Below are 55,252 nucleotides of genomic sequence, written 5' to 3' on the forward strand. Positions count from 1 at the left end.
GCGCGACCCGCGCGGCGGCCACGAAGACCGGGTCGCCGGCCAGCGGGCGGGTGACGCCGCCGTCGACGAAGGTGTCGTCGACGGTGACGCCGCCGAGCATCCGGCGGCCGAAGGCGATCGGCAGGAAGACCATCAGCCGGTCCGCCAGCCACGGCTCCAGACCGCCGCTGAGCAGGCCCTCCCGGATCTCCTCACCGGGCGGAGGCTGCGCGCCCGCACAGAACGCCGTGACCCCGACCAGTACCGCCTCGTCGAACATCGCGTGAGCGTACCGCCCAGTAGCTCGATGGCAAGAACCGCTGAGCCCCCGGCCGATGCTGGTGAAAGCGGATCGGCGATGCACAATCTCTCATGACCGCTTCCGCGCTTCGCGCACTTCTCACCCTCGACCGGGTCACCCACGTGCCCGGCGTCTGGGATCCGGTGACCGCCGCGCTCGCGGTGGCCGCCGGGCACCGCGCCGTGCACCTGTCCGGCGCCGCCGTCTCGGCCACCATGCTGGGCCGCCCCGACCTCGGCTTCGTGCACGCCACGCAGATCGCCGACCGGGCCACCACGCTGGTCCCGGCGTTGCGGGGCACACCGCTGCTGGCCGACGCGGACATCGGCTACGGCAACCCGGCGCACGCGGTCTGGACCGGGCTGGCCTACAGCCGGGCCGGGATCTCCGGGCTGCACCTGGAGGACCGGGTGCGCCCGGGACGCGGCGGTCACCCGGCCGGCAAGGAGGTGATCGAGATCGGACTGGCGGCCGCCAAGGTCAAGGCGCTGGCCGAGCAGGTGCCGGAGATCGCGGTGATCGCCCGGACGGACGCGTACGCGGTGAAGGGGCTCGGCGAGACCATCGTGCGCTGCGGCGCCTACGCCGAGGCGGGGGCCGACGCGGTGTTCCCGGAGGGCGTCCGGGACCTCGACGACCTCGCCGCCATCCACGCGGCGCTGCCGGGCGTACCGATGGTGGTCGATCGCAGTGAAGCCACGCCGGACCACCCCGCCTGGACCGACGCGGAGCTGCTCGCCGTGGGCGTGCGGCTGGTCCTGCACCCGGTCGCCGCCCTGCTCGCCGCGATGCGGGCCGCCTCGGTCACCTACCGCGCGATCGGCGAGAGCGGCGCCGCGGACGCCGTCGAGCGGATGCCGTGGGCCGCCTTCACCGCCCTGGTCGGGCAGGACGAGGCGCTCGACCCGGACGCCGGTTACGTCCCCGGGACACTGCAGACGTGAGGCCGGTCCGGATCGCCGGCGCCGGCCGGCGGCCGGTTCGCCCGTCCGGCCGGCTGATCCGCGTCCCGGCGCGAGGTCAGTCCTCGCAGAGCCACGGGGTCCAGGTGCACACGTCGAGCGGGTTCTTCACCTTGCTCGGCTTGCCGGGTTTCGGCTCCTCCGGGTCGGGCTTGGGTTCCGGTTTCGGCGCGGGTTTGTCGTCCCGGCTCACATAGAGCACCCAGAGCTCGTTGCCGGCCGCGTCGTCGCTGGCCCGGCACTTGAACGAGTCCCAGTCGTCGTTGTCCTTGCCGAGCTTGCCGGCGTCCACGCACTCCTGCTTGCTCCAGAACGACTGCAGCTTGTCGTCCGCGGGCGCCTGGCCGCCGCCCGGGGCGGCGTGCGCCGGGGTGGTCGCGAGGGACGCGCCGAGAGCCAGCCCGACGGCGGCCGCGATGATAGTCGCACGAGTCTTCATGGTCAGACCTTTCCGGTAGAAATCGCCTTCCGGATGAGCTGACCACGTCCCTCCGGACGGGTCCGGCAGAAGCGGTCCGGCCTGGCCCTTCGGCCACTATCCCGGGCTCAACGGCCGGGTTTCGGCGAGGCGGCCCCCGATCGCGGCGATCTTGTGCTGCCGGGGCGGGCCGGGCAGGTCGTAGACGGTCGTGCGGACGCCCCCGGCACACAGCGTCGCGCGGATCAGCGGCTCCACCTCGCCCCAGGTGCCGCCGGCCACCCCGCAGCCGATCCGTGGCATGTGCACCGAGGCGCCGAGCGCGCTCGCGTGCGCGGTCAGCGTGGTGAGGCACTCGCGGATCGCCGGATAGCGGACCGGTGGGCCGGCCGCCCGGTCATAGCCGGCATCGGTGCGCAGGCCCCGCTTCGTCATGATGCCGTGCTGGCCCACCATGTTCGCCACCCAGAGGTCCGGGGCGACCGGCACCAGCTGCACCTCCCCCAGCCGGAACGGCGGCTCGGGCCGGACCGCGGGGACGGACTGCCCGGCACCCGGCCGGAGCGGCGAGTCGCGGGCGGGTGGAGCGTCGGCCCGGGTGGCATGCCAGCGGCGGAACTCGTGCTCCGGCTCCGGCCACCGGCGGGAGACGGCCCGCACGAAGCCGAGGCCCCAGGCGCCGATGTCGTTGCAGACATGGGCGATGATCCGCGGGCCGTCGCCGCGGGGCGTGGTGGCGTCGCCTTCGGCGAAGCTCAACGTCCGCATGCCCGCGATGCTAGGGAGACCCCCTGACAGAACCCCCGGGGAGGGCCGGCGCCGTTGCCAAGTCGAGATTCGGCAGGGGTAACTGTTGATCTTGGTTGTTGTTAACGTCCCAGGGTGAGCGATCAGCAGTCACCCACGCCGGGCCCGGAGAGCGACCCGACCCGGCAGTCGTACTCGCCCGAGGCGGCCCCGGCCGACCCGACGCTGCCGGCCTTCCCCGGGTCGCACGAGGCGACGACGGTCAACCCGGCGACCGGCGACCAGCCGGCCACCGCCACCCCGGCGGCCGCGGAGCCGCCGACCGCGCCCTACCCGCCGGCCGCTTATCAGCCGCCCGCTCCGACGACGCCGTTCCTGGCAGCCGGTTCGACGACGCCTTTCCCGGCGGCGCCCGGCTCGACGACACCCTTCCCGGCCGCGCCCGGCTCGACGACACCCTTCCCGGCCGCGCCCGGCTCGACAACGCCCTTCCCGGCCGGTCTGCCGGCCGCTTACGAGCCTGGCCAGCCGACCTCCGGCCCGCCCGTGCAGCCGCGGCCGGCCTATCCCACACCCGACTACTCCGGGCCGGCCTACCCGGCGCCCAGCCCGAGCCCGGGATACCCGATGCCCGGTCCGACCCCGGGATACCCCGCACCCGGCCAGGCCGCTCCCGGTCACCCGGCGCCCGGCTATCCCCCGGCCGCGTATTCCGGCCAGCCCGCCCCGGCCTACCCGCCGCCCGGTTACGACCCGGCCGGTGGCTACCCGCCGCCCGGTTACGCGCCGCCCGGTTACGACCCGGCCGGTCCCTACGCCCCGCCGGGCTACGACCCGGCCGGTGGCTATCCGCCGGTCCCCTACGGTCCCCCGCCGGGCCTGCCGTCCCCGTACTACCCGGCCGTTCGCCCGGCCCCGGTCGGCGAGACCAACCGCTACGCCACGCTGTCCCTGGTGACCGGCATCATCGGGCTCTTCCCGCTCGGCCTGATCTTCGGCTTCATGGCGGTCACCCAGATCAACCGGACCAACCAGCCCGGCCGGGGCCAGGCGGTCGCCGGCATCCTCACCTCCGGCGCGTGGATGTATGTCTTCTACATCCTGGTCACCTTCTGGTTCGGCCTGGAGGACACGGCGTTCTGACCGAGGACGGAGGCGGCCGGCTGCCGGGCCGCTTCTGATCATTTTCGGTACGACTTCCCGCCCCGTGGCGGTCGGCCCGCGAGGCCCGGCCCGCACCGGACCGCGCCGCGGGTCGTGCGGGCCCGCGGGTGCTTCCGGCGCGCGCCGTACCGGACCCCGAGCGGACCCGCACGACCCGCGTGGCGGTCCGGAGTGGCCGCGGCCTCGCGGGCCGGCCGCCACGGGGCTCCGAGTCGTACCGGAAAATGAATCAAGCGGTCGTGACGCGCGCGTCCTCCTCGGCCATCGCCTCCTGGCGGCCCGGCTCCTCGCGGAGGATCGCGGCGTTGAGCCACTCGTCCGGGATGGCGAAGGCGTCGACGAGCGTCGCCATGTGCGGGCGCAGCTCGCGCAGCAGGTCGTTGATCACCGCGGTGACCGCCTTGGAGCGAGCCGGGGTGAGCCGGCCGTGCTCCAGGAACCAGCCCTTGTCCGCCTCGATGGTGACCAGCGCGTAGAGGTCGCAGACCCGGTCCAGCAGGGCCCGCGCCGCAGGGTCGGTGGCCCGCTCGATCCCGGCGACGAACGCCTCCAGGGTGATCCGGTCGATGTGCGCGGTCGCCGTCTTCAGCACGTGGTCCTGCACGTCGTTGAAGATCTCGAACGGCCGGTCCTTCTTGGTGGCGGCCCCGTTGCGCAGGCGGCGGATGGCGCCCTCCAGGACGTGCTTCTCCCGGTCCTCGAACATCGTCAGGTGCCAGCCGCGGTCGGTCACCGCGACCTCCTCGTCGCGGCCCGGCACCGCGCTGACCAGACGCTGGATCAGGCCGCGGGCGGCGGTCCGCTCCAGCACCATCTCGCGCACCTGCTCGGCCACGAAGGTGGCCCGGCCCCAGCCGTCCAGCGAGCCGAAGGCGTCCCGGTACCCGGTCAGCAGACCCTTCGCCACCAGCTGCAACAGCACCGTGTTGTCGCCCTCGAAGGTGGTGAAGACGTCGGTGTCGGCCTTGAGCGCGGGCAGCCGGTTCTCCGACAGGTAGCCGGCGCCGCCGCACGCCTCCCGGCACATCTGGATGGTGTGCGTGGCGTGCCAGGTCTGCATCGCCTTCAGCCCGGCGGCCCGGGACTCCAGCTCCCGCTGCCGGTGCTCGTCGACCGGGCCGGGGCCGGCCTGCACGTCGGCCAGGGTGCCGACCAGCTCCTCCTGGGCGAACGCGTAGGCATAGCTGGTGGCCAGCGCGGGCAGGAGTTTGCGCTGGTGGGCCAGGTAGTCGTTGAGCGCCACCTCGCGCTCCTCGCCGGGCACCCCGAACTGGCGGCGACTGTCGCCGTAGCGGACCGCGATGGTCAGCGCCGCCCGGGTCGCCGCCGACGCCGCGCCGCCGACCGTGACCCGGCCGCGGACCAGGGTGCCGAGCATGGTGAAGAAGCGGCGGGTGTCGTTCTCGATCGGGCTGCTGTAGGCGCCGTCCGGGGCGACCTGTCCGTACCGGTCCAGCAGCATGTCGCGCGGCACGGTGACGTGGTCGAAGCTGATCCGGCCGTTGTCCACGCCGAGCAGGCCGGCCTTGTGCCCGGCGTCGCTCAGCGTCACCCCCGGCATCGGGTTGCCGTCGGCGTCCCGGATCGGCACCAGCCAGGCGTGCACGCCCCGGTTCTGCCCCTGGGTGATCAGCTGGGCGAAGACGACCGCCATCCGGCCGTCCCGGGCGGCGTTGCCGATGTAGTCCTTGCGGGCCGCCTGGTGCGGCGTGTGCAGGTCGAAGGTCTCGGTCACCGGATCGTAGACGCAGGTGGTGCGCAATTTCTGCACGTCCGAGCCGTGACCGGTCTCGGTCATCGCGAAACAGCCCATGATCTCGGTGTCGATGATCCCGCGCAGGTACGCCTCGTGGTGCCGCTCGGTGCCCAGCGCCACCACCGCGCCGCCGAACAGCCCCCACTGCACGCCGGCCTTCACCATCAGCGACAGGTCGGCGTAGGCGAGCATCTCGGCCGCCACCACCGAGCCGCCCGGGTCGTCCGACCCGCCGTAGGCCTTGGGGAACGCCGAGGCCACCCCGACGTCGGTCGGGATCTGCCGGATCAGCGCGCTGATCCGGTCCCGCGCCTCGTCCCCGGTCTCCCCGTGCACCGCGGCGAACCCGGCCTTGCCGAGCCCGTCCCGCACCGCTTGCCGGATCCCTGCCCACCGCCCGTCCAGAACTTCCTGCAGGCGTGCCACGTCGATGGAGTCGCCGATCATGCAGAAAGCTAAGCACGCGTTCAGGAACTCCGCCCCTCAGCGGGGGCCGCTTGTGGCAAAGACCGCGCCGGCCGTCACTCCTCGCCGGCGCCGAGGTGCCAGGGGACGACCAGCGGGTGCCGCTCCTCGTCGCGGGCGGCGAGGCCCTCCATCGATCGCAGGTACTGACGGCGGGTGATGTCGCCGTCCAGCAGCTGGCCGCAGAGGACGCCCTCCAGACTCTGCGGGGCGAAGAAGGACTCCGGCACGACCAGCGGATCCGCCGCCGCCCGCGCCTCGGCCCGCACGCCGCGCACCGCCAGCACGCAGGCTCCGGCCAGGACCAGGATGAGCAGGAAGAGAACTAGCATCGGCACCGCCCTGTCGGTTCCCGGACGGGTCACGTTCGCCCGCCTCATCCAAGCAAACGGATCACCGGGCGTATTGGTTCGACGGTTTCAGGTTTTGGCCCGGGCAGCCGGCCGGCCGCGCCGCATCCGGGCGACCCCGCCGGCCTGCAGGCGGCCGTCGGCGACGCGGGCTAGAACCGTCGCCGGGCGGCCCAGCGCGTCGCCCATGTCGGCGGCGAGCTCCGCCACGCCCAGTGCGGCGAGCAGGCAGGAGGTGCTGTTCGCGTTGGCGATGTCCTCCGGGACGCCGATCGACGGCGCGAACATCCGGGCCGCCAGCCGCCCGTCCGGACCGGGCGGGGTGTGCACGTAACAACCCAGCAGGTCCAAGGCGTCGCAGGCCCGGCGCAGCGCCGCGAGGTCCGGGCGGAGGGCGGCCGGGGCGGCGACCGGGATCAGCAGCCGCCACCGGCCGGTCGACGCGGCCCGCACGCCGGGGGTGGCCGGGTCCAGCCCGAGCGCGGCGAGCACCGGCGCCACCGGGCCCGGGTCGTCGCGCACGGTCACCGGGGCCTGCTCGAACCAGGCCCGGTCACCCTCGGCCCAGCCGCGGAACGTCCGGCCGCCGGCCCGCAGCGGGAACTCGCCGTCCCGCCCGAGCCGGTCGGCGAGCCAGATCAGCGCGGCGACCGTCCCGTGGCCGCAGGCGGGCAACTCCCCCGTCGAGGTGAAGAACCGTACGTCGGCCACGCCGTCACCCACGGTCACGAAGGCTCCGTGCGAGGCGCCGCTGCGGGCCACCGCGAGCGCTCGCTCCGCGTCCGGCATCGGCGTGTCGTCGCGGACCAGGGTCGGGCTGCCGCCCCGGCCGTCGCGCAGGCATGCGTCCACGATCACCGGTCCAGCTTCCACGATCGGGTAGCGGGGATGTCCAGCCCCACCCTCCGCTGACTACTGTCCAGTTGTGCCCGGAAAATCCGGTTCATCTATGAAAAAGCATGAAATACGGGTGTGCGGAACCGGGCCGTCTGTCCACATTGCTCAGGGAGCAGGATGCCCTACGACTACGACAGCTTCAGCCGCCTGGCCGGTCCCCCCGATCCGGCCCCGACGGGCGACTACCGGGTCCGCCTGCGGCCGCTGACCCGGAACCGCCCGATCCGCAGCCTCCTGATCACGACCCTCGCGTTCGCCCTGGAGGCCACCTTCTTCGGCTGGCTGCTCACCTCGGCCGACCTGTCCGGCGGCGGCGTCGCCACCGTGATGGTCGGCGCGATCGCCCTGATCGAGCTGTTCCGCCTGGTCAACGTGGTCACCCTGTGCCTGGCCACGCTGCGCGCCCGGGATCCGGTGCCGGTCCCGCCGGAGCCCGGCCTGCGGGTCGCCTTCCTCACCACGATCGTCCCCGGCAAGGAGCCGATCGAGATGGTCGAGCAGACCCTCCGGGCGGCCGTCCGGATCCGCGGCGACCACGACGTCTGGCTGCTCGACGAGGGCGACGACGACGAGGTCAAGAAGATGTGCGCGAGCGTCGGCGTCCGGCACTTCAGCCGGAAGGGCGTGGCCCGGTGGAACACCGCGGCCGGCGGGTTCAAGGCGCGGACCAAGCACGGCAACTACAACGCCTGGATGGACGCGCACGGCGACGACTACGACGTGTTCGTCTCGGTCGACCCGGATCACGTGCCGCTGCCGTCGTTCGGCGAGCGGCTGCTCGGCTACTTCCGGGACCCGGACGTGGCGTTCGTGGTCGGCCCGCAGATCTACGGCAACTACGACAACCTGGTCACCCGCTGGGCCGAGTCGCAGCAGTACCTGTTCCACTCCCTGCTGCAGCGGGCCGGCAACAAGCTGGGCGCGCCGATGCTGGTCGGGACCAACAACGCGGTCCGGATCGCGGCGCTGCGCGGCATCGGCGGCCTGCAGGACTCGATCACCGAGGACATGGCGACCAGCCTGGCCCTGCACGCCGCCCGGAACCCGGCGACGAACCGCCGCTGGCGCTCGGTCTACACCCCGGACGTGCTCGCGGTCGGCGAGGGACCGTCCGCCTGGACCGACTACTTCAGTCAGCAGCACCGCTGGTCGCGGGGCACCGACGAGGTCTGCGTCGCCGGGTTCCTGCCCCGGGTCAGAGGGCTCGGGGTACGCCGGACGCTGCACTACGCGCTGCTCATGGCGTACTACCCGATGACCGCGGTGGCCTGGCTGCTCGGCACCGGCACCGCGGTCGCGCACATCGTGCTCGGGGTCCGTGGCGTGCAGGTGCCGCAGCAGGTCTGGTCGATGCTCTACGTGGACGCGGCGATCTTCCAGGTCGGGCTCTACCTGTGGAACCGGCGGCACAACGTGAGCCCGCACGAGGAGGCCGGGTCGTCCGGGCTGACCGGGATGCTGCTCTCCACGCTCTGCGCACCGGTCTACGTGGCGTCGTTCCGGCAGACGCTGCTGCGCCGGCGGGCCGGGTTTGTGGTCACGCCCAAGGGCGACTCGGCCAGCCCGGATCGGGTCGGTACCTTCCGGACCCATCTGAGCTGGGCGGCCTTCTTCGCGGGGCTGCTCGTGGTGGCGGTGGTGACCGGGCGGACGCACGGGCTGATGTGGCTCTGGCCGGCGCTGAACCTGGCGCTCTGCCTGGCGCCGCCGGCGCTCTGGGCGGCCACCCGGCGACCAGCCGGCAAGCCCGTGACAATCCCGGCCCAACGGACCGACGAAGCGGTGAGGACGTACGCATGATCCCCCAGCCATCGCTGACCCGCCGCCTGCTCCGCGGCCTGGTCGCCCTGCCCGCCCTCGCCGCGGTCCTGGCCGCGAACCGCCCGATCGTGGTCTTCGCGGCGGACCGCTACCACGAGTTCCACATCAGCCGCGCGAGCTACAAGGCGGCCTACGGCCAGTGGTCGACGCTGCCGGTCCCGGACGGCTTCAAGGTCAACGCGATTCACGCCGCCCTGCTCAGCACCGGCAAGGTGCTGATCATCGCGGGCTCCGGGAACAACCGGAAGAACTTCGAGGCGGGCTCCTTCCGGACCATCCTCTGGGACCCGGCCGGGGACCGGTTCTCGCTGGTGCCGACGCCGACCGACATGTTCTGCGCCGGGCACACCTTCCTGGCCGACGGGAAGCTGCTGGTGGCCGGCGGGACGAAGTCCTACGAGGTGCTGCCGGAGAACATCAGACACGCCGCCGGCGTCATGAAGATCAAGAATGAGTCGCCGGACGACGGTGCCCGGAACATCGCGAAAAATACGGTCCTGGTCGCGCCGGACGGCCGGCGGTACGCCACCCGGGCGGACGTGACCGTCCCGGCCGCCACGAAGATGCTGCACGGCGGCCGCACCATGGTGCACGCCGGGGAGGTCGAGGTGTGGGTGGACGCCCTGCAGCCCGGCGACGCCGGCGTCATCAGCCGCCCGGCGCAATACCGCTTCGCCGGACTCAGTGGCATGGCGGCGCGGAACGTCTACGGCGTCGCCGACAAGATCACCCGCGAGAAGCAGGAGTACGGCGGCGACAACACCTCGTACGAGTTCGACCCCCGGACCGAACGCTATGTCCGCACCGGCGACCTCACCGACCACCGCTGGTACCCCACCCTGGCCCCGCTCGCCGGCGGCAACGTCCTCGCCGTCTCCGGCCTCGACCAGTTCGGCCGGATGCTGCCCGGCCGCAACGAGGTCTACCTCGCCCGGGACCGCCGCTGGGCCGCCGCCCCCAGGCTGACCCGGACCTTCCCCACCTATCCCGCGCTGTTCCTGACCCGCGACGAGCGTCTCTTCTTCTCCGGCTCGAACGCCGGGTACGGCTCGGCCACCGAGGGCCGCACCCCCGGCCTGTGGAACGTGCGGACCAACGACTTCCGCCCGGTCCCCGGCCTGCGCGACGCCACGATGACCGAGACCAGCGCCTCGGTCCTGCTCCCGCCGGCCCAGCGGCAGCGGGTGATGATCCTGGGCGGCGGCGCGGTCGGCGACTCGCCGCGATCCACCGCCCGGACCGCGATCGCCGACCTCAGCCGGCCGGCCCCGGTCTACCTGCCCGGCCCGGACCTGCCGCACCCGACCCGCTATCTGAGCACCGTCGTGCTCCCCGACGACACCGTGCTGACCAGCGGCGGCTCGGCCGGTTACCGGGGCGGGCCGTACCGGGGCAGGAACCGCAGCGACCTGCTCACCGCACAGATCTACGACCCGTACCGCAATGTCTTCCGGACCGCGGCCGCACCGACCGTCGGCCGTGACTACCACTCCGAGGCGCTGCTGCTGCCGGACGGCCGGGTGGTCACCCTGGGCAGCGATCCGATCTACGACCGCTCCGGCAAGAACCCGGGCGTCTTCGAGCAGCGCGTCGAGATCTACAGCCCGCCCTACCTGTTCCGCGGCGCCCGCCCGGCGATCGTCGGCGGACCGGACGAGGTGGCCCGCGGCCACACCGTCTCCTTCGGCACCTGGGACGCCGACCGGATCCGCACCGCCCGCCTGGTCCGCCCCGGCGCGGTCACCCACGGCACCGACGTCGACCAGCGCTCGGTCGCCCTGCCGATCCGCCGCGCCCCGGGCGGCATCATGGTCCAGATCCCCCGCGAGCGCGGCCTGGTGCCCTCCGGCTGGTACATGCTCTTCGTCACCGACACCCGCGGCATCCCGTCCCCCGCCACCTGGGTGCACGTCTCCTGACTCGCGGCAGGACCCATGTCCGGTACGACGGGGAGCCCCGCTCACGGTCCCCCGGCTGGGCGTCAGGGGTGTCTCGGAGTGCTCGAGACACCCCTGACGCCCAGCCCCGTCCGCCCGCCGGCCCGCCGCGAACCCCCGGCCACGACGACCCGTCCAGCGGGCCGATCTCCAGGGCGGTCGTGAGGGGCAGGGTGGCCCGCAGCGGATGGCTCTGCCGGGCGTGCTGGATGGCCCGGACAGCGTGGGCCGACGGGCGATCGGCGACACCGGGATCTCGTCGAGGGACCGCGGGACCGCCGGCCGGGCACGGTGCGGAAGCCGGCCACCGAGGCCCACTCCGGGGACAGCCTCAGTTGGTGGCCAGCGCCAGCGCGTACTCCGGCCACCACTGGCCGGCCGGCGGGGCACCGGAGCCGCACTCCCCGTCGGACTCGCCCGGGCGTTTCACCCACAGGTAGGCGTCGACCCGGTCGTGCCCGGTCTGGGTGGTCGGGGCCGGGCCGAGCGCCCGTCCCGGCGGATTGCACCAGTGCCCGTCCCCGGAGCCGGCGGTGGCGGCCGGCCCGTTCCCGTTCCGGCTGGTGTCGATCACGAAGTGCGCGCCGCCGAGCCGGTCGGAGATCGCCGTCCCGTAACCGATGTTGGCGTCGGTGGTCTCGAAGTTCGCCACGTTCAGGCTGAACCCGTCGGCCTCGGCCACCCCGGCCCGGCGCAGCGCGTCCACCACCCGGTCCACGTCCTTGACCCAGCCCGGGTTCCCGCCGTCCAGGTAGACCCGCACCCCGGGATCCGCCTTGAACGCCCGGATCGCCTCGCCGAGCAGCCCGAACCGCTCGCCGGCCGCCTGTTCGCCGAGGCAGCCCTGCAGCACGTGGGTGACCGCGTCCGGCTCCAGCACGACCAGCGCCGGCGACCCGTGCACCGCGGCGGCCAGCCGCCCGATCCAGTCCCGGTAGGCGGCCGCGTCCGGCGCGCCGCCGCCGGAGTGCCCGCCGCAGTCGCGCTGCGGAACCCAGTAGGCGACCAGCACCGGCGTCCGCCCGGCCGCGGCGGCCGAGGTGACCAACTCCCGGGCGCGGTCGGCGAAGCCGGGATCGGCGTCCGCGAACCACACCGCGGTGGGCTCGTCGGCGATCCGGCGCACCGCCGCCGCGTCCGCCGCCCGGCCGGCCGCGTCCCAGCTGCGCACCTGGGCGGCGGCCGCGCCGGCCGGCTCCACGTAGAACTTCTCGACCGGCGGCGCGGGCACCGGCTCGGGCCGCGACCCGGCCTCGACCGTGCAGGCCGCCAGGCCCGCGCACGCGACAACGGCCAGGACCGCGGAACGAACTCTCATATCCCCTTACCGTCTCAGCGCACCGACCGGGCCACCTCGCTCGCCTCCTCGAGGGTGGCAAGTCCTTCCAGCCGATAGGTGACGCTCCCGGTGCTCCAGATCAGCGACGGACCGGCGAGGCGGGCGGTCTCGTCCCGGCTCACGCCGTCGCGGTCGACGTACGTGATCGGATGCGGCGCGGCCAGCCACACCGCGACCTCCCCGACGCCCTCCACCCACTGTCCGTCCGGCGCCGTCTTCAGGAATACCGGGTCCACTCTCCCGTCGAACTGGTCAAAACGCACCGTACCGCCCCGGAAGATCTGGGTGACCACCCGCGGTGCGCCGTTTTTGTCCGGATCGGCGAGAAGCACCCGGTCGGGCGACCCCAGCTTCTCCGGCACCACGACCGGGAACAGCGCCTTCGCCCGGGCGTCGGCCAGCTCGGCGGTCGCCTGGGCCGGCAGCGGGCTGGGCGACGCCGGCAGCGCCCGCTCCGGTTGCTCCGCCGACGGATCGCGCAACTCGATGCCGGCCACCCGGAGCAGCCCGCCGACCGCGTCCAGCACGGCCGCCCGGGCCGGCGAGATCGCCGCCACCGCGAGGACCAGCGCCGCCACCACCGCGGACAGATAGAAACGGGCGCGATGCCGGCGCGGCGCGGGGCGGGCCAGGCGCGCCCGGACCGCTTGCCGCTGATCACGGGCCTCCGGTACGGCGTACGCCCGCCCGAGGTCCCGCAGCTCCCCGATCAGTTCCTCGAAGTCCCGCTCAGGCACCGGGCACCTCCTCCACCGGCATCCGGTCGCGCAGCTTGCCGAGCGCCCGCGCGGTCCGCGACTTGACCGTCCCGCGCGGCAGCCCCAGCGTCACCGCGGTCTCCACCTCGGACAGCTCCAGCAGATAGCGGCAGACCAGCACGTCCCGGTCCCGGGCGTCGAGGGCGCGCAACTGGTCGAGCAGCAGCCGGCGGCGCTCGCCGGCCACCGCCGTCTCGGCCGGGTCGGGCTCCACCGGGTCCGGTCCGGCCCGCACCCCGACGCGTTGCAACAACCCGTCCCGCCGGCGCCGGGACCGGACCAGGTTGCGGGTCTCGTTCGCCACGATGGCCAGCAGCCACGCCTTGAACCCGGCCTCGCCCCGGTACCGTCCCAGCTGCCGGTACGCCTTCACGAACGCCTCCTGCACCACGTCGTCCGCGTCCGCCCCGGCCCCGAGCAGCACGGCCGCCCGGTGCGCGGGCGCGGTGCAGTGCCCGACCAGGGTCTCGTACGCGTCCAGGTCCCCCGCGCGCGCCCGTGCCACCACGGCCGCCTCATCCACCACCACGTCACTAGGACACCACCGATCGGGAACCGGTTCCCGATCGGTGGTGTCACCGGTACATGACGACTCGCCGCTCCTTCCTTCTGCTCGCCGGGACCTCGATCGCGCTCGGCGCGGCCGGCTGCCGGGACACCGCCACGCCGCCGGCCGCCGCCACCGCGCCGGACGTGCTGATCGCCGAGACCGGGCAGGGGCTGGTACGGCTGACCCCGCAGGGCGTGCAGGCGTACGGGCCCGCGTCGGTGCTCAGCAATGGTGGGACGCGGCTGGCCGTCGTACGGGAGAAGGTGTTGTCGCAGATCGTGACCGGGACCGGGGAGACCACCCGGACCGCCGCCCTCCCGGACGGCTGGCTGCCGCGGGCGGTCTCGCCGGACGGGCGGGCCTGCGCGCTGAGCCGGACCCCGGCGAGCGTCGTGCCGCGCGGACGCGAGCGGACCCCGCTGCTGGTCGTGGTCGACGGGCGGCAGCGGGAGTTCGACCTGCCCGGGGTGATCGAGCCGGACGCCTTCAGCAGCGACGCGAGCGCCCTGTTCGTGCTGGACTGGCAGCCGGCCGGGAACCCGGACCACTACCGGGTGCGGGTGCTGGACCTGGCCACCGGGCGGATGGAGCCGCTCAACACCCGGGCCAAGACGGCGGTGCCGGCCGGCGCCGAGGAGCAGATGCGCGGCGAGGGACGCCAGGCGGTGCCGGCCGGCAACCTGCTGCTCACCCTCTACACGCACCAGCCCGGCCACCAGCACACCCGGGACCTGCTGTCCGGGCGGCCGGGCAACGCGCACGCGTTCGTGCACGTGCTGCACCTGACCGACCGCTGGGCCTACTGCCTGGACCTGCCGCACCCGTTCGGCGAGGGGCCGCCGGCCGCCCACGCGCTCGCCGCGGACGCCGAGGGTCTCGTCGTGCTGGACAGCACGAGCGGGCAGCTGGCCTACGCGGACCTGGAGACGCTGACCATCCAGCGGACCGGTCCGGCGCGGGTACCGGCGGGGACCGCGGCGGCCCTCGCGCTGACCGCCGACCGGCGCGTCCTGGCCGGGGCGAAGGACCAGGTCAGCGTGCTGGACCGGGGGTCCGGGACGGTCACCGGCGGCTGGCACGTGCCGGATCCGCTGCTCGGGATCGGGCTGAGCCGGGACGGGTCCCGGGTGTACGCCGGGACCACCGGTGCGGTGCACTGGCTGGACGCGAGAACCGGGGAGGCGCTCGGCCGGGTGCCGGTCGACGGGCTGACCGGACTGCGGCACGTCGGCTGAATCCTCAACTGGGCGGCGGGGCGGCCGATCGGTTGGTTCGTGCTGCTCCGTTGCTACGCCGTCATCTCCACCGTGCTGGTGGCGACGTACCTGGTGTGGCCTTACGAACTGCGGTCCTGGCCGTTCCTGGCGGTCACGCTCACCGCGGTGCTGACCGTGGTCATCGCACTGCGCCGGGCGCCGCGCGGCAGCCGGGCGCCGTGGTGGCTGATGCTCGTCGCGATGGTGCTCTACAACGTCGGCAACATCATCTGGATCTGGCTGACCGTGGTCGCCGGGCGCCCCACCGGTGACGGCAGCGTCGCCGACGTCCTGTTCACCGCGGCCGGGGCATTTTTGCTGGCCGGGGCGCTCGTGCTGATCCGGCGGCGGGCTCGCGGTGACATCGGCGGGGTGATCGACTCGGTGATCACCGCGGTGGCCCTCGGCGGCGTGCTGTGGGACGCGGTGATCCTGCCGGCCAACGCCGCGCACCACCTGCCGCCCGTGCAGCAGATCGCCGCCTTCGTGGATCTCCTCGCGGTCAGCGGCACGCTGGGCGCGATGCTCCGGGTCTCCCGGGGATCGGCGGCGCACCGGAACGCACCATGGCGCCTCCGGCTCCTGGTGAGTGGCCGGTCGGCGTCGGTCCGGCTGCTCGCCGCGGGCATCGCGCTCACCCTGGCCGCCAAGGTGATCTCACCGCTGGTGACCGGCGCCGACGGGATCCGGCCGGACTGGACGAACGTCTTCTACCTGGCCGCCTACGCCGCGCTCGGCTGCGCGGCGCTGCATCCGTCCGTGGGGATCGTGCTGACCAGCACGCGAGCGCCGGACGACGACCTGTCCCGGGGCCGGCTCACCTTCCTCGGGGCGATGCTGGCGATCACCCCGCTGATCGGCGGCGGGCGCGCGATGATCGGCCTGCCGGTCGACGGGGTACTGATCGCGTTGTCGTCAGCGGCGCTGGTTCCGCTGGTCATGGTCCGGATCGCCCGGCTCGCCGCGCAGCGGCGCGCCGCCGAGCAGGCCCTGCACCACCTGGCCACCCGGGACGCCCTGACCGGCCTCCCGAACCGGGCCGCCTGCCTGACCGCCCTGGCCACCGCCCTGCCCACCCCCGCGCCGCTCCCCGTTTCCCCGGCCTCGCCCTCGCCCTCGCCCTCGCCCTCGCCCTCGCCCGCCGGAGTCTCCTCTGCCGCTCTCGCGGTCGTCTCCTCGACGGCCGGCGGCGATCAGCTCGCGGTGCTGTTCTGCGATCTGGACGGGTTCAAGCCGGTCAACGACCGCCTCGGGCACGCGGCCGGCGACGAGCTGCTGGTCGCCGTGGCGGCCCGGCTGCGCGGCTGCGTCCGCGAGGGCGATCTGGTGAGCCGCTTCGGCGGGGACGAGTTCGTACTGGTCTGTCACGGTCCGGGCGCGGTCGCCGCGGTCAGCGACCGGATCGCCGCGATGACCACCGAGCCGTTCACCGCCGGCGGTGAACAGGTCCGGATCGGGATCAGCGTCGGCGCCGCCGAGGCCCGCACGCCGGACACCGTCGACGACCTGGTCCGCCGGGCCGACCTGGCCATGTACGAGGCCAAGAAGTCCAAGCAGGTCGGCAAACTCTCCCTGGTCCTGGCCGCCTGAGACGCGCGGTGGTCGGCTGTGCCTGAGGGGTGTCTCAAGGGTCTTGAGACACCCCTCAGGCACAGCCCGCCCCCGCAAGCCGCGCTGCGGTCCGCACCCCGACGCACGTCGCGGTGCGGGCTGGGTCTCAGGGGTGTCTCAAGGGTCTTGAGACACCCCTGAGACCCAGCCGACGACCGTGGGGCGCGGCAGGGCCTCGGGCGGAGCGGGCTCAGCGCGTACCGGGCAGGGTCTTGCGGAAGACGTCGCAGACGAACCATTCGTCCTCGTGGTGGATGACCCGGTCGAGGGACGGCAGGGCGGCGAGCCGGGCGTGCACGTTGAAGCCGTCGTAGTTGCCCGGGTTGTCGCGGTCGCGGAAGTGCACCGAGAGCAGGTCGCCGCCCGGCTCCAGGCGGGCCAGCATGCCGTCGATCATCAGCTGGAGGTCGTCGGCGGACAGGTAGTAGAGCAGGTCACCGACGACGATCAGGTCGAACGTGCCGTCCGGCAGCTCGGCCGGGAGCAGCGCGCGGGCGACCTCGACGTGCGGCAGGCCGGCGGTGGCGGCGCGGGCCTGGACCACCGCCTCCTCGACGCAGTCGACCGCGAGCACCTCGCCGCACCGGTCGGCGAGCATCACGCTCAGCACGCCCACCGCGCAGCCCGGCTCGTAGCAGCGGCGGTACCGCTCGCGCGGCAGGCTGGCCATCGCGACCGCGTACTTACGCTGGTCGCTCCACTTGGTGGCGTTGTCCCAGGGGTCGTCCTTGGCCTCGTAGAGACCGATGAAGTGGTCGAGGGAGTAGGACGCCTCCGGCGGCACGGCGTCACCCTGGGTACGTGTCACCCCGCGATTCTGCCTGACCTCACCGGGCCTGGACGGTGAGGGATCCCACCCCGTTCCGCGAGTCGAGCCGGATGCCGTCGTCCCCGCGACCGCTTCTGATCACGCGACCCCGGGCCACCCCGTTGTCCTTGAAGCCGTACACGGTGACCGAGCCGGCCCCGTCCCGGAACAGCGCCCGGACCGGCACCTGGCCGCCGGTGACGATCTGCCAGGCGCCCACGCCACCGTGCTCCACGATCGGGATCGCGTCGCGCTGGCCGGGTAGCACCAGTCTCATGGCGCCGGCGCCGCCGATCAGCTCGATCCCGCCGACCTTGCCGCCGGACAGGTCGATGCCGGCCGTCCGCACGCCGCCGCGCATCCGGAACGACCAGCGGACCCGGTCGCTGAGCCGGATCTGCAGGAGGCCCGAGCCGGTGCTCCGGCCGCTCGGCTCGACCGAGACGGTGACCCGGTCGTCGTCCACCTTCGCGCGCGCCTTGATGGTGCTGTCCTCGCCGACGTCGACCTGCACGATGCCGTCGCCGACGTCGCCGACCTCGACCCGCAACTGGGCGACTCCGTCGGCGAGTTCCAGAACGGCGGCCTCCGGGACGGCCGGCGGGACGGCCGGCGGCGGGGTGGTCCTCGCGGCGCCGTCCGGGGCGGCCGCCGAGGTGGGCGGGGCGGTCCGGCTGGGCGGCGGCGAGGTGCCGATCGACACGGGCGGGCGGGACGGTTCGGTGATCGCGGAGGGCACCGGCAGGGGCGGCGCCGGCAGGCTCTCGATCGGGTCGCCGACCGGATTGCGCACGTAGGACACCGCGGCGAAGACGCCGCCGCCGACCAGCAGGACCGCGGCGAGCAGGACCAGGACCGGTTTCAGGTCCGGGTGGGTACGGTCGTCCGCCGCGAGCGGGGCGTCGATACGAGCCGGCGGCCGGGGCGGCGGCGCGGGAGCCGTGCGGGTCGGGTCGGCTCCGGGCAGCTCGTAGTGGTCGGCCGGCGGCCCGATCCGGTGCGGCGCGTCCGGCCAGTAGTCGGAGATCCGGGGCAGCGGCGGGGGAAGTCTGGACGGGTCGTCGCCGGTCTCCGGCACAGCTGGACTCTCCACGCGGTTCTCCTCGATGCGGTCACCCGGCACCCCATGTAGCCGGATGGTCCCTGGAGGTATACGCAGCGATCCGGGCTTCGGTTCGGTCCGGCGCGAAGATTTGTGCCCGTCTCGGAAAATTGATTGATCAACCTCTTGATATCCGTCAGCCGCCCCGGAAGGATTCGTTTGTCCAAGTTCAGCAGGAAGCGAATTAGATGTCGGAAGACGACCCCCGCCCAGGGTTGCGGGTCGGCCGCTGGGTTCCGCCGTATTCCCCCGATGGACGACCCCGGGAAACACCGATCCGGCCCACCACTCCCCCGTCATTCCCACCGCCGGAGATTCCCGGCTTTCCGGCCTGGCCCCGGAGCGCCGGCACCGCCCGGCGGCGCGCCGCACTGACCGCCGTCGCGGTGGGCACGCTGGGCATGGCCGCGGTCTCCTTCCTGGCTCTCCGGGGTGGCGACCCGACCGCCGAGCCGGAGTTCCTGACCGGCACGGTGCCGCCGGCGCCGCCGCCCGCACAGACCGTGATCATCGAGCCGACTGCCAGCTCAAGCCCCGCTTACAGCTTCTCTCCATTTGGGAACGCTCCCACTTCGCGGGTGCGCCACCGATCGAAGCCGATCACCACCTCACCCACTCCCCGACGGAGCCCGGCGGTCACGCTGACCGTCGGCTCCACGGTCGCGCTGACCGTCGCCGACCGCCCCGGCTATCGAGTCCGGCATCGTGACTTCCTCGGCCGCGTCGACCCGATCGGACCGAGTCGCGACGACCCCGGCCGACCCGACTCCAGCTTCACCGCGCGTACCGGAATAGCAAATTCCGGATGCGTATCCCTGGAATCTGTAAACTATCCTGGCTATTTCTTGCGACACCAGAACTTCGAAATCAAACTCCAGCAACGGGACCGGTCGGATCTGTTCGCGCAGGACGCCACTTTCTGCCCGATCGTCATTCGTTCCGGAGCCGCACTCACGTTACGGTCCATCAATTATCCGGACCTGTTCGTGGCCGAGGCGGGCGATCGCCTGTTCCTCCGCGAGGACGGGGCACTGGCCCTGGTGCCGCGCGCCGTCTGAGCACCCGGGTGCGGGGTGCTGCTCCAAGGCCCCCGAAGCAACACCCCGCACCCGCCCTCGCGTCTAGCGGATCAGCACACCCCGGGGTTCGAGGATGCCGTCCGGGCCCAGGTCGACCGGCTCCGCGGTCCGGTTGATCAGGAACCGGTGCTCACCGCGCCGGGCCAGCTCGACCCGGCCGCGCAGCTCCGGCGGCAGTTCGCTGGTCACCCCCGCGCCGTCCAGCAGCGCCGGCAGCACCGTGGCCAGGCCGTCCGGGCCCAGCCGGGTGGAGACGTACGCCGCGGATCCGGCGCCCACCGCGCGCCGGGTGATCGCCGCACGTTCCGCCTGCTCACCGGTCTTGTACCGGGCCAGGATCTCGACCGCCGGATCGGTCACGTCGATCCGGTCGGTCCACAGCGTGCCGGTCGTCCCGTTGTCCAGCTCGGCGGTCTCGCCGTCGAGCAGCGGGGCGAACTCCTCGATCCGGATGCCGAGCAGGTCACGCAGCGCTCCGGGGTAGCCGCCCAGCCAGATCTGGTCGTTCTCGTCAACGATCCCGGAGAAGTAGGTGGTGACCAGATGACCGCCATTCCCGACATATCGCTTCAAGTCGCTGGCCAGCTCCTCCGGCACGACATGCAGGATCGGCGCTATCACCAGCCGGTGGTCCGTCGTCAACGCCGGCACGACGTCCGCGCGGATGCCCAGGTCGAGCAGCGCGGTGTACCAGTCCAGCGCCTCCTGCTTGTAGCGCAGCCGGTCGGTGGGGTGCGAGTCGTGCTCGGACACCCACCAGGACTCCCAGTCGAACAGGATCGCCACGTCGGCCGGCGCCCGGCGAGTCCCGGCGACCGCGCTCAGCGAGGCAAGCCGCCGGCCGAGTGCGGAGACCGTACGGAAGATCGCACTGTCCTCGCCCGCGTGCGGAACCATCGCCGAGTGGTACTTCTCCGCGCCGGCCTTGGACTGCCGCCACTGGAAGAAGCAGACCGCGTCCGCCCCGTGCGCCACGTGGGTGAGCGCGTCCCGGTGCATCTCCCCCGGCTTCTTCGCCACGTTGACCGGCTGCCAGTTCACCGCGCTGGTCGAGTGCTCCATCAGGAACCAGGGCCGGCCGCCGGCGAGGTTCCCGGTCAGGTTCGCCGAGAAGGACAGCTCGTCGCGGGCCTGCGGGCCGGGCAGCACGTAGTGGTCGTTGGCGACGAAGTCCACCTCGGCCGCCCAGTCCGCGTAGTTCATCGGGCTCATCTCCCCCATCACCATGAAGTTCGTGGTGACCGGCAGATCCGGGGTGAGCTCGTGGAGCAGGTCCCGCTCGGCGATCAGATGCTCCTTGAGCGCGTCCGAGGAGAACCGCTTGAAGTCCAGCCGCTGGGTCGGATTGGGGTGGGTGGTGGCCTGGCGGGGCGGGATGATCTGGTCCCAGTCGGAGTAGCGCTGCGACCAGAAGTCGGTACCCCAGGCCGCGTTCAAGCCGTCCAGTGTCCGGTAACGATCGCGCAGCCAGGCGCGGAACGCCACCGCCGCGTCGTCCGAGTAGTCGTAGACGTTGTGGCAGCCCAACTCGTTGTTGACGTGCCAGGCGACCACGGCCGGGTGCTTGCCGTACCGGGTCGCCAGGGCCCGGACCAGGCGCAGCGCGTGCGCCCGGAAGACCGGCGAGGTGGGCCGCCAGTGCTGGCGGCCGCCCGGCCACACGGTGTTGCCCCGCTTGTCGACCGGCAGGATCTCCGGGTGCCGGGCGATCAGCCACGGCGGCGGGGAGGCGGTGGCGGTGGCCAGGTCGACCGCGATGCCACCGGCGTGCAGCAGGTCGATGATCTCGTCGAGCCAGGCGAAGTCGTACACCTCGGGCCGCGGCTGGATCCGGGCCCAGGAGAAGATCGCCAGCGAGACGACGGTGACGCCGGCCGCGCGCATCGCCCGGACGTCGTCGGGCCAGACCTCGCGCGGCCACTGCTCGGGGTTGTAGTCGGCGCCGTACTCAAGGCGGGGCGCCCCGGCGCGGCGCAGCCAGCGCCGGGGCGTCGTGTCGTCCGTTGTCATCGGATGGTGAAGCCCTGTTCCTGGCCGTACTTGGTGGAAGACTCCTGCCAGGCCTTCAGCCCGTCCTGCAGGGTGGATCCGCCGGTGTAGGCCTTGCCGACGGAGTCGTTGTAGACGCTGTTCGCGTAGACCTGGAACGGCAGGTACGACCAACCGGTCGCGACCTGGGCCGCGGCCTCGGCGAGCACCTCGTTGGCCTTCTGGCCGCCGAGGTAGGGGAACTCCTTGCTCTTGAAGGCGTCCGCGTTGATCTGCTTGGTGGTCGCCGGGAACGCGCCCTCATCGGTGCGGCTCTGCGCGCCGTCGCCGACCGTGGCGTACTTCATGAAGCCGTAGGCGAGGGTCTTGTTCTGGCTGGCCTCGGTGACGGCGAGCGAGCTGCCGCCGTTCTCCGAGGTGACCTTCTCGCCGGAGGCCCACTGCGGCATCGGGGCGACCCGCCACTTGCCGGACGCGGCCTTCACGCCGGACTCCAGGTTCGGCGGCATCCAGGCGCCGATCACCAGGCTGGCGATGGTGCCGTCACCGAGACCCTTGTACCAGGCGTCGCTCCAGCCGGGGACCGGCGCGAGCAGCTTCTTGTCGATCAGGCCCTGCCAGAGGCCGGTCCACTTCTTGGTGCCCGCGTCGTCGAAGTTGATCGAGACGTTCGTGCCGTCCACCCGGTACGGCCGCCCGCCGGCCTGCCAGATCATGCTGGTGGTGAAGCCGGCGTCGCCGCTGTCGCTGGTGATCCAGGACTTCGGGTTCGCCTTGTGCAGCTTCTCGGCCGCCGCGGCGTACTCCTCCCAGGTGGCCGGGACCTGGATGCCGTACTTGTCGAAGACCTCCTTGTTGTAGAACAGCGCCATCGGGCCGGAGTCCATCGGCAGGCCGTAGATCTTGTCGCCGGCGTGCACCGAGGTCCACGGGCCGGGGGTGAACGTGCCGTCCAGCGACTTGGCGCCGAACGTGTTCAGGTCGGCGACCGCCTTGGAGAGCGCGAACTGCGGCAGCGCGAAGTACTCGATCTGGGCGAGGTCCGGCACCCCGGTGCCCGCCTTGATCGCGTTCTGCAGCGCGGTGTACTGGTCGTTGCCACTGCCGTTCTTGATCAGGTTGACCTTGACCTTCGGGTACTTGACCTGGAAGTCGGCGACGACCTTGGTCAGCGTGGGCTCCCAGGCCCACACCGTCAGGTTGCCGCCGGCCTGCAGCGCCGCCTCGACATCGGCATCCGTCACGGTGGTTTTCGCCGGGGCGTCGTCCGTGCTGTCGTCGGACGAGCCGCAGCCGGATGCCAGAAGGGTTATGGACAAGGCGGCGCCGAGAAGCGCGCGCCGGCGGGTCATTCTCATGCGGTTCCCTTTCATTGTTTGACGCTGCCGACAGCCAGACCGGACTGCCAGTAGCGCTGGAGCAGCAGAAACGCGGCGATGAGCGGGACGATGGCCAGCAGCGAGCCGGTGATCACCAGGTGGAAGACGACGTCGCCGCCGACCGTCTGGGACTGCTGGTTCCAGGTGTAGATGCCCATCGTGATCGGGTAGAGGTTCCGGTCCTTCAGCATGATCAGCGGAAGGAAGAGGTTGTTCCAGGTCACCACCACGTTGAAGAGCAGCGCGGTGACCAGGCCCGGGGAGAGCAGCGGCACGGCGAGCCTGAAGAAGATCCGGAACTCGCCGGCACCGTCCACCCGGGCCGACTCGAGGATCTCGTCCGGCACCGTGTCGGTGGCGAACACCCACATCAGGTAGAGGCTGAACGGGATCATCAGGGACGGGATGATCACCGCCCAGACCGTGTCGGTGATCCCCATCTTCGCGAACAGCAGGAAGGTCGGCACGGCCAGCGCGGTGGGCGGCACCGCGACCGCGCCGAGGATCACCGCGAAGACCGCCTTGCGGCCGGGGAACGGGAACTTCGCCAGGCCGTACCCGGCGAGCGCGCTGAGCAGGGTGGCCCCGCCGGCGCCGAGCACCACGTAGAACACCGTGTTGCCGAGCCACCGCAGGTAGATGCCGCCCTGGTAGGTGAAGACCTCGCCGATGTTGTGGAACAGCGCGAAGTCCCCGCCGAACCAGAGCCCGAACGTACTGAGCAGCCCCTCCTGGGTCTTGCTGGCGCTGATCACCAGCCAGGCCAGCGGCAGCAGCGTGTAGAGCAGCATCACCGTGGTGAGCGCGGTCAGCGTCCAGCTCTTCGGCTTGCGGATGCGGACCGCTGCCGGTCGCGGTTGCCGGCGCGCCGCCGGGCGGATCGTGGGTGCGGCGACCATCACCCCGCCTTTCGTACGGCACGCGCCTGCACGACGTAGGCGACGAGCATGGTGAGCAGGCCCATCACCACGGCGACCGTGGCCGAGTAGTTGAACTGCTGGCCGCCGACGGAGAGCTGCCAGGCGTAGTAGTTCGGGGTGAAGTAGGTGAGGATCGCGTTCGGGGCGATGGTCCGCAGCACCACCGGCTCGGTGAAGAGCTGGAAGGTGCCGATGATCGAGAACATCGTGGTGATCAGCAGCGGGCCGCGCAGGGCGGGCAGCTTGATCGCCCGGATGATCCGGAGCTGGCCGGCGCCGTCGATCGCCGCCGCCTCGTAGAGCGAGGGGTCGACCACGCGCAGCGCGGCGTACAGGATGATCATGTTGTAGCCGACGAACTCCCAGGTGGTGATGTTGCCGATGGCGGCCAGCACCAGGTCCGGGGCGAGCGGGTCGGGCAACGTCGTACCGAACCAGTCGTTGACGTAGCGGATCAGGCCGAACTGGGTGCCGTACATGAAGCCCCACATCAGCGTGGCCACCACGGCCGGCACCGCGTAGGGCAGGAAGATCGCGATGCGGAAGAAGGACGCCCCGTAGAGCCGCCCGCTGTCGATCGCGAGCGCCACCAGCAGCGCCAGGACCAGCATGATCGGGACCTGGACCACCAGGAACAGGCTGACCCGGCCGACCGCCGACCAGAACTGCGGATCCTCGAAGGCCTTGGTGTAGTTCTCCAGCCCGACGAAGCCGGTGCCGCCGATCAGCTTGGTGCGGTAGAGGCTGAGATGGATCGAATAGGCGATCGGCGCGAGGAAGACCAGCGCGAACACCGCCAGGAACGGGGCAACGAACTGCCAGCCGATCCAGGACCGCCGGGTCACCGTGCCTCCTTACGTTGATTCGTGATGTCTATGTTTACGTAAACATGTTCGACCACGAGAGGAAATGTTTGCGTAAACATGTGTGCCGTATAGTGGCACGCGTCACCAGGGCGGTCAAGGAGTAACGACATCGAAGCGCAGCGTCTCCGCGGTGGATCCGACGTGCCCGGCGGGCGCCGCAAACAACGGGTGTCGATGGCCGACGTGGCCAAACTGGCCGGCGTCTCCTCGCAGACCGTCTCCCGGGTGGCGAACGGGCAGTCCGGCGTCGTCGAGGCCACCCGCGAGCAGGTGCTGGCCGCCATGCGCGAACTGGGTTACCGGCCGAACAGCGCGGCCCGCTCGCTGCGGTACGGGCGCTTCAACACGCTCGGGGTGATCCTCTTCGGACTCTCGTCGACCGGCAACAGCCGCACCGTCGAGGCGATCGCCACCCAGGCCGCCGCCGAGGGCTACGCGATCACGCTGATCCCGGTCGGGGTGCCCACCCAGGACAACGTGCTGGGCGCCTTCACCAGGATGGGCGAACTCGCCGTCGACGGCGTCATCGTCATCCTCGAGGTGCACCTGCTGGACGTGGCCACCGTCGCCCTGCCACCCGGCGTGCACGTGGTGGTCGTCGACTCGGATGCGGGAGAGCGTTATCCCGTCGTCGACACCGACCAGGCCGACGGCACCCGGCAAGCCGTCCGGCACCTGCTCGACCTGGGCCACCCCACCGTCTGGCACATCGCCGGGCCGGCCGAGTCGTACTCCGCGCAACGCCGCGCCCAGGCCTGGCGCCGGGTGCTGGAGGAGGCCGGCCGCCCGGTCCCGGAGATCGGCCGGGGCGACTGGTCGGCGGAGAGCGGCTACCAGGCGGGCCTGGCCCTGCCGGCCGAGTGCAGCGCGGTCTTCGTGGCCAACGACCAGATGGCGCTCGGGGTGCTCCGGGCGCTGACCGAGCGCGGACGGCGGGTGCCGGAAGAGGTCAGCGTGGTCGGCTTCGACGACATCGCGGACGCGTCGTCGTACCTGCCGCCGCTGACCACGGTGCACCAGGACTTCGCCGAGGTGGGACGGCGGTGCGTGCAGGCGCTGCTGGCCCAGATCGGCACCGGCTCGGCGGCGCCGGGCACCGACCTGGTGCCGACGCATCTGGTGGTGCGGGGTAGCACCGGGCCCTATCAGCGGGGATAGCGGGCGGACGCGGTCTCGGGGTTTTCCACACCGCGTGGCTGTCCACAACCCGCCGGCCGCCCGAGGCCCCAGCCCGGCACACTGGCAGCGGGGGCAACCCCCTGGGGAGGGCGGGACTGCGTGTGGCGGCTCGATGATCGATGGGCGCGGATGGCCGGCCTGTCTGTTTTCTGACCTCGCGGGTGGCGGGCGGGCGTGCCAGGCTGGCCGGAGGCGATCAGGAAGCGAGGCGAGCACTATGGACGGCGCGACTCTGCTGGACAAGGCCCGTGCGGCGACGGACGGTGCGATGGTGAGCCGGGTCTTCGGGGAGCCGGTGGAGCGGGACGGCATCGTCCTGCTGCCGGTCGCCCGGGTGAGTGCGGGTGGTGGTGGCGGGGCCGGCAGCGGCGGCACCACGGAGTCCGAGGCGGTCAGCGCACCGGCGCAGGGCGAGGGCAGCGGCGGGGGTTACGGGTTGACCGCCAAGCCGGCCGGGGTCTTCATCATCAAGAACGGCGACGTCTGCTGGAAACCGGCGGTCGACGTCAACAAGATCGTGCTGGGTGGGCAGGCGGTCGCGATCGTCGCGCTGCTGGTGGTGCGTTCGGTGCTCCGCCGCCACATGAAGCGGCGCCGCTGACCGGCCCGGGCCGTTCCGCGGGGTGTCTCGGCCGGACCGAGACACCGCTGCCGGTCAGCCCAGCATGCGGAACCCCGGCTGGCGTGCACGGGTCACTCGACGCGCCTGAGACACCCTCCGGGACCAGCCCGACACCCGCAACCCCGGCCCGCCAGCCCGACTCGCGGAACCGGGCTGGCGCCCAGGGGGCACTCGGTGGGTCGGGTCATTGCTGCCTGGCGGCTGGGTCAGGGCACCGCTGAGGGTTCGTGGTGCGGTTCGGTCGGCTCGGGGTAGCGGGCCACGCGGAGGCGGTAGGCGAAGATGGCCAGGGTGCCGGCGGTGCAGATCAGCCAGTACAGGGCGAAGTGGCCGAGTCCCTGCCAGAGGTAGCTGAGGCCGGCGTTGTCGACGGCGTAGGTGCCGATCTGGCGGACCGACCAGAACGGCATCAGTTTGGCGGCCAGGCCGTCCGGGTCGGCGAGCATCTGTACGGCGCACACGCTGAGCAGGGCCAGGGCACCCTCCAGCTCGCGGGGCAGCAGCGCGCCGACCAGGCTGCCGAACGGGGCCGCGACCAGGGCGGCGAGCAGCATGATCAGGCCGGTCGCGAACGGGTGCGGCACGGTCTGGTCCAGGCTGACCAGGGCCCAGTAGCCGAGCGCCAGCAGGGTGCCGGCGCCGCTCATCGCCAGGAGCCGGCCACCGACCAGACCCAGCACCGAGGCGCCGGAGAGCCGGAGCCGGGGGTCGACGCCACGGGAGGCGTTCACCACGAAGAGGGTGAGCGTGGAGATCGACCAGGCGATGCCGAGCGCCAGCATCCGGATCGACTGGCCGGTCAGGTCGCGCCGGACCAGGTAGAACCAGAGCGGCAGGGCGATCACCAGCAGCACCGCGGCCCGTCGCCGCCCCACCTCCCGGGCCGACAGCCCGGCCACCACCAACGCGGTCCCCGCATGCATGTTCATCGTTCCCCCAGGTCCAGGACGTGGTCGACGTTGCCCAGGTCGTGCAGCAGGTGGGTGACCACCACGACGGCGCGGCCGGCGTCGCGCCAGGCGTGCACCTGGCGCCAGAAGTCCAGGTAGGTGCCCTGGTCGAAACCCTGGTAGGGCTCGTCGAGCAGGAGCAGGTCGGGGCCGTGCAGCTCGCCGAGCACCAGGTTCAGCTTCTGCCGGGTGCCGCCGGAGAGCTGCTGGGCGCGCTGCCCCGGATCCGGGCGCCAGGCCAGCTTGGCGGCCAGGTGGGCGCCGGTCGAGCGGGCGCGGCGCGGGACCACGCCGGCCGCCGCGCCGAACAGGGCGAAGTGCTCGTCGGCGGTCAGCCAGCCGGCGGTGCCGCCGTCCTGCGGGACGTAACCGACCCGGCGGGTGCGGTGCACCGTGCCCGCGTCGGGACGGGTCAGGCCGGCGCAGATCCGGAGCAGCGTGGACTTGCCGCAGCCGTTGGCGCCGACGATGGCGGCGACCTGCCCACCGCGTACCGTCAGATCGACGTCCTGGAAGACGGTCCGGCGGCGATATCGCTTCCCCACCCCGGCCAGCCGCAGCAGGACCGGGCCGGCCGTCGCGAAGCGGGGCGGCTCCGGCCCGACCGGGGCGGACAGCTCGGCGACCAGGTGGCGGGCATAGAGGTGCGCGGGGCCGAAGAGGCCGGCCGGGTCGGCGGCGTGCTCGGCGGCCTGGGCGGCGGTGTCCTCGGTAAGGCGGCGGGCGCGCGGTTCCGGCACACCGAGGCGCACCAGCTCGGCCTCGAAACGGGTGGGCCAGCTCTCATACGTACTCAACGTGTCTCCTCCGGCGGAGCCGGCAGCGGATCCGGAGCCGCGCCGGCGACCGCGACCGAAGCGGGCTGTGCCGCCGCGAGCAGGATGTCGACGCCGTCCCGGAATCCGGCCCACTGACGCGCCTGAGCGGCCAGGACGTCGGCGCCGGCCGGGGTGATCTCGTAGTACTTCCGGCGCGGGCCGGACTCGGACGGCGCCCACCGGGGAACCGCGAGTCCCTGCTCCTCGAGCCGCAGAAGCGCAGGATAGAGGGTGCCGCCGGGCACGTCGGCGACCCCGGCTGCGGCCAGGCGCTGCGCCAGGCCGTAACCGTAGTCGGCGCGCTCGCGCAGCATGGCGAGCAGGCACAGGTCGAGGAAGCCGTGCAGCCACGGCTTGGGCATCATGTAGTCAGGCTAACTGCTTAGCAGTCCGCCTACCTAGTAGGGTTCCGGAAAAAGATCGGACCGGCAGTGCACAGAAAGCGGGCGGGAGGCGTCGAAGTGGATGTGACCTTCGAGCAATTCGCGATGGCCCGACTGCCCAGCCTGCTGCGCTACGCGGTCGTCCTCACCGGCGACCGGCACTTGGCGCAGGATGTCGTGCAGGAGGTGCTGGCCCGGGCCCATGTCCGGTGGCGGCGGATCAGTGAGGCGGACTCTCCGGAGGCGTACGTCCGGCGGATGGTGCTCAACGAGTACCTCTCCTGGCGGCGCTCCTGGTCGGTGCGCAACCTGCATCTCGCCGGCGAGCGCCTGGTCGAGATCGACGATGCCCGCGGCGGGGTGCACGACCACGCCGACCGGATCGCCGAGACCGACGCGCTGTGGCACCGCCTGGCAACACTCGGGCGCAAGCAACGAGCCGTGCTCGTACTCCGCTACTACGAGCAACTCGACGACGAATCCATCGCGGACCTGCTCAACTGCTCCCCGGCGACGGTGCGCAGCCAGGCCTCGAAGGCACTGAAAACGCTCCGGCTCGAGTCGGAGCGAGAGATCCTGATCCCCGTCGAGGAGAAGTCGTGACCTACCAGGGTGACCGGCTCAGGGAAACCTTCGAGAGCCACGAGTCACACATCGCAGACCCGGCCGAGGTGTACGCCCGGGTCGTCGAACTGTCCCGCAAGCACAAGCGGCGCCGGCTGGGCGCCTCGGTGGCCGGCGGCACCGCGCTGGGCGCCGGCCTGATCGCCGCGGTGGTCAACCTGCCGGCCGTCCTGCCCGGCGGCCCGGGCTCGTCGGACGGGACCGCGCCGATCGTGGCCGCCGCGCCGGCCAGCCCCTCCGCCGGCCCGTCCGCGAGCGTGTTCACCGAGCCCGACCAGAAGGAGTTCGACGCCTACTTCGGCGCCGGCTACGACTACGACGACGCGGTCGCGCTGGCCAAGCTGTGGAATCGGTCGACCGACGACATCGGCTCGGTCAAGGCCGAGGCCGGGCGCCTGCTGCTGGCCGGGCAGACGCTGCCGATCAAGCCCGGTTCCGCGGAGCCGGCCGAGCCGGGCGAGGGCAGCGGAGTCCCGGACACGGTGGTGAAGTTCTTCAGCGCCGGTTACGACTACGACGACGCGGTCAAGCTGGCCAAGATCTGGAAGCTGAAGACCGCGTGGGACGCGAAGGTCGAGGGCGGTCGGCGGCTCCTCGCCGGCCAGAGCCTGCCGTCGAGCGTCAAGCCCAACGCGGCGTCCGCCGAGGCGTACATGGAGGAAGTGCGGGCCAACGCGTTCTTCGAGGCCGGGTACGACGTCGACGACGCGGTGAAGCTGGCCAAACTGTGGAAGCTGAAGACCGCGTGGGACGCGAAGGTCGCGGGCGGCAAGAGGCTGCTGGCCGGACAGACGCTGCCGATCAAGCCGTGACCAGGTTGCGCCGGCGGACCGGCTTCGAGATCGAGTTGATGGCCCCTCCCGGAGCCAGCCGGCGCAGCCTCGCCATGGACCTGGCCGGACGCTGCGGGGGCAGCGTCCGGCCGGTGTGGCACTCCGACAGTGAACCGTCCCTGGTCCCCGGGCTGGGGCGGTTCCTGCACCTGACGCAGGGTTTCGAGGTGCGCCGCCCGGATGGCGCGCTGCTCTGCACCCTGGTCGACGACATCACCCTGCTCGCCGGCCTGGACCCGAAAGCGCCGCCGCTGCCCGGCTGGTTCCGCGTGCTGACCGACGACGCGCGGCTGCTGCGCCTGCTCTCCCGGCACAGCGACCCGGCCGGCACGATCGACGCCGCGCTCAAGCCGGCCGCCGAGCTCTGGGGCAGCCGGGTCCAGCGGATCGGCGACGTCTACCGGCTGGACGACGCGGCGAACGTCACGATCGCGCTGGCCGCCCCGCTCGGCGGGGAGCGGGAACGGCCGTGCGAGATCATCACGCCGCCGCTGACCGGCGACATCGAGGGATCGCTTGACGAACTGCTCACCCCGGCGCGCGAGCTCGGGTTCACCGTCCCTTACGAGGCCGCGGTGCACCTCCATGTGGACGGTGCGCCCTTCCGGGCGCCGCACGCCCTGGCCAACCTGGTCCGGCTCTTCGCGCACTGGCGCGAGCCGCTGCGGGAGGTGCTGCGCACCAACCCGGCCTGCCGCAGGTTGGCGCCGCTGCCCGGACCGCTGGTGGACGCGGTGGCCGAGGATCCGACGTACGACGATCTGCGCGCCGCCGCGACCGCGGGTGAGCTGACGAAGTACTTCGACGTGAACCTGACCCAGCTGCTCACCGACACCCCGATCCGGGACACCGTGGAGATCCGCATCCTCCCCGGCGCCATCGAGGCCGGCCCGATCGTCGACCGGGCGGCTCTGGTCGAGCTGCTGCTGGAGCGCTGCCTGGACCCCCACCCGATCCCTCCCGGCGGTGACGTGGACATGTTGCTGGAGCTGGCAGCGGAGGCGCTGGCCGGCCGCGACTGACATCGGTGGGCCGCCGGCGGAGCGCACGTCGGGCATGGCGGACGCCGGTGAGTCGCCCTCGGTACACCGGGCGGTCGCGGCTGACGCCGGGCGACGGTGTACCGGATCGGGTGAAAACGGGATTACTGACCGTTCGGCCCACTGTGGAGGCGCGGGGCGGCGGCTGTGATGGGGAAGGCGGGCCACGGTGACCGGGGTCCGGCGGCCGGCATCGGACCGACCCTGTGGAGTGACATGTCGTATCCACCGCAGCAGCCGTCCACCCCACCGCCCTTTCCATCGCAGCAGCCGCCCTCGTCGGCACCCTTTCCACCGCAGCAGCCGCCCTCCGCACCGCCCTTTCCACCGCGGCAGCCGCTCTCTTCGGCACCCTTTCCACCACGGCAGCAGTCCTCCGCACCGCCCTTTCTGCCGCCACAGGATCCTTATGCCGATTATCCGCCGACCCGGGCGCTCACCGATCCGTACAGCCAAGCGGGTCTGATCCCGAGCCATCCGCTGCCGCAACCGGCCGGCCCACCGCGCGGCCCGCTCTGGCCGTGGCTCGCCGCCGTGGCGGCGCTGTCGCTGCTCTTGCTCGCCGGTGGCGGCTGGCTGCTTTACGACCGCGTGCTGCGCGAGGACTCCGGGGTGGCCGCCTGCCGCGCCCTGGCCGGGCAGGAGAAGAGCAGCTCCGGCACCGCCGACGACAAGCTCACCAAGGAGGAATACCTGTCGATGCGGCAGGTGTTCGCCGACTCCCGTTACGCCGACCTGCGCGAGCACGGCACCAAACTGATGGACGTGCTCTGGCAGGTGTCCCAGCTGGGTGCGGACAACGAGATGGCGCTCACCTATCTGCAGCCGCTGACCGAGCACATCAGCGGCCTCCAGTCCGCCTGCGCCGACCACGGCGTGGTGATCGACCTCAAGCTGTCCGACTAGCGAGCACGGACAGCGGGCTCGCTCATCGCGGCGCATGGGAACTCCTGAGGTCATACAGCTCGGTGAGGGCAGCGGCGGTTACCTCGTCCTCCGGGAGAAAGGCCTCCAGATGCAGCTCGGCGAGGGTGACGTCGGTGGCGGTGCCGAAATGGGTCAGCGTCGTGATCAGGCGCAAATCGCGGTCGCCGAGTCGCAGCCGGAGCGGGACGGCCAGACCCAGATAGCTCGGCGAGAGCTCGTCCGGCATCGGCGGGGCCAGGTCGACGAGCTCCAGGGAGAGCTGGACGAGCCGGTCGGTCGGGTTGCGCATGCAATCGGCCTGGACCCGGTCGATCACGTGCCAGGCCCACTCGTCCAGGTTGACGATGCGCGGGGCGAGGCCCTCGGGGTGGAGCAGGAGCCGCGGCACGTTGACCGGCGGGGTGAGCAGGTGCTCGGCGACTCCCTCCATGATCAGGTCGAAGCCGGCGTTGGCGGAGAGCAGGTCGCCGCTGCGGTCGACGATCACCGCGGGATAAGGCAGGTGGCCGTGCAGGATGCGCTCCAGGGCGACCCGCACCGGAGCGAGCCGGGACGAGGCCGGATCGCTCTCCGGATAGGCAGGGGCGAAGCCGGCCGCCAGCAGCAGGTCATTTCGCTCCCGGATCGGCACCTCGAGCGACTCGGCCAGCCTAATGATCATCGAGCGGCCGGGGAGGGAGCGGCCGCTCTCGATGAAGCTGAGGTAGCGCTGCGTGGTGCCGGCCCGGGCGGCCAGCTCCAGCTGGCTCACCCGGCGCCTGGTCCGCCAGGTCCGCAGCGCGTCATTCACCGTTTGCACCGCTCCTGTGTACCGGTTCCGGTGCGGCCCGGCGATTCCCTGCCGGGAATTGCCGGGCCTCCGCGAGCGGCGCAAAGTCGTCGCCATGAGCGATGCGCAGGAAGCCACGAGCAGACTCGTCGACCGTTATGTGGCGCTGTGGGGTGAGCCCGACCCCGAGCGCCGCCGCGCCGCCGTCCAGGGGCTCTGGACCGACGACGCGGTGCACGTGCTGAAGCCGCCGGAGGAGATGCGCGCAGCCTCCGCCGCGCTGGGCTTCGACGATCAGGTTCTGGAGGCTCGCGGGCACGCCGCGCTGGAGGTCCGGGTGGCGCGCGCTCACCAGGAGTTCGTCGCCCCCGGCGCCTTCGAGTTCCGAGCGCTGGGTGACGCCGACCGGCTGGCCGACGTGGTGAAGTTCCGCTGGCAGATGGTGCCTCGAGGCGGTGGTGACGCGGCCGGCACCGGGCTGGAGGTGCTGCTCCTGGCTCCGGACGGCCGCATCGTCCGCGACTACCAGTTCATCGAGTGATCTGACCTCAATAGACGGTCGGCCAGCCCGAGGAACTCCAGGACAGCAGATTGATACCGAGCTTCGCATCGCCCGCGGAGGTGTAGTAGTGGTAGACGAGCACATCCGCGTCGCTGTCGGTGAAGACCGCCGGGTGGCCGGGGCCGTAGATGCCGTCGTGCGACGCCAGGATCTCGGTGCCGCCGCCGGCCGTGGTCAGGGTGCCGGCCCGGTCCTTGTAGGGACCGGTGATCGACGTCGACCGGGCCACCATCGTGCGGTATGTGCTGGACGCGCCCTTGCAGCACAGGTCGAAGGCCATGAAGAGGTAGTAGTACCCGTTGCGGTAGAAGATGTGCGGCGCCTCGACCGACTTGCTGTTCACGAACCGCTCGGCGATGTTGCGGATGGTGCTGTCGGCCCGCTTGCCGGTCGACGGGTTGAGCTTGACCATCTTGATCCCGGACCAGAAGGAGCCGAAGGTCAGCCACCACTCCCCCGACGGCGTGACGGTCAGGTTCGGGTCGATCGCGTTCCAGCCGCTGGTGGCCGTCGACTCGATCACCTTGCCGCGATCGGTCCAGGTGCCGGCCGCGCCGGTGGTGCTCGTCGCCATGAAGATCGCCGACTTGCTGGAGCCGAAGGCGGACGCGGCGTAATACATGACGTATCTCCCGCCACGGTGCGAGATGTCCGGCGCCCACAGCGTGGCGCTGCCGCCGGTGTAGGCGTTGGCCCACGGGGTGCCGTTCGGGAAGGCCTTGCCGGCGTCGGCGAACCGCGTCCGGTCGGTCGAGGTCTTCAGCGTGATGCCGTCGCCGGTGGCGGCCAGGAGGTAGCCGCCACCGGGCTTCTTCACGATCGTCGGGTCGTGCGCCGCGGTCGAGCCGGTGACCACGCCCGGGTGGGGATAGGTCGCGGCGTCGGCCGTGGTCAGGCCGTAAACGCTGGCTGCGACCGCGACGACGCCGGTGACACCGGCGAGCAGCAGCTTGCGCACGCGGGATCTCATCAAGGGTTCACCTTCCGGGGATGGGGATGGGGTGTGCCCGGAAGGTGTGCCGACGAGCCGGAAAGGTTGCCCGCCGGCCTGGACAAGATCAGGTCAGATCAGGTCGGCCAGCCAGTCCCGGCTCGCGGTCGCGATCCGCGGCGGGACACCCAGCTCGCCGAGCAGCTCGGCGGCCGCGGCCATCTCCTCGCGGCGGCGCACCGCGTGCTTCGTGGAGCCGTCGACCAGCCGATCGAGGGTGGCTGCGTCCGCCTTGATCAGCTCGGCGGCGATGGTGCCGCGCAGCCACTCCTCCAGGCCGGCCGCCCGCGCCGCGGTCAGCGCCTCCACCACGGCCGCGGCCATTCCTTTGTAGAAGACGCTGCGCAGCAGCTTGCGGGTGGCAGCGGTGCCGACCGGGCCGTCCAGCACCACCACGTCAGCGCCCAGGCCACCGAAGACGGTGGCGAGCCGGTGGGCCGCGGGGCCGGACATCGTCATCGGGGTGCGGAGACCGTTGCCGGGCACCGGGGACATCAGCGCGACGTCGACGACCTCCACGGCGCCGGCCGCTTCCACGCACAGGAGCTCTTTGAGTCCGGGGGCGGCCGTGGTGAGATCCGCCCAGATGGTCCCGGGGGCGCAGGCCGCCAGCGAGGCACGCAACGCGTCGACGGCGTCGGCCGCGCTGGTCACGCTGAGCACGATGTCCGCGCCGGCGCAGGCCTCCGCATCGCCGCCGGCGACGATCACGCCGGGCGGTGGCGCCACTCGCGGGTCGAACCCGCGGACCGTGGCCCCGGCCGCCACCAGGTCGGCGGCGATCAGGCTGCCCGCCTCGCCCAGCCCCAGTACCGCGAAGATCATGGCGAGGCCTCCAGATGCTCGGTCGTCACGGGCGACGGGTCGCCGCTGGACCCGGCGGGCCTGCGGTGTGCGAGCAAGTGGATGCATCGGTCGCCATCGCTCCATCTCCCGGGCCGGAAACGAGTGTTCCCGCATGCCAACAAGATTGTCAACAATTGTCTCGGCCTGGGGTTTGCCCTAGCTTGAACCGCGTGGCGACCGACCGCGTGCCGATTGTCAACAATGCGATTCGCAGAAGGAGGGTAGGCGCAATGACGGCATCCACCCTGGTGCTCACCGCTCATGTCGGTGACTTCGTCTGGCGCGCGGCAGGTGCGATCGCGCTGGCCCATTCGCGCGGCGAGCGCGTGGTGATCGGCTGCCTGAGCTTCGGCGAGCGGGGCGAGTCCGCCTCGCTGTGGCGCAAGGGATACTCCCTCGATCAGGTCAAGGCGGTCCGCCGGCAGGAGGCCGAGGAGGCCGCCAAGGCGCTCGGCGCGGAGATCCGGTTCTTCGACGCGAACGACTACCCGCTGGTCGAGACGCCGGAGCTGCTGCAGGGCCTGATCGACCTGTACCGCGAGGTGCAGCCGTCGGTGGTGCTGACGCACGCGCCGGCCGATCCGTACAACGGCGACCACGCGTTCGCGCACCAGATCGCGCTCAAGGCCCGGGTGCTCGCCCAGGCGCCCGGCGTGGCGGGACCGGGCGAGGTGATCGGCGCGCCACCGGTGTTCTGCTTCGAGCCACACCAGCCGGAGCAGTGCGGCTTCCTGCCGAACGTGCTGCTCGACGTCACCGACGTGTGGGAGCGCAAACGCGAGGCGATGCAGGTGCTCGCCGCGCAGAAGCACCTGCACGCCTACTACACCGAGCTGGGCGCCCGGCGCGGCCTGCAGGCGGCCCGCAACTCCGGTCCCAACCTCGGCCTGCCCAACGACACCCGGGCCGAGGCCTACATGCGCATCTACCCGCAGGTCACCCGGGAGCTGTCGTGAGCCGCCACGTCGTCGTCCGGACCTTCGAGCGGATCGATCCCGAGGTGGCGAAAGGACTCGCCGAGCAGGGCGCGTCCACCGTGCACGAGGCCGACGGGCGGCGCGGCGCCTTCCGGCCCGAGCTGCACCCGCTCCAGCGGGGCGTGCGGATCGCCGGTGCCGCGGTGACCGTCTCCTGCCACCCCGGCGACAACCTGATGATCCACGCGGCGGTGGAGACGGTCCGGCCCGGCGACGTCGTGGTCGTCACCACGACCTCGCCGTCCACCGACGGCATGCTCGGCGACCTGCTCGCCACGTCGCTGCGGGCGCACGGCGCGGTCGGCGTGGTCATGGACGCCGGCGTGAGGGACGCGGCGGAGCTGCGCGCGATGGGCTTCCCGGTGTGGACCCGGGCGATCAGCCCGCAGGGGACGGTCAAGGCCAGCCCGGGCTCGGTGAACGTGCCGGTCACCATCTGTGGCCAGGTGGTCGGGCCGGGCGACGCGGTGATCGCCGACGACGACGGCATCGTGGTCGTCCCCCGCGACCGGGCCGCCGGCGTGCTCGTCGCGGCGCGGCAGCGCACCGCGAACGAGGAGTCGAAACGGGCCAGGCTGGCCGCCGGTGAGCTGGGCGTGGACCTGTACCGGCTGCGGCCGCTGCTCGACCGGCTCGGGGTGGAGTACCGATGAGCGCCCCGGTCCCGGTTCTGATGATGCGCGGCGGGACGTCCAAGGGGGCGTACTTCCGTGCCGAGGACCTGCCGGCCGACCCGGCCGAGCGTGACCGGCTACTGCTGGCGATCATGGGCTCACCGGATCCGCGGCAGATCGACGGGATCGGCGGCGGCCACCCGCTGACCAGCAAGGTCGCCGTGATCAGCCGTTCCGGGCACCCGGCGGCCGACGTCGACTACCTGTTCCTGCAGGTCCAGGTGGACAAGCCGGTGGTCAGCGCGGAACAGCCGTGCGGCAACATCCTGGCCGGTGTCGGGCCGTTCGCGATCGAGCGCGGCCTGGTCGGCGTCCAGGGCCGGCAGACCCCGGTCCGGGTCCGCATGGTGAACACCGGAGCGCTGGCCGTCGTCACCGTGCCCACGCCGGACGGCCGCGTCGAGTACGCCGGGGACACCGCCCTCAGCGGCGTCCCCGGCACCGCCGCCCGGATCGAGGTGGAGTTCCGGGACACCGCCGGCTCGGTCGCCCCGGGCCTGCTGCCCACCGGCCGGGTCCGCGACGACCTGGACGGCGTCCCGGCCACGCTGATCGACAACGGCATGCCGGTCGTCCTGCTCAACGCCGACGACCTGGGTGTCTCCGGCTACGAGACGCCGGCCCAGCTGGAGGCGCACGCCGCCCTGTGCCGCCGGGTGGAGGGGCTGCGGCTGATCGCCGGCAAGCTGATGGGCCTGGGCGACGTCTCGGCCACCACGGTGCCGAAGATGTGCCTGATCGCGCCGGCAGCGCACGGCGGCACGCTGAGCACCCGGATGTTCATCCCGCACCGGGTGCACGCCTCGATCGGCGTGCTCGCGGCGGTCAGCGTCGGGACCGCCGCCGCCGTCCCGGGCAGCATCGCCTTCCTGCCGGAGCGGCCGGAGACCATCCGGCTGGAACACCCGACCGGCTTCTCCGACGTGGTCGTCGACGTCGCAGCGGCCGGCGACGAGATCACGGTCGGCCGGTCGGCCATCGTGAGCACCGCCCGCCTGCTCCTGGAGGGGCAGGTCCACCCCCCGCGAGGAAAGCCATGGCTGAACGCACCCGCGACATCGCCCACGTCTCCGCCGTCGAGCTCTTCACCCCGGTGCTGGACGACACCGTGCGGTTCTTCACCGACCAGATGGCGATGGAGGCGGTCGACCGTCGCGGCCACAGCGTCTACCTGCACACCTGGGACGACTACGAGCGGTTCTCGCTCAAGGTGACCGCCGCGCCGGCCTCCGGCATCGGGCGCAGCTGGCTGCGCGCCCGGAGCCCGGAGGCGCTGGAGCGCCGGGTCGCCGCGATCGAGAAAGCCGGCTTCGGCGAGGGGTGGAACACCGACGAGCCCGGCTACGGCCCGGTCTTCCACTTCACCGATCCGGACGGGCACCGGTTCGGGCTCTACTGGGAGACCCACCGCTACGTCGCCTCGGACGAGACCCGGCCCTCGTTGAAGAACCAGGCCGCGAGGTTCCCGGGCCGCGGCTCGAACGTGCGCCGCCTGGACCACATCAACTTCCTGGCCCGGGACGTGCCGGAGAACGAGACGTTCGTCAACGAGGCGCTCACCGGCCGGCCCAGCGAGCAGATCGTGCTGGACGACGGCACCAAGGCCGCGGTCTGGTACACGTTCAGCGACAAGTCGTACGACGTGGTCTACACCCGGGACTGGACCGGCTCGACCGGGCGGCTGCACCACATCGCGTTCGCCACCGACACCCGCGAGGACATCCTGCGGGCCGCGGACGTGTTCCTGGAGGCCGGCGTGCACATCGAGACCGGCCCGCACAAGCACGCCATCCAGCAGACCTTCTTCCTGTACGTCTACGAGCCGGGCGGCAACCGGATCGAGCTGTGCAACGCCGGCGCCCGGCTGCTGCTCGCCCCGGACCACGAGGTGGTCACCTGGACCGAGGCGGAGCGCGCCAAGGGCCAGGCCTGGGGCCTCAAGACCATCGAGACGTTCCACACCCACGGGACGCCTCCGGTGGCCGAGTCGGAGTGGGCCTGACCCACGGCATGCCTCCGGTGGCCGAGTCGGAGTGGGCCTGACCCACGGGACGATCACGGCCGGCGATCCGGGCGGATGCGACCGGGCAGGCGGCAGGACAGCCCGGTCGACCTGCTCAACCTGAACCTGGTCACACCCGGGAGCTGAGCCGCTCGGCGGACCGGTCCAGCATGGTGCCGACCACGCTGGCCAGCATCCGCCGGCTGACCAGGCGACCGGCGCCGGTCATCACCTTGTTGAGCGCGCCGGTGACCACGCTGGGCGGTGGGTTGCGCCGGTCCAGGGCGCGCAGCGCGGCGTCGACGACCTGGTCGGCTCGCATCCGGCGGGTGCCGCCGTCGGCGCCCTGACCGGCGACCTCGAAGAACTCGGTCTCGGTGGCGCCCGGGGAGACGGCGAGCACGCGCAGGCCGGTGCCGCGGGACTCGTACCAGAGCGCCTCGCTGAAGCTGAGCACGAACGCCTTGGTCGCGCCGTAGACGGCCATCCGCGGATTCGGCTGGTAGGCGGCGACGCTGGCCAGGTTGATCAGGAAGCCGTGGCCGGCGCGCAGCTCGTCGATGAATGCCCGGGTGATGCCGACCAGGCTGGTCACGTTGAGGGTGATCTCGTCGGTGACCCGGCCCGGATCCTCCTCGTGGAACGGCCGGTTGGTGCCGAACCCGGCGTTGTTGATCATGCTGGTGACCGGCGTGCCGGCGAGGGCCGCGTGGAGGCGCTCGCCGGCGTCCGGGACGGCCAGGTCCATCGCGATCGTGGTGACCGTGCCGCCGGCGGCCGTCAGCTCCGCCTGAAGCTCGGCGAGACGGTCGGCGCGGCGGGCGACCAGCACCAGGCCGGCCCCACGGGCGGCGAGCTTGCGGGCGAACTCGGCGCCCAGCCCGGCGCTGGCGCCGGTGATCAGGACGGTCTGTGCTCGGTAATCGACTGCGCTCATGGTGTGCATGCTATGCCTACTTGGCACTTGGTGCCAAGCAGTCATCGCCTGTTAAAGTGGCGGCATGCCCGAGCAGACCCTCTGGAACCGGACCCGCCAGGCGGTCTACGACGAGATCGCCCGGACCGCGATGGAGCTGTTCCTGACGCGTGGGTTCGAGGCGACCACGATCGACGACATCGCCAAGGCGGCCGGCATCTCCCGGCGCTCCTTCTTCCGCTATTTCGGGACCAAGGAGGACATCGTGCTCGGCGATCTGGCCGCGCAGGGCGAGCTGGCGGCCCGGGCCCTCGCCGAGCGGCCGCAGAGCGAGGACCCGTGGACCGCGCTGCGGAGCGCGTTCCACGCGATCAAGGACGTCACCTACGACGCGGACACCATGCTCAAGGTGTCCAAGATGATGTACGAGACGCCGTCACTGCGCGCCCGGCACATCGAGAAACATCTCCGGTGGCAGGAGTCCCTGGTCCCGGAGCTGCGGCGGCGGCTGCGGGCCGATCCGGACGACCCGCTGGACGTCCGGGCGGAGGCGCTCGTCGCCTGTGCCATCACCTGCCTGGACGTGGCCGGCGAGGCGTGGACGCGGGCGAACGGCGCGGTCCCCCTCGAAGACCTGTTCGACTCGGCGGCCGCCGCCCTCCGCCCCTGACCCGGCCCACGCCGCGCACCGGCGTGCCGGGCGGAGCCGGTCGACGCGGCGGAACCGGAGCCGGCCGTCCCGATGCTGGCCGGAAGCGCCGCCGGCCGGTGACGGCGCGCGGCTACTCCTCGTCCTTGTCGTCACGGCGGTCACGGACTTTCCGGACCACCGTGACGGCGGCGCCGGCCAGGGTGAGCAGGGCGATGCCGAACTGCACCCAGGCGGTGGCGTCGGAAAGCCAGGCAGAGGCGGCGGGAACCATGACGCGAACGCTCCTCGGGTATCGATCGAACTGACTCACCTCAGCGTGATCGATACGGAGCCGGTCGTCGCCGGAACAAAACAGAACGGAACGGTGGAGCGCTCCGGGCATCACCGGAGTTCAATTCCCCTTATGACGGAACGCCGGAATCCACCGCGAGACACCGCGCAGCAAGCGTACGCCCGGGAACTGCGCGCCCTCGTCATCGACAGTGGAGATTCCACCTACCGGGGGATCCAGCGAAAGATCAAGGAGTTCGACTACCCGGCCTCGGTGAGCACCGTCTACGAGAAACTGAACGGCAACCGTGAGCTGGACCTGCCGTTCGTCGAGGCGGTCGTCCGGGCTCATCACGCCCTCGCGAAACGGCCCGGGCAGCCTGATCTGGGCCGGTGGCGACGTCGGCACCGACGGGCACAGCAGGAGCAGGCCCTGGAGGTGGAGCCGTCGGCGTGGCTCGGGCCGGCGCCCGACCTCGCGCCCGCCTTCCAGGAGCGCCCGGCGAGCGCGGTCCTGGACACCCTGGTCGCCGACCACGGCCAGGTGGTGCTGACCGGGCCGAGCGGCACCGGCAAGACCCAGCTGGCCCGGTCGGCGATGGCCCGGGCGTGGCGGAAAGGGCTGGTGAACCTCGCCGTCTGGGTGCCCGGGCACACGCACGAGGCGATCGTCGACGGATTCGTGGACGCCTCCCGGGCTCTCGGCCTGCCGGACGGCCATGACCGCGAGGCCACCGCCCGCCGGTTCCGGAACTGGCTGGCCGGCCGGCATGGCTACCGCTGGGTGCTGGCCATCGACGACCTGCAGGACCCCGTACACCTGGCGGACCTGTGGCCGCCCGCCGACGCCGGGTCCACCATCGTCACCACCCAGCGCCGGGACTCCTCGCTCGGAGCGGGCCAGCGGAAGGTCGTCGAGATCGGGGCGTTCGAGCCGGACGAGGCGCTGACGTTCCTGAGTGACCAGCTCGGCGACGAGCCGGGACAGCTGGCGGGCGCCGGGGAACTCGCCGCCGCGCTGGAGAACCATCCCTACTCGCTGGCCCGGGCCGTCACCTTCATCGCCGACTACCGGACCGATTGCTCGGGCTATCTCCGGCAGTTCCGTTCCCGGTCGCTGACCGAGCTCGGCGCCTACAGCGGCGGCGCGTTCACCACCGCGCGCCTGCTCATCGAGCCGGCCGACCGGCTGGCACCGGCCCGGGTGGCGGCGCCGCTGCTGCGCCTGGCCGCCGTGCTCGACCCGCACGGCATCCCGGTGCCGCTCTTCGCGACCGCACCGATCGTGCGTCTCGTCGAGGCGGACCGGGGCGCGCCCACCACCGCGGCGGACACCCTGGACGGGCTGTCCTGCCTGCGGCGGGTGAGCCTCGCCGAGTTCGTCGACGGCGGGCAGCGACTCCGGGTCCACGCGCTGACCCAGCGCGCGGTCCGCGAGGCATCCGCCGAGCGCCTCGGCGACCTGGTGCGCTGCGCCGCGGACGCGCTGGTGGAGTGGTACCGGGCGTGCCCGGCCGAGACCGCGGCGCTGCGCGGCAACGTCACCGCCCTGCTCCGGGTCGCGGCGGTAGCGCTGTGCGGCCCGGACCGCCTGCACTCCGCCGTCTTCGAGGCCGGCAACAGCCTCACCGACGACGGTCTCTACCGGACCGCCCGCGCCTACTGGGAGTTCTTGCTTCCGCTCGCCGTCGAACACCTCGGCGCGGAGCATCAGGACACGCTCACGATCCGCCACAACCTCGCCTGGACGCACGGGCGGCTCGGTGACGCCTCCGGGGCCCGGAAGGAGTTGAGCGCCCTGCTACCCGTCCGGGTCCGGGTTCTCGGCGCCGACCACCCGAACGTGCTCGCCACCCGGGAGGGCATCGCGATCTGGGCCGCGCGCGACGGCGACCATGAGACGGCCGCGGCGCAGCTCACCGTGCTGGTCGCCGACTACCTCCGGACGCTCGGGCCGCATGCCCGGGACACCCTGAACACCCGGGTCGAGCTGGCCGACCAGCGCGGTGAGGCGGAGTCCGCCCAGGTCGCGGCAGACCTGCTCGGCCCACTGCTGGACGAGCTGCGCACGGCGCTCCCGGCGGCGGCCCCGGAGATCCGGCACGCGCACCGGCTGCTGGTGCTCTGGCTGGCCCGGGCCGACCGGGTCATCGAAGCGCTGGACCGGATGAACAACCTGGTCACCGAGTGCCAGGAGCAACTGGGACGGGACCACCTGGACACACTGTGGAACCGCTACCTCGCCGCTGAGCTGCTCCGCGGCGCGGGCCGGACGGAGCGGGCCGACGCCGAGGTCACGGCGCTGACGGCGGACGTGCAGCGGCTGCTCCAGGACGGGCACACCGAGCTGACGGAGATCAGCGACATGCTCGACGCGTGGTGGGTGAGTGGCGTGGGTTGAGGTGGCGGGTGCGGTGTGCGCAAGGTGGAGGCATGCGGACTTCGGTGCGGGTCGCGGCGTACGTCGTGGGGGTGATCGTGCTCGTCGGGGTTGCCCTCGGGGCCAACCGGCTCCTCGGGGCGGACCGGGAGCGGGCGGCGGCGCGGGAGAGCAGCGCGGCCGCCGGCGGGCATGCCGGGCACGACGCGGCCGGCGACCCGCTGCCCGGCGGCCTGCAGATCGTCCAGGGTGGCTATGCGCTGAGCCCGGTCACCACGACGCTCACCCCGGGACGGCGGCAGACCCTCGCGTTCCGGATCGTCGGGCCGGACGACAAGCCGGTCACCCAGTTCACCGGCGACCTGCACCTCATCGTGGTGCGTCGCGACCTCACCGGCTATCAGCACCCGATGCCCGTGATGGCCGCCGACGGCACCTGGTCCGCCACCTTCGTGCCGGGCGCGCCGGGGCAGTACCGGATGGTCGCCGACTTCACCCCGCGGGCCCGCAGCGACAACGTCGTGCTCGGCGCCGACCTGCCCGCGCCGGGCGACTACCAGCCCCGGGAGCTGCCGGCCGCCGCCTGGGAGACGACCGTGGACGGCTACACGGTGACCCGGGCCGGCGATCCCCGGGCCGGCGCCGAGTCGTGGATGACCGTCTCGGTCAGCAAGGCCGGGCAGCCGGTCATCCTGGAGCCCTACCTCGGCGCCTACGGCCACCTGGTCGCGCTGCGCCGGGGCGACCTCGCCTACGTGCACCTGCACCCGCAGGAGGGCGCCGTCGCCGGGCCGGACGTCACGTTCGACGCGCGGGTCCCGTCCGCCGGGGTCTACCGGCTCTTCCTCGGGTTCAAGCACGACGGGACGGTGCACCTCGCCGAGTTCACCGCGACCACCTCGTCCGCGCACGGGCACAACTAGCCGCTGCGATCACCTCGTCGGGATGATGCCCGCCGGCCCGGCCGGACCGATGCTCAGGGGATGACAGCGGGCGGGAACGCGGAATTCGGCAGCCGGGAGCGGCGGCTGGGGATCCTCCTGGCCATGGCGATGTTCGTGCTGGTGGTGGACACCTCGCTGATGAACGTCTCGATCGCCGCGGTGGTCCGCGACCTGGACACCACCACCAGCGGCGTGCAGAGCGCGATCGCCCTGGAGGCGCTGGTCTCGGCCGCCTTCATCCTGATCGGCGGCAAGGTCGGCGACCTGATCGGCCGCAAGCGCGCCTACGTCCTCGGTCTGCTCGGGTACGCCGTCGGCGCGCTGGCGATGACGGTGGCGCAGAACCTGACCGCGATCATCGTCTTCTGGGCGATCATCGGCGGGATCGGCGCATCGCTGCTGCTGCCGGCGATGCAGTCGCTGATCCACGGGAACTTCCAGGGTCCGGCGCAGCGCAAGGTCTACGCCCTGGTCGGGGCGGCCGCCGCGATCGCCGCCGCGGTTGGGCCGCTGCTCGGCGGGTTCATCACCACGTACCTGTCCTGGCGGGTCGGGTTCGGGTTGGAAGTCGTGATCATCGCGGGGGTGCTGTCCGGGATCGGGCTGGTGCGCAACGTGCCGTACACCGGGCCGCGCAGCGTCGACCTGGTCGGTTCAGCGCTGTCCGTGGTCGGCATGGGCGGCATCGTGCTCAGCATCCTGGTCTGGCAGGAGGGCGGCGAGGCGGTGCTCGCGCTGATGGTGCTCGGCGTCGCCGGGCTGGCCGGCCTGGCCTTCTGGCTGGTGCGCCGGGCCCGGGCCGGCAAGCCGCACCTGCTGGATCCGGCGCTGTTCAGGTCGGCGATGTTCAAGGTGGGCATCTCCCAGCAGCTGCTGCAGCAGATCGCCCTGGGCGGCCTGATGATCTCGCTGCCGATCTACCTGCAGATGGTGCTGGAGTACAGCGCCATGGCGGCCGGCCTGTCGCTCGCCCCACTGTCGCTGAGCATGTTCGCGGTGGCCCTGTTCGCCGGGCAGAAGGCCGGCCGGCGGCGCCCGGCGAACATCGTCAGCCTCGGCTTCCTGCTGCTCACCGTCGGGGTGCTGATCCTGATCCCGATCGTGCCGCGGGCCGACTCCGGGTGGACGCTGCTGGTCCCGCTCGCCATCGCCGGCGCCGGCCTCGGCCTGCTGGTGTCGCAGCTCAACGACTACACGCTCGCGCCGATCTCGGAGGAACGGGTGAGCGAGGCCGCCGCGGTGAACTCGGCCGGCGGCTCGTTCGGGTTGTCCTTCGGGCTGGCCTTCGCCGGCGCGGTCATGCTGGCCACGCTCGCCGCCTCGTTCACCGCGGAGGCCGACGCCAGCACCGTCCTTTCCCCCGCCGAGCAGACCCGGGTGGCCCAGGTGCTGGACGAGAACGCCCAGGTGATGACCAACACCCACCTCGCCGAGCTGCTGGTCGGGCAGCCACCCGAGGTGCAGGCCGAGATCCTCCGGATCAACACCACGGCCCGGCCGGTATCGCTGCAGATCGCCCTGCTCATCCCGCTGCTCGCCGCGGTGCTGGGGCTGGTGAACTCGATCCGGATGCGGCGCCTGCCCGACCCCGCGCCGTCCACCTCGGACGGCAGCGTCCTCGGTTGACGGCGGCGGGGCCGGTTCGGTCAGCTCAGTCCAGCACCTCGGTGACGGTGCCGGCGGCGACCGTGCGGTTGCCCTCCCGGACCGCGAAGCCCAGACCCGGCTCCAGAGCCACCGGCTTGCCCAGGTGCACGGTCACCACGTCCAGGGTGTCGCCGGGCATCACCAGGTCCCGGCCGCCCAGGTCCATCCCGCCGGACACGTCGGTGGTGTGGAAGTAGAACTGCGGCCGGTAGTCCGCGGCGAACGGCGTGTGCCGGCCACCCTCGGCCGCGGTCAGCGCGTACATCCGGGCCCGGAACACCCGGTGCGGCCGCACCGACCCGGGCGCCGCCAGCACCTGGCCGCGCTGGACCTGCTCCCGCTTCACGCCGCGGAGCAGCACCGCGGCGTTGTCACCGGCCTGCGCCGGGTCCAGCAGCTTGCCGAACATCTCCAGCCCGGTGGCGACGCTGGACACCGTCGGTCCGAGCCCGACCAGCTCGACCGGCTCGCCGGCGCGCAGCTCGCCGCGCTCCACCTTCCCGGTCACCACGGTGCCCCGGCCGCTGATCGTCAGCACGTTCTCGATCGGCATCAGGAACGGCACGTCCAGCTCGCGCGGCGGCACCGGCACGTAGTCGTCGACCGCGTCGAGCAGCTCGACGATCGAGCCTGCCCAGCGCGGGTCGCCCTGCAGCGCCCGGAGCGCGCTGACCCGCACCACCGGCACCCGGTCGCCCGGGAAGCCGTACTCCGACAGCAGCTCCCGGACCTCCAGCTCGACCAGGTCGAGCAGCTCCGGGTCGTCGACCATGTCGCTCTTGTTCAGCGCGACGACCAGGTACGGCACCCCGACCCGCTGGGCGAGCAGCACGTGCTCGCGGGTCTGCGGCATCGACCCGTCCTGCGCCGACACCACCAGGATCGCCCCGTCCACCTGCGCCGCCCCGGTGATCATGTTCTTCACGTAGTCGGCGTGCCCGGGCATGTCGACGTGCGCGTAGTGGCGGGACTCGGTCTCGTACTCGACGTGCGCGATGGTGATGGTGATGCCGCGGGCCGCCTCCTCCGGCGCCCGGTCGATCCCCTCGAACGCGACATACCGGTTGGAGGCCGGGTCGCGGTCGGCGAGAACCTTGGTGATCGCGGCGGTCAGGGTCGTCTTGCCGTGGTCGACGTGACCCATCGTGCCGATGTTGACGTGCGGCTTCGTACGAAGGAACTGGCTCTTGGCCATGATCTGATCAATCCTCACTGGATGCGAGGCATGGGGTGGAACGCGCGCCGATGCCAGTGGCGCGCGCCAGAACCGCGCACGACGAACCCACCCTTCCCCGGGTTCTGCCACTGCTGGGGAAGGGTCAGATTCGGGTATCCAGGAACGCGCGCACGGGAGCGCCCACCGGGGTGGGGAGCTGACGACCGTACGCGACCATGGGGGAAACCTAGCCCGAAGCGGACCGTGACACGACCGAATAACGACGAGGGCGGCGCTTTCGCGCCGCCCTCGTCCGGGAAAGGGGAACTCAGCCGCCCATGGCCTGCAGGGCCGACTTCGGCATCTCGACGGTCTGCTTCGCCGGCGGCTTGGTGACGGTGACCGGGGTGCCCATGTCCGAGTACGTCGCGACGGTCTCGCCGGCGCCGATCTCGCTCAGGTCGACCGCCATCTTGGTCAGGTAACCGTCGGCGTTGACCTCGGCGGTGAACGGCATCTGCGTGTTCTTGCCGTCCAGCAGCTTGAGCAGCTGCGGGGTGGCGGACGGCGACTTCGCGATGTCCAGGGTGCCCTCGAACTTGCCCTGGCCGGCCTGCTTCACCTCGGTGGCCGACTCCAGCATCTTGGCCGAGTTGCGCGGGTCGTTCTTCTCCAGGCTGAGCGCGCTGTCGGCGGGCATCTTGCTGGCGTCGATGTGCATCCACTTGCCGTTCGCGAAGTTCTTCGCGGCGGCGCCACCGTAGCGGAAGTACAGCTCGGTGCCGACCTGGCGCATGCTGACGTCGCCCAGGCTGCCCATGTCGAGCTTGAGGTCGACCAGCTTCTTCGACGCGTCGAACGAGCCGTCGCCGACGATGCCGCCGAACGACGTCATGTGAATCTTGGCACTGGAGCTGGTCAGCTTGGTCACGCCGGCGAGCAGCGCGGCCTTGGCGTCAGCCGAGTCCGCGGCCGGGGCGGTGGTGGCGGCCGCCGCGGCGCCGGTCGTCCCGCCGCCGGTGGCCGGGGCCGGCTTCTTGTCCCCACAGGCGCCCATCCCGGCGAGGGCCACCAGGGCCACACCCGTGACGGCCAGACGTCGCATCTTCATCGTTCGGTGTCTCCCCGTCGCTAGGCTCGGCCGCCCACCCTAGACGAGTCCGTCAATGCGGTCATCGCCGGGACGGGCGACAACCCACCCCGATCGTCGTCCATGTCCGCCTGCCCGACCCGCCTCCAGGGGCCCACCAACACCGGACCCCGCTTTCGGTACGCCCGCAGCACCCGCCCCGCACCTCCCGCGCAAGGCCCAGCCCGGTCCAGGTCCGCAGCGCGCCACCGCCCCCCGGCTGGCTCCCACGGGTCCCTCCGACGAGCTGAGGGACCCGTGGGAGCCAGCCGGAACCGGCACCGGCACGCCTCTCGCACCCGGCTGGTTCTCCGGGGCCGATCGGGCGCGGTGCGGCGCCGCGGGACTACGAGCGCAGCGTCCGCAAGCGGCGGGCCTCCGCCGGGTCGACGGCCAGCACCGCGGCGAGCAGCTCCTTGGTGTAGGCGTGCCGCGGCTGCTCGTAGACCTCGGCGGTCGGCCCGATCTCGACCACCGTGCCGTCCTTGAGCACCGCGACCCGGTCGGCGATCTGGCGCAGCACGGCCAGGTCGTGCGAGACGAAGACCAGCGACAGCCCCAGCTCCTCGCGCAGCTCCTCGAGCAGGGCGAGCACCTGCGCCTGGGTGGTGACGTCCAGCGACGACACCGGTTCGTCGCAGACGATCAGGCGCGGTGCCGGGGCGATCGCCCGGGCGATGCCGACCCGCTGGCGCATGCCGCCGGAGAGCTGGTGCGGGTACCGGTCGTACTCGCTCGCCGACAGCCCGACCCGGTCCAGCAGGCCCTCGACGCGGGCGCGCGGATCGCGGACCCCGGCAAGCCGTAACGGGTCGGCGATGCTCTCGCCGACCGTGCGGCGCGGGTTGAGCGACGACAGCGGGTCCTGGAAGACCATCTGCACCGACCGCCCCTGCCGCCGCCGGATGTCCGTCCCGTCGAAGGTGATCCGCCCGGAGCTGGGCGCGGTCAGCCCGACCATCATCCGGGCCAGGGTGGTCTTGCCGGTGCCGGACTCCCCGACGATGCCGAGCGTCTCGCCGGCGTGCACGTCCAGGCTCACCCCGTCGACCGCGCGGATCGGCGGCGGCTTGCGGAAGGCGCCACGCCGCGGCTGCGGGAAGTGCTTGCGGACGTCCTGAACGCGCAACAACGGCTCGCCGGGGGTGAAGAGCCGCGACGTGGGCCTGGGCACCGCGTCCAGCAGCGCTCGCGTGTACGGGGCCTCCGGAGCGGACAGCACCGCGGCGGTGCGGCCCTGCTCGACCGCCTTCCCGTGCCGCATCACCACCACCTGCTCGGTCGAGCCGGCCACCACCCCGAGGTCGTGGCTGATCAGCAGCAGCGCCGCGCCGGTGGTGGCCCGCACCTCGTCGAGCAGGTCGAGGATCTGCGCCTGCACGGTCACGTCGAGCGCGGTGGTCGGCTCGTCGGCGACGATCAGCCGGGGCCGGCAGGCGATCGCCATCGCGATCAGCGCCCGCTGCCGCATCCCGCCGGAGAACTGGTGCGGGTACGCCGCCGCCCGCCGGGCCGGGTCGGCGATGTGCACCTGCCCGAGCACCTCGACCGCCCGGTCCCTTGCGGCCTTCCGGGACGCCCCGGTGTGCAGCCGGTACACCTCGGCGATCTGGTCGCCGACGGTGTGGAACGGGCTGAGCGCGGTGAGCGGGTCCTGGAACACCATGGTGATCTGCGAACCGCGGACCGTGGCGGGATCCACCCCGTCGAAATCGATCGTGCCGGACACCGTGCCGCCGCTCAGTCCGAGCAGCGCCAGGGCGGCCGTGCTCTTTCCGGAGCCGGACTCGCCGACGATGCCCAGCGAGCCGCCGGCCGCCAAGGCGAACGACAGCCCGTCGACCGCCCGCTTGTCGCCGAAGGAGATCCGCAGATCCTCCACTGTCAACAGTGTCATCCCTGAGCCTCCGTCGCGATGCCGTTGCGGCCCTCGCCTGCGAGGTCGTTGTCCGGTTCCACCGGCTGCCGTTCGGTGCCGCCGGTCATCGCAGCTGCACCCGGGGGTCGACGGCGGCGTAGAGCAGGTCGGCCGCCGCGTTGGCGACCACGATGATCAGGCCGGTGAGCAGGGTGACCCCGACGACCACCGGCAGGTCGATCTGGTTGACCGCGCCGACCAGCAGCTGACCGATGCCGGGCAGGCCGAACATGGTCTCGGTGAGCACCGCGCTGGTCACGATCGCGGCGACGTCCACCGCGGTCAGCGTGACCAGCGGCAGCAGTGCCCCGCGCAGGGCCCGGCGCCAGAGGATCCGGCGTTCCGGGATCCCGTACGCCCGGGCGGTGCGGATGTGGTCCTCGGCCAGGCTCTCCTGCAGCCCGGCCCGGGTCAGCCGGGCGTACGCCGCGGACTGGATCACCGCGAGCGCGATCCACGGCAGCAGCAGGTTCTGCGCCCAGAGCAGCGGATCGGTGGTGAACGGGACGTAGCTGGGGAACGGCAGCCACTGCAGGTGCACGCAGAAGAGCAGGAGCAGCAGCAGCCCGACCAGGAAGACCGGGACCGCGTAGCCGGCCAGCACCAGGCCGTTGACGATCCGGTCGAGCCAGCGGAACCGGCGGGCGCCGGAGAGCAGGCCGGCGCCGATGCCGACCGCCAGCGACAGGATCTCGGCGCCCAGGGCCAGCGAGAAGGAGACCGGGAGCCGGTCCATCAGCAGCGCGGTGACCGGCTGCGAGGTCTCGAAGGAGTAGCCGAGGCAGGGGGCCGGGCAGTGCCGGACGTCCGGGCCGAGCGAGTAGTCCCGGCCGGCGACGATGCCCTGCAGGTAGTGCCAGTACTGGGTGGCGACCGGGTCGGCCAGGCCCATCGCCTCGCGCACGTCGGCGAGGCGTTCCGGGGTGCAGCCCTTGCCGCAGGCCAGCACGGCCGGGTCGGACGGCGCCAGGTAGAACAGCGCGTAGATCAGGGCGGAGAGGGTGAGCAGGACGAGCACGCCGCCGGCGATCCGCCGCCCGAGGTAGCCGATCATCGCAGCACCTCGCGCTGCCGCGGGTCGAGCACCCGGCGCAGGCCGTTGGCGACCAGCACGAAGGAGAGCAGGGTGAGGAACAGGAGGAGCCCCGGGAGGAAGACGTACATCGGGTCGGCCCGGAACCAGGTGGTCGCGCTGGACAGCATCTGGCCCCAGGACGGGGTGGGCGGGCGCACGCCGACGCCGAGGAAGGAGAGCCCGGCCTCGACCACCATGTTGGTGGGCAGCAGCAGGGCGGCGTAGGTGAGGATCGGGGCGGTCAGGCCGGGCAGGATCTCCCGCCGGGCGACCCGCCACCAGGGCGCGCCGGCCACCTGGGCGGCCGCCACGTAGTCGCGGGTGCGCAGGGTGAGGGTCTCGCCGCGGCTGATCCGGGCGGTGCCGCCCCAGCCGAGCACCGCGATCACCACGGCCAGCAGCAGCGGCCGGGGCCAGTCCTGCGGCACGATGGCGAGCAGCGCGATCGCCATCACCAGCACCGGCACCGACAGCACCAGGTCGATCAGCCGGCTCAGCCCGGCGTCCGCCCAGCGGCCGCCGAGCCCGGCCGCCACCCCGACGGTCACGCCGAGCAGCACCTCGAGGAAGGTGGCGGCGACCGCGACGCCGACCGACACCTGCGCGCCGTGCACCAGCCGGGCGAACAGGTCCCGGCCGGTCCCGGGCTCGACGCCGAGCCAGTGCTCGCCGCTGATCCCGCCGAACGACCCGATCGGCACGCCGCCGCGCGCCGAGTCGAGCAGCGTGTCGTGGTACGTCGTGTAGTCCTGCCCGGCGAGCCCGGCCAGGAGCGGCGCGGTGACCGCGACCAGCACCATGCCGGCCGCGATCACCGCCCCCACGACGAAGCCGCGGTCCCTGCGGAGCTCACGGATCACTTGACCGAGATCCGGGCGATGTCGAGCTGCCCGCGCCAGCCGTCGGCGTACGCGTTCTTGACGTTCTTGCCGTAGAGGTAGACGTCCTTCTCGTAGGTCAGCGGGATGACCAGCGCCAGCTTGCCGATCTTGGCGTCCAGGGCGCCCCAGCGCGCGGCCGCCGCGGCCGGGTCGGTGAGCGCGTTGATCGCGTCGATCTCGGCGTTCACCGCGGGGTCGTTGTACTGCGCCAGGTTGAAGTTGCCGCCCGCGGTGATGATCTGCCGGCCGTCGAAGATCGGGATCAGGAACGGGCCGCCGGACGGCCAGTCCGCGCCCCAGGTGGTGAGCACCAGGCCGGGCTGGGTGGCCGGCTTGCCGATCACGTCCCGGTAGGTCGCGGCGTCGATCGCGTTCAGCTTGACCGTGACGCCGGCCTGCTTGAACGCCTCCTGCACGGCGGCCGCCACCTTCGGGCCGATGCCCTCGCTGTCGTCGTTCTCGTGGGTGACCTCGACGGTCAGATCGGTCAGGCCGGCCTCGGCGAGGACCTGCTTGGCCTTGGCCGGGTCACCGCTCGCGCCGGCCGGGAAGTAGTCGTAGGGCTGCTGACCGAGCGCCTTCTGCGGGGGCAGGAAGGTGGTCGAGGCGCCCTGCACCGCGGAACCGCCGAGCGCGTTGACCACGGAGGTGCGGTTGATCGCGTACGACAGCGCCTCCCGCACCTTGGGGTTGTCGAACGGCGCCTTCTTGGTGTTGAACGCCAGGTAGAGCGTCGACGGGAACTCGCCGCGGGTGACCCGCTTGTCCAGCTCGGAGCCGGTGCCCAGCTGGGCGAGCTGCTCCGGGCCGACGACCGCGTCGGTGGTGACCGCGTTGGCGTCCTGGCCGGCGCCGGTGACCAGGCGCTGGTTGATCACCGCGGCGTCCAGCCCGGAGGTCACCTCGATCCGGTCCGGGCAGGCGTACCGAAGCTCGTCGATCTTGGTCGACCAGTGCTTGTTGCGCACCAGGACCAGCGACTTCTTCGGCTCGTAGGACTCCACCTGGTAGGGGCCGGAGGAGATCGGGTGCTTCTCGTAGTCGACGCCGGAGTCCTTGGCCTTGGGGACCGGCGCGAACTGGGTGGCGGTGGCCAGGAACGGGAAGTCGCCCTCCGGCTTGCGCAGCTTGAAGATGATCGTCTTGTCGTCCGGCGTCTCGATCGACTTGATGCCGTCCGGCTGCTTGTACGGCCCCTGGTAGTCGGCCGCCCCGTCCAGCCAGTCGCGCAGGTAGGGCGCGCCGCCGGGCAGCTCGGGGGCGAACGAGCGCTCGATGCCGTACTTCACGTCCTTCGCGGTGATCGGCGTGCCGTCCTCGAAGAAGATGTCGTCGCGCAGGTGGTAGGTCCAGATCTTGGCGCCGTCGGACGGGGTGCCCAGGTCGGTCGCCAGGTCCGGGGCGGCCTTGGCGCCGGCCTCGCCGGGCTGCCGGTTGCGGGTGGTCAGCGTGCGGAAGAGCAGCGACGGCAGGTTGCCGCCGCCGGAGGTGTAGAGCCGGGCGGGGTCGAGGTGGTTGATGCCACCCTGGTTGAGCACCGTCAGCGTGCCACCCTGGCAGGTCGCCGGGTCGAAGGCCGCGGTGGAGGTGGTGGTGGATCCGTCACCACCACCTCCCTGGCAGCCGGCGAGGAGCACGGTCACGGACAGGACGGCAGGAACCAACTTACGCATGCCCGGTAACCTACCTCACCGATAGGCTTTAAGCACTATCGGTCCGGACATGGTCGAACGACGCGGTCGCCCCGGTCGCGTTCATCGACACCAGCCCGATCCGGTACGGCCCGGTGTGCGGTTGCGTCCACACCCCGGCCCAGGTCCAGGTCACTCCGTCGACACTGGACGCCGCGCGTACCTCGTCCTCGTTGTTCACCTGGTCGAAGTGGTAGCGCAGCCGCAGCCAGGTGGTCCCGGCCGCCGGCCCGCCGAACATCGGCGCGTTGGCCACCGCGGTCCCCCGCTGCCCCTCCTTGCCGAACTCCACCTGGTGGGTCACCTCGCTGGTCCCGGCCAGCGGCAGCACCGAGTGCGCGAGCTTGAAGTACTTGTCGTCGTTCTGGTAGAGCAGCAGCCCGGCCTGCTGGTTGCCGCGCGTCCCGTCGAAGGTCAGCTTGGTCTCCACCGTGAAGTCCCCGGCCGGGGCGTCGCGGAGCAGCACCGACGCGGTGTTGGTCCCGGTGTACAGCTCGGTCGCCTGGGTCGGCCAGACCAGCGCGTCCCCGGTCAGCGTGGTGTCGTTCCGGCCGCGCAGCCAGCTCCACGCCGGGTCGCTCCCGGTGAACTCGTCGGAGTAGGCCGGCAGTTGCGCGCCCGGCTGCGGGTCGGCGAGCCGCTGGGTGACCGGGCGGTAGAGCGGGGTCGCGCCGAGGTTGTCCGCGCCGGCGCCGGCCGCGGTTGCCGCCGCGCCGATCCGGCCGGAGGTCGGGACCGCGCTGGGCAGGGTCAGCGCGACGGTGGCGACCGCGTCCCGCAGCCGGTCCGCGGAGACTTCCACGGTCAGCTTCCGGCCGCGCCGCTCGGCGGCCACGGTGTGCCAGGTGCCGTAGGAGAAGCCGGCCGGCAGGGCCGCGGTCGTGTCAGTGCGCTTCCCCTGGACGGTCACCGCCACGTCCAGCCGCCGCGTCGCCTGGTCCAGCCACGCGACCACGTGGTTTCGCGGGTCGGTGTAGGAGATGACCAGCCCGGCCCCGGAGCGGACGTCACCCTCCACCCGTACGTCGCCGGAAGCGGCCTTGGTGCTCAGCGAGAAGGACGCCTTCGGCGCGGACAGATACTCGCCGGAGTCCGGATCGGTGGCGACCGGCCAGGTCTTGTCCCAGCCGGTGCCCCGGTGCACGGTTGGCGTGCTGACCGGCGCGGGTTGCGCCGTGTCGGACGCCCCGGCGCCGGCCCGGACCACCGGCCAGCCGCCGATCCAGTCCAGGCGGTCGATCATCAGCGGCCGCCGGGTGAGGTTCAGGGTGGCCCCGTTCGCGCCGGTGACCGGCGGGAAGTCCGGGTCGCCGGCCGGGATCGCGTGGTAGACCAGCCAGTCCTGCCCGGCCAGGTCGGTGGCGAGCGCGTTGTGCCCGGGCCCGATCCAGCGGTTCCCGCTGGCCGCCAGCACGATGCCGTCCTTGCTGGTCAGCGCCATCAGGTCGAGGCCGCTCGGGGTGACGAACGGTCCGCGCGGGCTGGTCGACCGGCCCACCTTGACGGTGTAGCCGCTGAACGCCCCGTCGCAGCAGCCGGCGTCGGAGAAGAACAGGTAGTACCAGCCGTCGCGGCGCACCACGAACGACCCCTCGGCCCGCCGGCCCCGGCCCACCTGGGTGACCGCGCCGACCCGGCCCAGGCCGTCCGCGGTCAGCTGCTGCACGCAGAGCGTGTCGTAGCTGCCCCAGTACAGGTAGTGGGTCCCGTCGGTGTCGGTGAACAGCGCCTGGTCGATGGTGCCGGTCGGGCAGCCGCTGTCGGACGGCCGGACCAGCAGCCCGCGGTCGGTCCACGGCCCCACCGGGGTCGCGCCGGTGAGCAGCGCGATGCCGCCGTTGGAGAGCGCATAGGTCAGGTGGTAGCGGCCATCCAGGTAGCGGATGTCCGGCGCCCAGGCCCGCGTGCTCGCCGCCCAGTAGGCGGGTGTGACGGTGATCGC

At 72.3% G+C, this 55,252-nt stretch carries 52 protein-coding genes (2 of these 52 running past the window's edge); 22 read left to right on the forward strand and 30 right to left on the reverse strand.

Features of this window, described 5'->3' with window-relative positions:
- Positions 1 to 259, reverse strand: partial view of a DUF6348 family protein gene (locus tag BJY16_RS41395; protein ID WP_185045024.1) — the 5' end (the start) only. It extends 815 nt beyond the left edge of the window; 259 of the gene's 1,074 nt are visible here — the first part of the coding sequence; it begins with the start codon at positions 257 to 259; the stop codon falls past the left edge of the window.
- A 92-nt stretch (positions 260 to 351) separates the two neighbouring features.
- Between BJY16_RS41395 and BJY16_RS41400 the strand changes: the two genes are divergently transcribed.
- Positions 352 to 1,224, forward strand: coding sequence for an isocitrate lyase/PEP mutase family protein (locus BJY16_RS41400; protein WP_185045026.1), 873 nt, complete (start codon positions 352 to 354; stop codon positions 1,222 to 1,224).
- A gap of 76 nt (positions 1,225 to 1,300) precedes the next feature.
- Here BJY16_RS41400 and BJY16_RS41405 read toward each other — a convergent pair whose 3' ends face one another.
- The gene (locus BJY16_RS41405; protein ID WP_185045028.1) at positions 1,301 to 1,681 is read right to left on the reverse strand and encodes a hypothetical protein; all 381 of its coding nucleotides are present in this window, start codon (positions 1,679 to 1,681) and stop codon (positions 1,301 to 1,303) included.
- Positions 1,682 to 1,777: 96 nt separating this feature from the next.
- Entirely contained in the window at positions 1,778 to 2,428 is a 651-nt protein-coding gene (locus BJY16_RS41410) for a macro domain-containing protein (protein ID WP_239176634.1), read from the reverse strand.
- Between the two features lie 114 nt (positions 2,429 to 2,542).
- Here BJY16_RS41410 and BJY16_RS48825 point away from each other — a divergent pair, with 114 nt between their 5' ends.
- The gene (locus BJY16_RS48825) at positions 2,543 to 3,550 is read left to right on the forward strand and encodes a DUF4190 domain-containing protein (RefSeq protein ID WP_185045030.1); all 1,008 of its coding nucleotides are present in this window, start codon (positions 2,543 to 2,545) and stop codon (positions 3,548 to 3,550) included.
- 250 nt (positions 3,551 to 3,800) lie between these two features.
- Here the strand turns inward: BJY16_RS48825 and BJY16_RS41420 are convergent, their stop codons facing one another.
- The 3 genes from BJY16_RS41420 to BJY16_RS41430 form a co-directional block, all read right to left on the reverse strand.
- The gene (locus BJY16_RS41420) at positions 3,801 to 5,774 is read right to left on the reverse strand and encodes an acyl-CoA dehydrogenase family protein (RefSeq protein ID WP_185045032.1); all 1,974 of its coding nucleotides are present in this window, start codon (positions 5,772 to 5,774) and stop codon (positions 3,801 to 3,803) included.
- A gap of 74 nt (positions 5,775 to 5,848) precedes the next feature.
- Positions 5,849 to 6,124, reverse strand: coding sequence for a hypothetical protein (locus tag BJY16_RS41425; RefSeq protein ID WP_239176635.1), 276 nt, complete (start codon positions 6,122 to 6,124; stop codon positions 5,849 to 5,851).
- A gap of 87 nt (positions 6,125 to 6,211) precedes the next feature.
- The gene (locus BJY16_RS41430; protein WP_239176637.1) at positions 6,212 to 7,000 is read right to left on the reverse strand and encodes a PhzF family protein; all 789 of its coding nucleotides are present in this window, start codon (positions 6,998 to 7,000) and stop codon (positions 6,212 to 6,214) included.
- 156 nt (positions 7,001 to 7,156) lie between these two features.
- Here BJY16_RS41430 and BJY16_RS41435 point away from each other — a divergent pair, with 156 nt between their 5' ends.
- The gene (locus BJY16_RS41435) at positions 7,157 to 8,839 is read left to right on the forward strand and encodes a glycosyltransferase family 2 protein (RefSeq protein ID WP_185045036.1); all 1,683 of its coding nucleotides are present in this window, start codon (positions 7,157 to 7,159) and stop codon (positions 8,837 to 8,839) included.
- On the forward strand, positions 8,836 to 10,779 hold the full coding sequence (glxA, locus tag BJY16_RS41440; protein WP_185045038.1) for a radical copper oxidase GlxA: 1,944 nt from the start codon (positions 8,836 to 8,838) through the stop codon (positions 10,777 to 10,779). Before BJY16_RS41435 ends, glxA begins: the two co-directional genes overlap by 4 nt.
- A 349-nt stretch (positions 10,780 to 11,128) precedes the next feature.
- Here the strand turns inward: glxA and BJY16_RS41445 are convergent, their stop codons facing one another.
- From BJY16_RS41445 to BJY16_RS41455, 3 genes are read right to left on the reverse strand one after another with little or no spacing between them, the layout of a single operon-like run.
- Entirely contained in the window at positions 11,129 to 12,115 is a 987-nt protein-coding gene (locus BJY16_RS41445; RefSeq protein ID WP_185045040.1) for a glycoside hydrolase family 6 protein, read from the reverse strand.
- A gap of 14 nt (positions 12,116 to 12,129) precedes the next feature.
- Entirely contained in the window at positions 12,130 to 12,873 is a 744-nt protein-coding gene (locus BJY16_RS41450; RefSeq protein WP_239176645.1) for a hypothetical protein, read from the reverse strand.
- Positions 12,866 to 13,423 carry an RNA polymerase sigma factor gene (locus tag BJY16_RS41455; RefSeq protein WP_307835697.1) on the reverse strand — a complete coding sequence of 186 codons (558 nt, stop codon included), beginning with the start codon at positions 13,421 to 13,423 and terminating at the stop codon, positions 12,866 to 12,868. Before BJY16_RS41455 ends, BJY16_RS41450 begins: the two co-directional genes overlap by 8 nt.
- Before the next feature lie 56 nt (positions 13,424 to 13,479).
- On the opposite strand from BJY16_RS41455, the gene BJY16_RS41460 reads away from it, so the two are divergent.
- Both BJY16_RS41460 and BJY16_RS41465 read left to right on the forward strand, forming a co-directional pair.
- Entirely contained in the window at positions 13,480 to 14,679 is a 1,200-nt protein-coding gene (locus tag BJY16_RS41460; protein ID WP_185045042.1) for a YncE family protein, read from the forward strand.
- 39 nt (positions 14,680 to 14,718) lie between these two features.
- Positions 14,719 to 16,290 carry a GGDEF domain-containing protein gene (locus tag BJY16_RS41465; RefSeq protein ID WP_185045043.1) on the forward strand — a complete coding sequence of 524 codons (1,572 nt, stop codon included), beginning with the start codon at positions 14,719 to 14,721 and terminating at the stop codon, positions 16,288 to 16,290.
- Between the two features lie 211 nt (positions 16,291 to 16,501).
- On the opposite strand, the gene BJY16_RS41470 is transcribed toward BJY16_RS41465, so the two are convergent.
- Positions 16,502 to 17,119, reverse strand: coding sequence for a class I SAM-dependent methyltransferase (locus BJY16_RS41470; protein WP_185045044.1), 618 nt, complete (start codon positions 17,117 to 17,119; stop codon positions 16,502 to 16,504).
- Between the two features lie 19 nt (positions 17,120 to 17,138).
- Positions 17,139 to 18,212 carry a hypothetical protein gene (locus BJY16_RS41475; protein ID WP_185045045.1) on the reverse strand — a complete coding sequence of 358 codons (1,074 nt, stop codon included), beginning with the start codon at positions 18,210 to 18,212 and terminating at the stop codon, positions 17,139 to 17,141.
- A 197-nt stretch (positions 18,213 to 18,409) separates the two neighbouring features.
- Between BJY16_RS41475 and BJY16_RS41480 the strand changes: the two genes are divergently transcribed.
- Positions 18,410 to 19,279, forward strand: a complete 870-nt coding sequence (locus BJY16_RS41480) for an AbfB domain-containing protein (RefSeq protein ID WP_185045047.1) — start codon at positions 18,410 to 18,412, stop codon at positions 19,277 to 19,279.
- 63 nt (positions 19,280 to 19,342) lie between these two features.
- Here the strand turns inward: BJY16_RS41480 and BJY16_RS41485 are convergent, their stop codons facing one another.
- The 4 genes from BJY16_RS41485 to BJY16_RS41500 all read right to left on the reverse strand — a co-directional run bounded on the left by BJY16_RS41485 (position 19,343) and on the right by BJY16_RS41500 (position 24,433).
- Positions 19,343 to 21,310: a beta-galactosidase gene (locus BJY16_RS41485; protein WP_185045049.1), complete on the reverse strand. Its 1,968-nt coding sequence runs from the start codon at positions 21,308 to 21,310 to the stop codon at positions 19,343 to 19,345.
- The gene (locus BJY16_RS41490) at positions 21,307 to 22,533 is read right to left on the reverse strand and encodes an ABC transporter substrate-binding protein (RefSeq protein ID WP_239176647.1); all 1,227 of its coding nucleotides are present in this window, start codon (positions 22,531 to 22,533) and stop codon (positions 21,307 to 21,309) included. Before BJY16_RS41490 ends, BJY16_RS41485 begins: the two co-directional genes overlap by 4 nt.
- 125 nt (positions 22,534 to 22,658) lie before the next feature.
- A complete protein-coding gene (locus BJY16_RS41495; RefSeq protein WP_185045052.1) occupies positions 22,659 to 23,567 on the reverse strand; it encodes a carbohydrate ABC transporter permease in 909 nt (302 codons plus the stop codon).
- Positions 23,567 to 24,433, reverse strand: a complete 867-nt coding sequence (locus BJY16_RS41500; protein WP_185045054.1) for a carbohydrate ABC transporter permease — start codon at positions 24,431 to 24,433, stop codon at positions 23,567 to 23,569. The genes BJY16_RS41495 and BJY16_RS41500 overlap by 1 nt, the downstream gene beginning before the upstream one ends.
- Positions 24,434 to 24,628: 195 nt before the next feature.
- Here BJY16_RS41500 and BJY16_RS41505 point away from each other — a divergent pair, with 195 nt between their 5' ends.
- Both BJY16_RS41505 and BJY16_RS41510 read left to right on the forward strand, forming a co-directional pair.
- Complete coding sequence (locus BJY16_RS41505) at positions 24,629 to 25,612, forward strand: LacI family DNA-binding transcriptional regulator (protein WP_185045056.1); 984 nt, start codon at positions 24,629 to 24,631, stop codon at positions 25,610 to 25,612.
- Between the two features lie 238 nt (positions 25,613 to 25,850).
- Positions 25,851 to 26,234, forward strand: coding sequence for a spore germination protein GerW family protein (locus BJY16_RS41510; protein ID WP_185045058.1), 384 nt, complete (start codon positions 25,851 to 25,853; stop codon positions 26,232 to 26,234).
- A gap of 227 nt (positions 26,235 to 26,461) precedes the next feature.
- Here the strand turns inward: BJY16_RS41510 and BJY16_RS41515 are convergent, their stop codons facing one another.
- Genes BJY16_RS41515 through BJY16_RS41525 form a run of 3 tightly spaced genes read right to left on the reverse strand, consistent with a single transcriptional unit; the run spans position 26,462 to position 28,388 of the window.
- Positions 26,462 to 27,184 (reverse strand): hypothetical protein, encoded by a 723-nt coding sequence (locus BJY16_RS41515; RefSeq protein ID WP_185045060.1) that lies wholly within the window; start codon positions 27,182 to 27,184, stop codon positions 26,462 to 26,464.
- Positions 27,181 to 28,002 (reverse strand): ATP-binding cassette domain-containing protein, encoded by an 822-nt coding sequence (locus tag BJY16_RS41520; protein ID WP_239176649.1) that lies wholly within the window; start codon positions 28,000 to 28,002, stop codon positions 27,181 to 27,183. The genes BJY16_RS41515 and BJY16_RS41520 overlap by 4 nt, the downstream gene beginning before the upstream one ends.
- Positions 27,999 to 28,388, reverse strand: coding sequence for a PadR family transcriptional regulator (locus BJY16_RS41525; protein ID WP_185045061.1), 390 nt, complete (start codon positions 28,386 to 28,388; stop codon positions 27,999 to 28,001). Before BJY16_RS41525 ends, BJY16_RS41520 begins: the two co-directional genes overlap by 4 nt.
- A gap of 102 nt (positions 28,389 to 28,490) precedes the next feature.
- On the opposite strand from BJY16_RS41525, the gene BJY16_RS41530 reads away from it, so the two are divergent.
- From BJY16_RS41530 to BJY16_RS41545, 4 genes are all read left to right on the forward strand, one after another.
- Entirely contained in the window at positions 28,491 to 29,009 is a 519-nt protein-coding gene (locus tag BJY16_RS41530; RefSeq protein WP_185045062.1) for a SigE family RNA polymerase sigma factor, read from the forward strand.
- Positions 29,006 to 29,842, forward strand: a complete 837-nt coding sequence (locus BJY16_RS41535) for a hypothetical protein (RefSeq protein ID WP_185045064.1) — start codon at positions 29,006 to 29,008, stop codon at positions 29,840 to 29,842. The genes BJY16_RS41530 and BJY16_RS41535 overlap by 4 nt, the downstream gene beginning before the upstream one ends.
- Positions 29,839 to 30,885, forward strand: coding sequence for an amidoligase family protein (locus BJY16_RS41540; protein ID WP_239176650.1), 1,047 nt, complete (start codon positions 29,839 to 29,841; stop codon positions 30,883 to 30,885). The genes BJY16_RS41535 and BJY16_RS41540 overlap by 4 nt, the downstream gene beginning before the upstream one ends.
- Before the next feature lie 552 nt (positions 30,886 to 31,437).
- Positions 31,438 to 31,809, forward strand: coding sequence for a hypothetical protein (locus BJY16_RS41545; RefSeq protein WP_185045066.1), 372 nt, complete (start codon positions 31,438 to 31,440; stop codon positions 31,807 to 31,809).
- A gap of 22 nt (positions 31,810 to 31,831) precedes the next feature.
- Here BJY16_RS41545 and BJY16_RS41550 read toward each other — a convergent pair whose 3' ends face one another.
- The gene (locus BJY16_RS41550) at positions 31,832 to 32,629 is read right to left on the reverse strand and encodes a helix-turn-helix domain-containing protein (protein WP_239176652.1); all 798 of its coding nucleotides are present in this window, start codon (positions 32,627 to 32,629) and stop codon (positions 31,832 to 31,834) included.
- 85 nt (positions 32,630 to 32,714) lie between these two features.
- On the opposite strand from BJY16_RS41550, the gene BJY16_RS41555 reads away from it, so the two are divergent.
- Positions 32,715 to 33,140: a hypothetical protein gene (locus BJY16_RS41555; RefSeq protein ID WP_185045070.1), complete on the forward strand. Its 426-nt coding sequence runs from the start codon at positions 32,715 to 32,717 to the stop codon at positions 33,138 to 33,140.
- A 7-nt stretch (positions 33,141 to 33,147) separates the two neighbouring features.
- Here the strand turns inward: BJY16_RS41555 and BJY16_RS41560 are convergent, their stop codons facing one another.
- The gene (locus BJY16_RS41560) at positions 33,148 to 34,131 is read right to left on the reverse strand and encodes an arabinan endo-1,5-alpha-L-arabinosidase (protein ID WP_185045072.1); all 984 of its coding nucleotides are present in this window, start codon (positions 34,129 to 34,131) and stop codon (positions 33,148 to 33,150) included.
- Between the two features lie 93 nt (positions 34,132 to 34,224).
- A complete protein-coding gene (locus tag BJY16_RS41565; protein WP_185045074.1) occupies positions 34,225 to 34,977 on the reverse strand; it encodes an NAD(P)-dependent oxidoreductase in 753 nt (250 codons plus the stop codon).
- Between the two features lie 251 nt (positions 34,978 to 35,228).
- Here BJY16_RS41565 and BJY16_RS48075 point away from each other — a divergent pair, with 251 nt between their 5' ends.
- From BJY16_RS48075 to BJY16_RS41585, 4 genes are read left to right on the forward strand one after another with little or no spacing between them, the layout of a single operon-like run.
- Positions 35,229 to 35,954 carry a PIG-L deacetylase family protein gene (locus tag BJY16_RS48075; RefSeq protein ID WP_185045076.1) on the forward strand — a complete coding sequence of 242 codons (726 nt, stop codon included), beginning with the start codon at positions 35,229 to 35,231 and terminating at the stop codon, positions 35,952 to 35,954.
- Entirely contained in the window at positions 35,951 to 36,628 is a 678-nt protein-coding gene (locus BJY16_RS41575) for a 4-carboxy-4-hydroxy-2-oxoadipate aldolase/oxaloacetate decarboxylase (RefSeq protein ID WP_185045078.1), read from the forward strand. The genes BJY16_RS48075 and BJY16_RS41575 overlap by 4 nt, the downstream gene beginning before the upstream one ends.
- The gene (locus BJY16_RS41580; protein ID WP_239176654.1) at positions 36,625 to 37,863 is read left to right on the forward strand and encodes a 4-oxalomesaconate tautomerase; all 1,239 of its coding nucleotides are present in this window, start codon (positions 36,625 to 36,627) and stop codon (positions 37,861 to 37,863) included. The genes BJY16_RS41575 and BJY16_RS41580 overlap by 4 nt, the downstream gene beginning before the upstream one ends.
- Positions 37,746 to 38,651, forward strand: coding sequence for a VOC family protein (locus tag BJY16_RS41585; protein WP_239176678.1), 906 nt, complete (start codon positions 37,746 to 37,748; stop codon positions 38,649 to 38,651). The genes BJY16_RS41580 and BJY16_RS41585 overlap by 118 nt, the downstream gene beginning before the upstream one ends.
- Positions 38,652 to 38,781: 130 nt before the next feature.
- Here BJY16_RS41585 and BJY16_RS41590 read toward each other — a convergent pair whose 3' ends face one another.
- On the reverse strand, positions 38,782 to 39,588 hold the full coding sequence (locus tag BJY16_RS41590) for an SDR family NAD(P)-dependent oxidoreductase (RefSeq protein ID WP_185045081.1): 807 nt from the start codon (positions 39,586 to 39,588) through the stop codon (positions 38,782 to 38,784).
- A gap of 64 nt (positions 39,589 to 39,652) precedes the next feature.
- Between BJY16_RS41590 and BJY16_RS41595 the strand changes: the two genes are divergently transcribed.
- Entirely contained in the window at positions 39,653 to 40,237 is a 585-nt protein-coding gene (locus BJY16_RS41595; RefSeq protein WP_185045083.1) for a TetR family transcriptional regulator, read from the forward strand.
- 112 nt (positions 40,238 to 40,349) lie between these two features.
- Here BJY16_RS41595 and BJY16_RS41600 read toward each other — a convergent pair whose 3' ends face one another.
- The gene (locus tag BJY16_RS41600; RefSeq protein ID WP_185045085.1) at positions 40,350 to 40,490 is read right to left on the reverse strand and encodes a hypothetical protein; all 141 of its coding nucleotides are present in this window, start codon (positions 40,488 to 40,490) and stop codon (positions 40,350 to 40,352) included.
- 132 nt (positions 40,491 to 40,622) lie between these two features.
- Here BJY16_RS41600 and BJY16_RS41605 point away from each other — a divergent pair, with 132 nt between their 5' ends.
- The 3 genes from BJY16_RS41605 to BJY16_RS41615 are packed head-to-tail and all read left to right on the forward strand — an operon-like array spanning position 40,623 to position 45,439.
- On the forward strand, positions 40,623 to 42,890 hold the full coding sequence (locus tag BJY16_RS41605) for a tetratricopeptide repeat protein (protein ID WP_185045087.1): 2,268 nt from the start codon (positions 40,623 to 40,625) through the stop codon (positions 42,888 to 42,890).
- Between the two features lie 32 nt (positions 42,891 to 42,922).
- Positions 42,923 to 43,792 (forward strand): DUF8832 domain-containing protein, encoded by an 870-nt coding sequence (locus BJY16_RS41610; RefSeq protein ID WP_185045089.1) that lies wholly within the window; start codon positions 42,923 to 42,925, stop codon positions 43,790 to 43,792.
- A gap of 60 nt (positions 43,793 to 43,852) precedes the next feature.
- The gene (locus tag BJY16_RS41615) at positions 43,853 to 45,439 is read left to right on the forward strand and encodes an MFS transporter (protein WP_185045091.1); all 1,587 of its coding nucleotides are present in this window, start codon (positions 43,853 to 43,855) and stop codon (positions 45,437 to 45,439) included.
- 25 nt (positions 45,440 to 45,464) lie between these two features.
- On the opposite strand, the gene tuf is transcribed toward BJY16_RS41615, so the two are convergent.
- The 7 genes from tuf to BJY16_RS41650 form a co-directional block, all read right to left on the reverse strand.
- Positions 45,465 to 46,655, reverse strand: coding sequence for an elongation factor Tu (tuf, locus tag BJY16_RS41620; RefSeq protein WP_185045092.1), 1,191 nt, complete (start codon positions 46,653 to 46,655; stop codon positions 45,465 to 45,467).
- A gap of 289 nt (positions 46,656 to 46,944) precedes the next feature.
- Positions 46,945 to 47,727 carry an SCO4651 family lipoprotein gene (locus BJY16_RS41625; RefSeq protein ID WP_185045094.1) on the reverse strand — a complete coding sequence of 261 codons (783 nt, stop codon included), beginning with the start codon at positions 47,725 to 47,727 and terminating at the stop codon, positions 46,945 to 46,947.
- A 364-nt stretch (positions 47,728 to 48,091) separates the two neighbouring features.
- A complete protein-coding gene (locus tag BJY16_RS41630; RefSeq protein ID WP_185045096.1) occupies positions 48,092 to 49,642 on the reverse strand; it encodes a dipeptide ABC transporter ATP-binding protein in 1,551 nt (516 codons plus the stop codon).
- Between the two features lie 85 nt (positions 49,643 to 49,727).
- The gene (locus BJY16_RS41635; RefSeq protein WP_185045098.1) at positions 49,728 to 50,717 is read right to left on the reverse strand and encodes an ABC transporter permease; all 990 of its coding nucleotides are present in this window, start codon (positions 50,715 to 50,717) and stop codon (positions 49,728 to 49,730) included.
- Positions 50,714 to 51,598 carry an ABC transporter permease gene (locus BJY16_RS41640; protein WP_185045100.1) on the reverse strand — a complete coding sequence of 295 codons (885 nt, stop codon included), beginning with the start codon at positions 51,596 to 51,598 and terminating at the stop codon, positions 50,714 to 50,716. The genes BJY16_RS41635 and BJY16_RS41640 overlap by 4 nt, the downstream gene beginning before the upstream one ends.
- Positions 51,595 to 53,292, reverse strand: coding sequence for an ABC transporter substrate-binding protein (locus BJY16_RS41645; RefSeq protein ID WP_185045102.1), 1,698 nt, complete (start codon positions 53,290 to 53,292; stop codon positions 51,595 to 51,597). Before BJY16_RS41645 ends, BJY16_RS41640 begins: the two co-directional genes overlap by 4 nt.
- A 28-nt stretch (positions 53,293 to 53,320) precedes the next feature.
- A protein-coding gene (locus BJY16_RS41650) for a glycoside hydrolase family 43 protein (protein WP_185045104.1) crosses the window boundary here: on the reverse strand, positions 53,321 to 55,252 show its 3' portion. Its footprint extends 282 nt past the window's final position; only the last 1,932 of its 2,214 coding nucleotides appear in the window; its start codon lies off the right edge, out of view — the gene reads right to left on this strand; its stop codon occupies positions 53,321 to 53,323.

Origin of the sequence: Actinoplanes octamycinicus (assembly GCF_014205225.1) — a bacterium.
Lineage (GTDB): Bacteria > Actinomycetota > Actinomycetes > Mycobacteriales > Micromonosporaceae > Actinoplanes > Actinoplanes octamycinicus.

What these genes read in the sequence shown, in the direction of transcription:
- BJY16_RS41510 (WP_185045058.1), top strand. Translation starts at nt 25,851, where the DNA reads ATGGACGGCGCGACTCTGCTGGACAAGGCCCGTGCGGCGACGGACGGT.
- BJY16_RS41565 (WP_185045074.1), bottom strand. Translation starts at nt 34,977, where the DNA reads ATGATCTTCGCGGTACTGGGGCTGGGCGAGGCGGGCAGCCTGATCGCC.
- BJY16_RS41425 (WP_239176635.1), bottom strand. Translation starts at nt 6,124, where the DNA reads ATGCTAGTTCTCTTCCTGCTCATCCTGGTCCTGGCCGGAGCCTGCGTG.
- glxA (WP_185045038.1), top strand. Translation starts at nt 8,836, where the DNA reads ATGATCCCCCAGCCATCGCTGACCCGCCGCCTGCTCCGCGGCCTGGTC.
- tuf (WP_185045092.1), bottom strand. Translation starts at nt 46,655, where the DNA reads ATGGCCAAGAGCCAGTTCCTTCGTACGAAGCCGCACGTCAACATCGGC.
- BJY16_RS41590 (WP_185045081.1), bottom strand. Translation starts at nt 39,588, where the DNA reads ATGAGCGCAGTCGATTACCGAGCACAGACCGTCCTGATCACCGGCGCC.
- BJY16_RS41410 (WP_239176634.1), bottom strand. Translation starts at nt 2,428, where the DNA reads ATGCGGACGTTGAGCTTCGCCGAAGGCGACGCCACCACGCCCCGCGGC.
- BJY16_RS48075 (WP_185045076.1), top strand. Translation starts at nt 35,229, where the DNA reads ATGACGGCATCCACCCTGGTGCTCACCGCTCATGTCGGTGACTTCGTC.
- BJY16_RS41595 (WP_185045083.1), top strand. Translation starts at nt 39,653, where the DNA reads ATGCCCGAGCAGACCCTCTGGAACCGGACCCGCCAGGCGGTCTACGAC.
- BJY16_RS41635 (WP_185045098.1), bottom strand. Translation starts at nt 50,717, where the DNA reads ATGATCGGCTACCTCGGGCGGCGGATCGCCGGCGGCGTGCTCGTCCTG.
- BJY16_RS41625 (WP_185045094.1), bottom strand. Translation starts at nt 47,727, where the DNA reads ATGAAGATGCGACGTCTGGCCGTCACGGGTGTGGCCCTGGTGGCCCTC.
- BJY16_RS41630 (WP_185045096.1), bottom strand. Translation starts at nt 49,642, where the DNA reads ATGACACTGTTGACAGTGGAGGATCTGCGGATCTCCTTCGGCGACAAG.
- BJY16_RS41610 (WP_185045089.1), top strand. Translation starts at nt 42,923, where the DNA reads ATGCGGACTTCGGTGCGGGTCGCGGCGTACGTCGTGGGGGTGATCGTG.
- BJY16_RS41400 (WP_185045026.1), top strand. Translation starts at nt 352, where the DNA reads ATGACCGCTTCCGCGCTTCGCGCACTTCTCACCCTCGACCGGGTCACC.
- BJY16_RS41405 (WP_185045028.1), bottom strand. Translation starts at nt 1,681, where the DNA reads ATGAAGACTCGTGCGACTATCATCGCGGCCGCCGTCGGGCTGGCTCTC.
- BJY16_RS41615 (WP_185045091.1), top strand. Translation starts at nt 43,853, where the DNA reads ATGACAGCGGGCGGGAACGCGGAATTCGGCAGCCGGGAGCGGCGGCTG.
- BJY16_RS41420 (WP_185045032.1), bottom strand. Translation starts at nt 5,774, where the DNA reads ATGATCGGCGACTCCATCGACGTGGCACGCCTGCAGGAAGTTCTGGAC.
- BJY16_RS41445 (WP_185045040.1), bottom strand. Translation starts at nt 12,115, where the DNA reads ATGAGAGTTCGTTCCGCGGTCCTGGCCGTTGTCGCGTGCGCGGGCCTG.
- BJY16_RS41605 (WP_185045087.1), top strand. Translation starts at nt 40,623, where the DNA reads ATGACGGAACGCCGGAATCCACCGCGAGACACCGCGCAGCAAGCGTAC.
- BJY16_RS41435 (WP_185045036.1), top strand. Translation starts at nt 7,157, where the DNA reads ATGCCCTACGACTACGACAGCTTCAGCCGCCTGGCCGGTCCCCCCGAT.
- BJY16_RS41505 (WP_185045056.1), top strand. Translation starts at nt 24,629, where the DNA reads ATGGCCGACGTGGCCAAACTGGCCGGCGTCTCCTCGCAGACCGTCTCC.
- BJY16_RS41495 (WP_185045052.1), bottom strand. Translation starts at nt 23,567, where the DNA reads ATGGTCGCCGCACCCACGATCCGCCCGGCGGCGCGCCGGCAACCGCGA.
- BJY16_RS41525 (WP_185045061.1), bottom strand. Translation starts at nt 28,388, where the DNA reads ATGATGCCCAAGCCGTGGCTGCACGGCTTCCTCGACCTGTGCCTGCTC.
- BJY16_RS41480 (WP_185045047.1), top strand. Translation starts at nt 18,410, where the DNA reads ATGTCGGAAGACGACCCCCGCCCAGGGTTGCGGGTCGGCCGCTGGGTT.
- BJY16_RS41645 (WP_185045102.1), bottom strand. Translation starts at nt 53,292, where the DNA reads ATGCGTAAGTTGGTTCCTGCCGTCCTGTCCGTGACCGTGCTCCTCGCC.
- BJY16_RS41580 (WP_239176654.1), top strand. Translation starts at nt 36,625, where the DNA reads ATGAGCGCCCCGGTCCCGGTTCTGATGATGCGCGGCGGGACGTCCAAG.
- BJY16_RS41485 (WP_185045049.1), bottom strand. Translation starts at nt 21,310, where the DNA reads ATGACAACGGACGACACGACGCCCCGGCGCTGGCTGCGCCGCGCCGGG.
- BJY16_RS41460 (WP_185045042.1), top strand. Translation starts at nt 13,480, where the DNA reads ATGACGACTCGCCGCTCCTTCCTTCTGCTCGCCGGGACCTCGATCGCG.
- BJY16_RS41560 (WP_185045072.1), bottom strand. Translation starts at nt 34,131, where the DNA reads ATGAGATCCCGCGTGCGCAAGCTGCTGCTCGCCGGTGTCACCGGCGTC.
- BJY16_RS41555 (WP_185045070.1), top strand. Translation starts at nt 32,715, where the DNA reads ATGAGCGATGCGCAGGAAGCCACGAGCAGACTCGTCGACCGTTATGTG.
- BJY16_RS41515 (WP_185045060.1), bottom strand. Translation starts at nt 27,184, where the DNA reads ATGAACATGCATGCGGGGACCGCGTTGGTGGTGGCCGGGCTGTCGGCC.
- BJY16_RS41600 (WP_185045085.1), bottom strand. Translation starts at nt 40,490, where the DNA reads ATGGTTCCCGCCGCCTCTGCCTGGCTTTCCGACGCCACCGCCTGGGTG.